This is a genomic window from Mesorhizobium sp. M0761 (assembly GCF_040320205.1).
Classification (GTDB): Bacteria; Pseudomonadota; Alphaproteobacteria; order Rhizobiales; family Rhizobiaceae; genus Mesorhizobium.
This window is the reverse complement of the sequence record NZ_JAMYPF010000014.1, coordinates 1-55,352: the sequence shown is the minus strand read 5'-3', so window position 1 is coordinate 55,352 and position 55,352 is coordinate 1. Positions and strand designations below refer to the sequence as shown.

At 63.2% G+C, this 55,352-nt stretch carries 58 protein-coding genes and 1 pseudogene (1 of these 59 running past the window's edge); 39 read left to right on the top strand and 20 right to left on the bottom strand.

The features are described 5' to 3' along the window. Nucleotides 1–136 carry the final stretch of a porin gene (locus NKI32_RS21660; protein WP_352625976.1) on the top strand. It extends 1,037 nt beyond the left edge of the window, so only the last 136 of its 1,173 coding nucleotides appear in the window; its start codon lies off the left edge, out of view; the stop codon is at nt 134–136. A 239-nt stretch (nt 137–375) separates the two neighbouring features. Beyond that, nucleotides 376–1,452 (top strand): tyrosine-type recombinase/integrase, encoded by a 1,077-nt coding sequence (locus tag NKI32_RS21655; RefSeq protein WP_352625977.1) that lies wholly within the window; start codon nt 376–378, stop codon nt 1,450–1,452. Nucleotides 1,453–1,511: 59 nt separating this feature from the next. Here the strand turns inward: NKI32_RS21655 and NKI32_RS21650 are convergent, their stop codons facing one another. Further along, entirely contained in the window at nt 1,512–2,414 is a 903-nt protein-coding gene (locus tag NKI32_RS21650) for an alpha/beta fold hydrolase (RefSeq protein ID WP_353003539.1), read from the bottom strand. A gap of 321 nt (nt 2,415–2,735) precedes the next feature. Continuing rightward, on the bottom strand, nt 2,736–4,769 hold the full coding sequence (locus tag NKI32_RS21645) for a lytic transglycosylase domain-containing protein (protein WP_353003537.1): 2,034 nt from the start codon (nt 4,767–4,769) through the stop codon (nt 2,736–2,738). Between the two features lie 278 nt (nt 4,770–5,047). Between NKI32_RS21645 and dapA the strand changes: the two genes are divergently transcribed. From dapA to NKI32_RS21630, 3 genes are all read left to right on the top strand, one after another. After that, nucleotides 5,048–5,929, top strand: a complete 882-nt coding sequence (gene dapA, locus NKI32_RS21640; RefSeq protein ID WP_353003608.1) for a 4-hydroxy-tetrahydrodipicolinate synthase — start codon at nt 5,048–5,050, stop codon at nt 5,927–5,929. 25 nt (nt 5,930–5,954) lie between these two features. Further along, nucleotides 5,955–6,434: an SsrA-binding protein SmpB gene (gene smpB / locus NKI32_RS21635; protein ID WP_023687280.1), complete on the top strand. Its 480-nt coding sequence runs from the start codon at nt 5,955–5,957 to the stop codon at nt 6,432–6,434. A gap of 82 nt (nt 6,435–6,516) precedes the next feature. Then, on the top strand, nt 6,517–7,224 hold the full coding sequence (locus NKI32_RS21630) for a glycoside hydrolase family 25 protein (protein WP_353003535.1): 708 nt from the start codon (nt 6,517–6,519) through the stop codon (nt 7,222–7,224). Nucleotides 7,225–7,492: 268 nt separating this feature from the next. Here NKI32_RS21630 and NKI32_RS21625 read toward each other — a convergent pair whose 3' ends face one another. Continuing rightward, nucleotides 7,493–8,158, bottom strand: coding sequence for a uracil-DNA glycosylase (locus tag NKI32_RS21625; RefSeq protein WP_023822745.1), 666 nt, complete (start codon nt 8,156–8,158; stop codon nt 7,493–7,495). Continuing rightward, entirely contained in the window at nt 8,155–8,736 is a 582-nt protein-coding gene (locus NKI32_RS21620) for a LabA-like NYN domain-containing protein (RefSeq protein WP_023670234.1), read from the bottom strand. Before NKI32_RS21620 ends, NKI32_RS21625 begins: the two co-directional genes overlap by 4 nt. A gap of 331 nt (nt 8,737–9,067) precedes the next feature. Between NKI32_RS21620 and rpoZ the strand changes: the two genes are divergently transcribed. From rpoZ to recO, 11 genes are all read left to right on the top strand, one after another. Continuing rightward, nucleotides 9,068–9,469: a DNA-directed RNA polymerase subunit omega gene (rpoZ, locus tag NKI32_RS21615; protein WP_353003533.1), complete on the top strand. Its 402-nt coding sequence runs from the start codon at nt 9,068–9,070 to the stop codon at nt 9,467–9,469. 127 nt (nt 9,470–9,596) lie between these two features. Next, on the top strand, nt 9,597–11,828 hold the full coding sequence (locus NKI32_RS21610; protein ID WP_023670236.1) for a RelA/SpoT family protein: 2,232 nt from the start codon (nt 9,597–9,599) through the stop codon (nt 11,826–11,828). 101 nt (nt 11,829–11,929) lie between these two features. Then, on the top strand, nt 11,930–12,508 hold the full coding sequence (pyrE, locus tag NKI32_RS21605) for an orotate phosphoribosyltransferase (RefSeq protein ID WP_353003531.1): 579 nt from the start codon (nt 11,930–11,932) through the stop codon (nt 12,506–12,508). An 11-nt stretch (nt 12,509–12,519) separates the two neighbouring features. Beyond that, nucleotides 12,520–12,900 carry a VOC family protein gene (locus NKI32_RS21600; protein WP_023692854.1) on the top strand — a complete coding sequence of 127 codons (381 nt, stop codon included), beginning with the start codon at nt 12,520–12,522 and terminating at the stop codon, nt 12,898–12,900. A gap of 264 nt (nt 12,901–13,164) precedes the next feature. Continuing rightward, complete coding sequence (locus NKI32_RS21595) at nt 13,165–13,749, top strand: DUF2062 domain-containing protein (RefSeq protein ID WP_023670239.1); 585 nt, start codon at nt 13,165–13,167, stop codon at nt 13,747–13,749. After that, complete coding sequence (gene acpS / locus NKI32_RS21590) at nt 13,746–14,159, top strand: holo-ACP synthase (protein WP_023670240.1); 414 nt, start codon at nt 13,746–13,748, stop codon at nt 14,157–14,159. The genes NKI32_RS21595 and acpS overlap by 4 nt, the downstream gene beginning before the upstream one ends. 90 nt (nt 14,160–14,249) lie before the next feature. After that, entirely contained in the window at nt 14,250–14,999 is a 750-nt protein-coding gene (gene lepB, locus NKI32_RS21585) for a signal peptidase I (protein WP_023670241.1), read from the top strand. Beyond that, nucleotides 14,999–15,715, top strand: coding sequence for a ribonuclease III (rnc, locus tag NKI32_RS21580; RefSeq protein ID WP_023692856.1), 717 nt, complete (start codon nt 14,999–15,001; stop codon nt 15,713–15,715). The genes lepB and rnc overlap by 1 nt, the downstream gene beginning before the upstream one ends. Then, nucleotides 15,712–16,638, top strand: a complete 927-nt coding sequence (gene era / locus NKI32_RS21575) for a GTPase Era (protein WP_023670243.1) — start codon at nt 15,712–15,714, stop codon at nt 16,636–16,638. The genes rnc and era overlap by 4 nt, the downstream gene beginning before the upstream one ends. Before the next feature lie 44 nt (nt 16,639–16,682). Beyond that, nucleotides 16,683–17,576, top strand: a complete 894-nt coding sequence (locus tag NKI32_RS21570) for an aminoglycoside phosphotransferase family protein (RefSeq protein WP_353003529.1) — start codon at nt 16,683–16,685, stop codon at nt 17,574–17,576. Between the two features lie 102 nt (nt 17,577–17,678). Further along, complete coding sequence (gene recO, locus NKI32_RS21565) at nt 17,679–18,470, top strand: DNA repair protein RecO (RefSeq protein ID WP_023670245.1); 792 nt, start codon at nt 17,679–17,681, stop codon at nt 18,468–18,470. Between the two features lie 101 nt (nt 18,471–18,571). Here recO and NKI32_RS21560 read toward each other — a convergent pair whose 3' ends face one another. Then, nucleotides 18,572–19,036 (bottom strand): NUDIX hydrolase, encoded by a 465-nt coding sequence (locus NKI32_RS21560; protein ID WP_023687287.1) that lies wholly within the window; start codon nt 19,034–19,036, stop codon nt 18,572–18,574. Nucleotides 19,037–19,283: 247 nt separating this feature from the next. Here NKI32_RS21560 and NKI32_RS21555 point away from each other — a divergent pair, with 247 nt between their 5' ends. From NKI32_RS21555 to NKI32_RS21525, 7 genes are all read left to right on the top strand, one after another. After that, nucleotides 19,284–22,082 carry a DUF2339 domain-containing protein gene (locus NKI32_RS21555; protein ID WP_353003526.1) on the top strand — a complete coding sequence of 933 codons (2,799 nt, stop codon included), beginning with the start codon at nt 19,284–19,286 and terminating at the stop codon, nt 22,080–22,082. A gap of 47 nt (nt 22,083–22,129) precedes the next feature. Next, nucleotides 22,130–22,372, top strand: a complete 243-nt coding sequence (locus tag NKI32_RS21550) for a type II toxin-antitoxin system VapB family antitoxin (RefSeq protein ID WP_023670248.1) — start codon at nt 22,130–22,132, stop codon at nt 22,370–22,372. Next, a complete protein-coding gene (locus NKI32_RS21545) occupies nt 22,372–22,788 on the top strand; it encodes a type II toxin-antitoxin system VapC family toxin (protein ID WP_353003524.1) in 417 nt (138 codons plus the stop codon). Before NKI32_RS21550 ends, NKI32_RS21545 begins: the two co-directional genes overlap by 1 nt. A 162-nt stretch (nt 22,789–22,950) precedes the next feature. After that, nucleotides 22,951–23,469, top strand: a complete 519-nt coding sequence (locus NKI32_RS21540) for an RNA polymerase sigma factor (RefSeq protein WP_023670250.1) — start codon at nt 22,951–22,953, stop codon at nt 23,467–23,469. Further along, nucleotides 23,466–24,257, top strand: coding sequence for an anti-sigma factor family protein (locus NKI32_RS21535; RefSeq protein WP_023670251.1), 792 nt, complete (start codon nt 23,466–23,468; stop codon nt 24,255–24,257). The genes NKI32_RS21540 and NKI32_RS21535 overlap by 4 nt, the downstream gene beginning before the upstream one ends. 159 nt (nt 24,258–24,416) lie before the next feature. Further along, entirely contained in the window at nt 24,417–25,514 is a 1,098-nt protein-coding gene (locus NKI32_RS21530; RefSeq protein WP_023692865.1) for a peptidase C39 family protein, read from the top strand. A 5-nt stretch (nt 25,515–25,519) separates the two neighbouring features. Further along, nucleotides 25,520–26,983, top strand: a complete 1,464-nt coding sequence (locus tag NKI32_RS21525) for a RimK family ATP-grasp domain-containing protein (RefSeq protein WP_023692866.1) — start codon at nt 25,520–25,522, stop codon at nt 26,981–26,983. Nucleotides 26,984–27,312: 329 nt separating this feature from the next. On the opposite strand, the pseudogene NKI32_RS21515 reads toward NKI32_RS21525, so the two are convergent. Then, nucleotides 27,313–28,206 (bottom strand): annotated as a pseudogene (locus NKI32_RS21515) (LysR substrate-binding domain-containing protein); the annotation flags it as partial. 85 nt (nt 28,207–28,291) lie between these two features. Between NKI32_RS21515 and NKI32_RS21510 the strand changes: the two are divergent. Next, on the top strand, nt 28,292–29,209 hold the full coding sequence (locus NKI32_RS21510) for a fatty acid desaturase family protein (RefSeq protein WP_352763084.1): 918 nt from the start codon (nt 28,292–28,294) through the stop codon (nt 29,207–29,209). A gap of 12 nt (nt 29,210–29,221) precedes the next feature. On the opposite strand, the gene NKI32_RS21505 is transcribed toward NKI32_RS21510, so the two are convergent. Beyond that, a complete protein-coding gene (locus NKI32_RS21505; protein WP_023692869.1) occupies nt 29,222–30,388 on the bottom strand; it encodes an amidohydrolase in 1,167 nt (388 codons plus the stop codon). Nucleotides 30,389–30,479: 91 nt separating this feature from the next. On the opposite strand from NKI32_RS21505, the gene NKI32_RS21500 reads away from it, so the two are divergent. Beyond that, nucleotides 30,480–31,328, top strand: coding sequence for an AraC family transcriptional regulator (locus tag NKI32_RS21500; RefSeq protein WP_353003522.1), 849 nt, complete (start codon nt 30,480–30,482; stop codon nt 31,326–31,328). Here the strand turns inward: NKI32_RS21500 and NKI32_RS21495 are convergent. The 3 genes from NKI32_RS21495 to ygfZ form a co-directional block, all read right to left on the bottom strand. After that, nucleotides 31,297–33,429, bottom strand: coding sequence for a putative bifunctional diguanylate cyclase/phosphodiesterase (locus NKI32_RS21495; protein ID WP_023738577.1), 2,133 nt, complete (start codon nt 33,427–33,429; stop codon nt 31,297–31,299). The two genes, NKI32_RS21500 and NKI32_RS21495, sit on opposite strands and share 32 nt — an antisense overlap. A 67-nt stretch (nt 33,430–33,496) precedes the next feature. After that, entirely contained in the window at nt 33,497–34,135 is a 639-nt protein-coding gene (locus NKI32_RS21490) for an HD domain-containing protein (protein ID WP_352512311.1), read from the bottom strand. Then, the gene (ygfZ, locus tag NKI32_RS21485) at nt 34,135–34,995 is read right to left on the bottom strand and encodes a CAF17-like 4Fe-4S cluster assembly/insertion protein YgfZ (RefSeq protein ID WP_352512309.1); all 861 of its coding nucleotides are present in this window, start codon (nt 34,993–34,995) and stop codon (nt 34,135–34,137) included. The genes NKI32_RS21490 and ygfZ overlap by 1 nt, the downstream gene beginning before the upstream one ends. Before the next feature lie 82 nt (nt 34,996–35,077). On the opposite strand from ygfZ, the gene NKI32_RS21480 reads away from it, so the two are divergent. The 3 genes from NKI32_RS21480 to NKI32_RS21470 all read left to right on the top strand — a co-directional run bounded on the left by NKI32_RS21480 (nt 35,078) and on the right by NKI32_RS21470 (nt 37,488). Then, nucleotides 35,078–36,409: a dihydroorotase gene (locus NKI32_RS21480; protein WP_352512308.1), complete on the top strand. Its 1,332-nt coding sequence runs from the start codon at nt 35,078–35,080 to the stop codon at nt 36,407–36,409. A gap of 54 nt (nt 36,410–36,463) precedes the next feature. Continuing rightward, a complete protein-coding gene (locus tag NKI32_RS21475; RefSeq protein WP_027049982.1) occupies nt 36,464–36,691 on the top strand; it encodes a hypothetical protein in 228 nt (75 codons plus the stop codon). Nucleotides 36,692–36,753: 62 nt separating this feature from the next. Beyond that, a complete protein-coding gene (locus NKI32_RS21470) occupies nt 36,754–37,488 on the top strand; it encodes a nucleotidyl transferase AbiEii/AbiGii toxin family protein (RefSeq protein WP_352512406.1) in 735 nt (244 codons plus the stop codon). A 21-nt stretch (nt 37,489–37,509) separates the two neighbouring features. Here NKI32_RS21470 and NKI32_RS21465 read toward each other — a convergent pair whose 3' ends face one another. From NKI32_RS21465 to NKI32_RS21450, 4 genes are all read right to left on the bottom strand, one after another. Continuing rightward, nucleotides 37,510–38,313 (bottom strand): hypothetical protein, encoded by an 804-nt coding sequence (locus NKI32_RS21465; RefSeq protein WP_353003519.1) that lies wholly within the window; start codon nt 38,311–38,313, stop codon nt 37,510–37,512. Nucleotides 38,314–38,419: 106 nt separating this feature from the next. Beyond that, on the bottom strand, nt 38,420–38,677 hold the full coding sequence (locus NKI32_RS21460; protein WP_023673564.1) for a hypothetical protein: 258 nt from the start codon (nt 38,675–38,677) through the stop codon (nt 38,420–38,422). Nucleotides 38,678–39,005: 328 nt separating this feature from the next. Next, nucleotides 39,006–39,383, bottom strand: a complete 378-nt coding sequence (locus tag NKI32_RS21455; RefSeq protein ID WP_352512305.1) for a TIGR02301 family protein — start codon at nt 39,381–39,383, stop codon at nt 39,006–39,008. A 67-nt stretch (nt 39,384–39,450) separates the two neighbouring features. After that, nucleotides 39,451–39,858, bottom strand: a complete 408-nt coding sequence (locus NKI32_RS21450; protein WP_023698665.1) for an NUDIX hydrolase — start codon at nt 39,856–39,858, stop codon at nt 39,451–39,453. A gap of 124 nt (nt 39,859–39,982) precedes the next feature. Between NKI32_RS21450 and NKI32_RS21445 the strand changes: the two genes are divergently transcribed. Beyond that, the gene (locus NKI32_RS21445) at nt 39,983–40,741 is read left to right on the top strand and encodes an SOS response-associated peptidase (protein ID WP_352512303.1); all 759 of its coding nucleotides are present in this window, start codon (nt 39,983–39,985) and stop codon (nt 40,739–40,741) included. A gap of 138 nt (nt 40,742–40,879) precedes the next feature. Here NKI32_RS21445 and NKI32_RS21440 read toward each other — a convergent pair whose 3' ends face one another. Beyond that, nucleotides 40,880–41,035 carry a hypothetical protein gene (locus tag NKI32_RS21440; RefSeq protein ID WP_023673568.1) on the bottom strand — a complete coding sequence of 52 codons (156 nt, stop codon included), beginning with the start codon at nt 41,033–41,035 and terminating at the stop codon, nt 40,880–40,882. A 390-nt stretch (nt 41,036–41,425) separates the two neighbouring features. Between NKI32_RS21440 and cysS the strand changes: the two genes are divergently transcribed. From cysS to NKI32_RS21395, 9 genes are all read left to right on the top strand, one after another. Beyond that, nucleotides 41,426–42,859: a cysteine--tRNA ligase gene (gene cysS, locus NKI32_RS21435; protein ID WP_352512301.1), complete on the top strand. Its 1,434-nt coding sequence runs from the start codon at nt 41,426–41,428 to the stop codon at nt 42,857–42,859. Between the two features lie 283 nt (nt 42,860–43,142). Next, the gene (locus tag NKI32_RS21430; protein ID WP_023832487.1) at nt 43,143–43,547 is read left to right on the top strand and encodes an endonuclease domain-containing protein; all 405 of its coding nucleotides are present in this window, start codon (nt 43,143–43,145) and stop codon (nt 43,545–43,547) included. Continuing rightward, a complete protein-coding gene (locus tag NKI32_RS21425; protein ID WP_352512299.1) occupies nt 43,544–43,930 on the top strand; it encodes a VOC family protein in 387 nt (128 codons plus the stop codon). The genes NKI32_RS21430 and NKI32_RS21425 overlap by 4 nt, the downstream gene beginning before the upstream one ends. A 22-nt stretch (nt 43,931–43,952) precedes the next feature. Next, nucleotides 43,953–44,459, top strand: a complete 507-nt coding sequence (locus NKI32_RS21420) for a GFA family protein (RefSeq protein WP_023687308.1) — start codon at nt 43,953–43,955, stop codon at nt 44,457–44,459. Beyond that, a complete protein-coding gene (locus tag NKI32_RS21415) occupies nt 44,456–44,932 on the top strand; it encodes a GFA family protein (protein ID WP_023687309.1) in 477 nt (158 codons plus the stop codon). The genes NKI32_RS21420 and NKI32_RS21415 overlap by 4 nt, the downstream gene beginning before the upstream one ends. An 8-nt stretch (nt 44,933–44,940) precedes the next feature. Next, complete coding sequence (pip, locus tag NKI32_RS21410) at nt 44,941–45,897, top strand: prolyl aminopeptidase (RefSeq protein WP_023702703.1); 957 nt, start codon at nt 44,941–44,943, stop codon at nt 45,895–45,897. A 187-nt stretch (nt 45,898–46,084) separates the two neighbouring features. Then, the gene (gene cimA / locus NKI32_RS21405) at nt 46,085–47,701 is read left to right on the top strand and encodes a citramalate synthase (RefSeq protein ID WP_023684468.1); all 1,617 of its coding nucleotides are present in this window, start codon (nt 46,085–46,087) and stop codon (nt 47,699–47,701) included. 138 nt (nt 47,702–47,839) lie between these two features. Beyond that, complete coding sequence (gene rarD / locus NKI32_RS21400; RefSeq protein WP_023673577.1) at nt 47,840–48,769, top strand: EamA family transporter RarD; 930 nt, start codon at nt 47,840–47,842, stop codon at nt 48,767–48,769. A gap of 11 nt (nt 48,770–48,780) precedes the next feature. Then, nucleotides 48,781–49,467, top strand: coding sequence for a glutathione S-transferase family protein (locus NKI32_RS21395; RefSeq protein ID WP_353003515.1), 687 nt, complete (start codon nt 48,781–48,783; stop codon nt 49,465–49,467). Nucleotides 49,468–49,533: 66 nt separating this feature from the next. Here NKI32_RS21395 and NKI32_RS21390 read toward each other — a convergent pair whose 3' ends face one another. The 4 genes from NKI32_RS21390 to NKI32_RS21375 form a co-directional block, all read right to left on the bottom strand. Further along, nucleotides 49,534–50,526 (bottom strand): transporter, encoded by a 993-nt coding sequence (locus tag NKI32_RS21390; protein ID WP_023816821.1) that lies wholly within the window; start codon nt 50,524–50,526, stop codon nt 49,534–49,536. A gap of 378 nt (nt 50,527–50,904) precedes the next feature. Then, a complete protein-coding gene (locus NKI32_RS21385) occupies nt 50,905–51,990 on the bottom strand; it encodes a sulfotransferase family protein (RefSeq protein ID WP_353003513.1) in 1,086 nt (361 codons plus the stop codon). Nucleotides 51,991–52,111: 121 nt separating this feature from the next. Further along, complete coding sequence (locus NKI32_RS21380; RefSeq protein ID WP_023727585.1) at nt 52,112–52,387, bottom strand: hypothetical protein; 276 nt, start codon at nt 52,385–52,387, stop codon at nt 52,112–52,114. After that, a complete protein-coding gene (locus NKI32_RS21375) occupies nt 52,374–52,985 on the bottom strand; it encodes an LOG family protein (protein ID WP_023673582.1) in 612 nt (203 codons plus the stop codon). Before NKI32_RS21375 ends, NKI32_RS21380 begins: the two co-directional genes overlap by 14 nt. A gap of 125 nt (nt 52,986–53,110) precedes the next feature. On the opposite strand from NKI32_RS21375, the gene NKI32_RS21370 reads away from it, so the two are divergent. Further along, complete coding sequence (locus NKI32_RS21370; RefSeq protein ID WP_353003511.1) at nt 53,111–54,802, top strand: LysM peptidoglycan-binding domain-containing protein; 1,692 nt, start codon at nt 53,111–53,113, stop codon at nt 54,800–54,802. Between the two features lie 230 nt (nt 54,803–55,032). Here NKI32_RS21370 and NKI32_RS21365 read toward each other — a convergent pair. Next, on the bottom strand, nt 55,033–55,352 hold a 320-nt coding region (locus tag NKI32_RS21365), incomplete at its 5' end, for a transposase (RefSeq protein ID WP_502897975.1).

Sequence of the window (55,352 nt, the reverse complement as noted above, 5' to 3'; positions counted from 1 at the left end):
CATCGCCTATGACGTCGTCCCCGGCTTCACGGTCACGGCTGAAGTCGACTACATCAACGTTGGCGACTCCGATTGGACCGATGCCCGCGATGACGACGCCATTGGCGGCATGCTCCGCTTCCAGCGCTCGTTCTAAGGGCTAGCTTTAAACAGGTGAATACCAGCCCGGGCGATTCAACGCCCGGGCTGTTTTGTTTCGTGACTGGGTCAAGACAAGCAGAAGGAACAGGGGGAATCGGCAGCTGAACAGTCCGTAGGGTGAGTTCGTGGGATCCGCTGATGGTGGATGAATTCACAACTGCGTGATTAAATCTCTTGAAAGGACGCTTCCAAGCGGGTAGGTCTGACTCTATCCACTCGGGGGTGTGGCAATTTATGACCATCGAAGCGATACAAGAGGGCGACCCCTCCGAACATTTCTCAATGTTCTCTTCTCAAAATGCGAAGATAAAATACAGCTACAACAAGATCAGAGAAGTAAAGTCGCACCGGGTCGGAGAGCTTTTTTCAGCGTACCGAGACATACTCTGGGATGATGGGCGACATAAGTACAATGTCAGCTCCTTCATCGGCGAAATAGACGAGATTCTCCTCGGAGAACGGTTCAGCGCCTTCGACCAGAGCACCCTTGACAACCTTATCGGCACCTTGCGCCAGCGCGGCAACAGCAACGCAACCATCAATCGAAAGATGGCTGCCCTCAGCAAACTGCTGCGCAAGGCTTACAAGATGGGGGATATCCACAGCCTGCCCGAGTTCCGCCGCCAGAAGGAGCGGGCGGGACGGATACGTTTCCTCGAAAGGGACGAAGAAGCAAGGCTGTTCGCCGCCATCAGGACCCGCAGCGAGGATGCCTACCGTCTTTCATGCTTTCTCGTGGACACCGGATGCCGTCTCGGCGAGGCGCTCGGACTGATCTGGAACGACATCCAGGAACACCGCGTCTCGTTTTGGATCACCAAATCCGGACGCAGCCGCACCATCCCGATGACCGAGCGGGTCAAAGAGGTGATCAAACTGCCGCCCTCAGAGGGCCGCCGGCCCAAAGGTCCGTTCACCAAACTCAGCCAGGCGCAGTTTCGCGCCATCTGGAACGATGCCAAGGCCGAGGTCGGCCTCGGCGCCGACGACCAGGTGGTGCCGCACATCTTGCGTCACACCTGCGCCTCACGTCTGGTCCAGGGCGGCATCGACATCCGGCGCGTGCAGATGTGGCTCGGCCACCAGACGCTTTCGATGACCATGCGCTATGCACATCTGGCCACCAACGATCTCGACGGCTGCGTCGTCGTGCTGGAAACGCCCCGCGGCGAAGGGCTGTCCGGTGATGGAAAAAACTCCGCCTTCGCATCGCCGCTGACCACGGCCTCAGTGCCAACGCCTGCCCAAAAGAGCAAAACGGCAGCGGCGAAGGCACCCAAGACGCCCCGGAAAAGCTCGAAAGCCAAATAGTTACCTAAGGCTTTCATATACTGCCATGGCAACCCCAGGATCATATTTGATCTTGGGGTTTACTTTTCCTGGGCCGTATTTAGTACTCCATCCAGGAAGGCCGCGATAGCGCCCGGCAGGTTGCCTGTCTCCAGGAAGGGGGCATGGCCTTGGCCCTCGACGGTGGTCGCTTCCATGCCGGGATGACGCTTTTGCATCTCGTCGAGTGTGTCGGCCGACAAGAGTTTCGAGTTGGCGCCGCGAATGGCAAGCAAAGGTATCGCCGCCAGCGCCTCGAACTGTGGCCACAGATCCGGCAACGGCTTGCTGAGGTCGAGGCCCGCCACCGTCTCGACCAGTTGGGGGTCGAAATCCGGCAACAGGAGGCCTTCGTCCGTCTCGCGGTAGAGGGCCGACACCATCCGCTCCCAATCCGCCGCGGTCAGAGCGGGAAAATCCGCGCCGTGCGCGACGCGTTGCGCATCGATCGCCTCATGGCGGCTCTTCGGTTTCGGTGCCGGGTCGAGATAGGTTTGGATATGGGCCAGCCCCGCGGCCTCGATCACGGGTCCGATGTCGTTCAGCACTATGGCTTTCAGTATGGCTGGCCGCAGCGCGCCGAGCACGTGGATGATCAGCCCGCCGCGCGAGGTGCCGATGAAGGCCGCTTCCTCGACGTTCAGAGCGGCCAGTCCGGCGAGGACATCGCCGGCCTCGATGCCGATAGTGTAGTGGCCGATATCAGGGTCGTAAGCGGACTGGCCGCGGCCGCGATAGTCGAAGGCGATGACCTTGCGCGGATTGTCGGTCCGCTGCGACAGATAAAGCGCCAGCTCATGGAAATCGCGCGCGTTGCGGGTCAGGCCGGCCAGGCAAACGACCTGCCAGTCTGCCGAATTGGTCTCGCCATAGACGCGGGCGTGAAGCTTGAGCCCGTCCGGCGCGGTGTAGAAAAAGTCGGAGAAGCCGTCGGTGCTCGACATATTAAAAGGACTCCCTGGCCGGATTGTCTCCGTCTGCTACAGGCGAGGGTGGGAGCGGTCAAATCGAGGGTTGTCGGCAAGCTGACACTCTTGGAAATGTCGGAGGGACAGCGCCCCCTTCTGTCCTGCCGGACATCTCCCCCACGAGGCCCCACGAGGGGGGAGATTGGCGGTTCAGGTGCTACGCCCTTCCTTCGACGTTGGAGATTGGCGAAATCGGCAATGACAGCTGATCTCCCCACTCGTGGGGGAGATGGCCGGCAGGCCAGAGGGGGGCGCGAAGGATCGCCAACGACTGCCCGTGGCGACAGCTCTGCCGCCTCAACCCCTTCCGTTCACCAAATCCCCAACTATATCGTACTTCCCCGAAATACGCATCTTGTAGACCTCGTAATTCTCCATCACGCGCTGCACGTAACTTCTTGTTTCCGTGTAGGGAATCCGCTCGATCCAGTCGACGACGGCGTCGATGCCCTTGCCGCGCGGGTCGCCGTACTTGGCTACCCATTGGCTGGCGCGGTTAGGGCCGGCATTGTAGCCGGCGAAGGTCAGCACATAGGAGCCGCCGAAGCGGTCGAGCTGCTCGCCAAGGAAGGCAGCCCCCAGCGTCGCATTGTAACCGGCATCGCTGGTCAGCCGATCCTGGGAAAAGCTCAGTCCTGCCTTCTTCGCCAATTGCTTGGCGGTGCCCGGCATCAGCTGCAGCAGGCCGCGCGCGCCGGCGCTGGAGACGGCGCCGACATTGAATTCGCTTTCCTGGCGGGCGATCGCATAGGCCAGCGCCTTGCCCGAGCCGGATATGTCGGCGGTGTCGGGAATGACGCCCAGCGGATGCGACAGCGCGCCGACATCGATGCCGCGCGCGCCGGCGATCTTGCCGATCTTCAGCGCCATGAAATGATTGCCCTGCTTTTCCGCCAGCACCGCAAGCAGCGCCAGCTCGCCGGGGCTGGTCAACTGCCCGGCGAGGTCGCGGTAAAGCGTCTCGGCATAGCGGTCGTAGCCCGCCTCCTGCAGCCGCTTGATGGCGCTGACGGCTTCGCGGCCGTCAAAGCTTTGGCGGTCGACAGTGCTTGGCTCGGGATAGGCGATGTTCAGCGTGCGCAAGCCAACCCGTTCCGCCGCCAACTGCCCGTAGAAAGTGGTTCCATAGGCTGCCGCCTTGGTGAAATAATCCTTCGCATTGCCGGGACCGCCGACTTCCGCCGCGCGGCCAAGCCAGTAATAGGCGCGTGACAGCGACATCGGTCCCTGCGCGAGATCGGCGATGCGGGCAAAATGGGTCGAGGCCGTCGCAGGATCGTTGAGGCCGCGCAGCGCATACCAGCCGGCGTGGAATTCGGCCTCGGCGGCGCTGGCGAGGCTTTCGGCGGCATGCGCGGCAACGATCTTGTAGGCGGTCTTCCAGTCGCCCTGGTCGACCAGTGCGCGCGACAGCACGCGGCGCTCGACCCACCAGGCATCGGGATCGACCAGCGCGTCGCGGTTCGTTGGCGCTTTCATCATCACCGCGGCGGCGTCCGCAAACTTCCGCTGCTTGCGCAGATATTCGGCTTGCGCGAAGAAATAGCCGGCCGATTGCTGCGCGGCAGGCACCGCTTTCAACAGCTTGGCCGCGTTCTTGTCGCCACGCGAGGCGGCGGCCCAGGCATCGGCCAGCGGTTGCGCGCCGGCAAGGGCTGCGACCCGCAGTGCCGAATTCTCCCGGTCGGCATAAAACATCCGTTCCATGCGGAAATGATGGTCGGCAGCCGGAATGATGGCGCCAAACTCCTTGCTGACGGCCGCCTCGTCCCTGGCTTCCAGCTTCTCGGTGCGCCAGAATGGCGACAGCACGGAAAGCGCAGCCTTGGTGTTGCCAAGAGCTACATAAGAACGGGCAAGGATGACCACGCCTTGAAAGGTCAGCGGCTGGCTGCCGTCAAAGGCTTTCACCACGGTCTGCGGCGACGGGCTTTCGCGGTAGAGCGCGCGCTCGCTGTTCTTGCGCAAGGCCATGGTGCCCGGCCAGTTCGGCAGCATCTTTGCGGTATCGGCAATCTCGCTGCTCGGCACACGGTCGCCGCCATAGAGCGCGATTGCCCAGGCCAGGATATCGCGGTCCAGCGAATTGGCCGGCAATGTTTCGCGCACGGCTCGCGCCGCGGCGATATCGCCGGTCGCCAATGCGTCGAGACCGCTTTTCAGCACGACGATACTGGGGGAGGGCGCATCGGTCTGCGCTCTGTCTTGCATGTCGGGCATCGGGATCGATGAGGTCGTCTGCTCGTCGACGCTCTCGTTTGCCGCCGTCCCCACTATCAGCAGGGCAACGGCGCCAAGCAATATGAAGCGGAGTGGCCGACCGGCCGGCATGATCCTGATCTTTCCCTGTTGCGGCACTTTAGATGGCAAGCCCAGGTACCCGAGAGCCTAGACTTAGGTCGTGAAGAGCCCGTAAACAAAGGGTTATCGAGGCCGTTCGAATTGCGCTTGCTGGCACCATCGGCATGCTTGCCGCGCAACAGTGTCGAGACTATGGTGCGCGGCTTCGCTTTCGGCTAGAAGGCGCCCGATGCAGTCGCCCAAAAGCGGGAACCGGTTTTTGGGACGACGACATGCATAAACAAACAAGTTCCAAGGAGTTGGACGACATGCTGAGAGGCTCGCTTACTGCGCTCGTGACACCGTTCGAAAAGAGCGGGCGTTTCGACGAGAAAGCCTTTCGCGCCTTCGTCGAATGGCAACTTGGCGAGGGCACGACGGGCCTCGTCCCGGTCGGCACCACCGGCGAGTCGCCGACGCTGTCGCATGACGAGCATCGCCATGTCATCAAGGTCTGCATCGAGGTGGCCAAGGGCCGCGCTCCGGTCGTCGCCGGCGCCGGCTCAAACAACACCGCTGAAGCGGTCGGTCTGGTGCAGTATGCCGAGCAGGCGGGCGCCGACGCCGCTCTGGTGGTCACGCCTTATTACAACAAGCCAACACAGCGCGGCTTGTACGAGCATTTCGCCGCCGTCGCCAGGGCGACCAAGCTGCCGATCATCATCTACAACATCCCGCCGCGCTCGGTGATCGACATGATGCCGGAGACGATGGGCAGGCTGGCGCACGACTTCAAGAACATCGTCGGCGTCAAGGATGCCACCGGCAAGGTCGAGCGCGTGTCCGAACAGCGCGCCACCTGCGGCAAGGATTTCATCCAGCTTTCAGGGGAGGATGCCTCGGCGCTCGGCTTCAACGCCCATGGCGGCGTCGGCTGCATCTCGGTGACGTCGAATGTCGCGCCGCGGCTGTGCGCCGAATTCCAGGAAGCCACATTGTCCGGTGACAGCGCCAAGGCGCTGGAATTGCAGGACCGTCTGCTGCCGCTGCACAAGGCGATCTTCCTCGAGCCCGGCCTGTGCGGCGTCAAATACGCGCTGTCGAAAATTGGCAAGGTCGAGAACGTGGTGCGCTCGCCGCTGGTGACCATCGAGGCGTCGACCGCCGAGAAGATCGATGCGGCGATGAAACACGCCGGCTTGATAAATTAAGGATGAGGCGCCACCTCTCCGCATCATGAACCAGGTCAGAAAAGCCGATCCCAACAACAAGACCGTTGCGGAAAACCGCAAGGCGCGGTTTTCCTATGAGGTGCTCGACACGGTCGAGGCCGGCCTTGTGCTGACCGGCACCGAGGTCAAGTCGTTGCGCCAGGGTCAGGCCAACATCCAGGACAGCTACGCCTCGGTCGAGGGCGGCGAGATCTGGCTGATCAACTCCTATCTGCCGGAATATCTGCAGGCCAACCGCTTCAACCACGAGCCCAGGCGGCGCCGCAAGCTGCTGCTCAACAAGCGCGAGATGGCAAAACTGGCGCAGAGCATCGACCGCGAAGGCATGACGCTGGTGCCGCTGAAAATCTACTTCAACGACCAGGGCCGTGCCAAGCTGCTGCTCGCCGTCGGCCGCGGCAAGAAACTGCACGACAAGCGCGAGAGCGAAAAGCAGCGCGACTGGTCGCGCGAAAAGGGCCGGCTCATGAAGGAACGCGGCTAGAATCTCAGGCAGCCCCAGAAAAGCCAGACATCGGCTTTCAAGTTTCGAACAGCTGCAACAGCAAAACACGACGGGGGAAGGCTTGAAGAACCGGATCATCCTCTGGGGTGCGGCCAGTCTGGTCTTCGCCGGCATCGTCGCCGCAGGTGGCATCTTCTATTTCCGGACGTTCTCGCCGGATCGTGACAGCTATCCGGTCAGGGGTATCGACGTTTCCCATCATCAGGGTGAGATCGACTGGCGGCGCGTTGCCGCCGACGATGTCGCCTTCGCGGTCATCAAGGCGACCGAGGGCGGCGACCATGTCGACGATGCCTTCGCCAAGAATCTGCGCGAGTCGCGCGCGGCCGGCCTCGCCGTCGGCGCCTATCACTTCTTCACCTTCTGCCGGCCGGGCGCCGACCAGGCGAAAAATTTCATCGCGGTGGTGCCGCACGACCAGCCGCTGCTGCCGCCGGTCGTCGACATCGAATTCGGCGGCAACTGCCCGCAACGCCCCTCGCCGGAGCAGCTGAGCGCGGAACTCCAGGCCTTCCTCGGACCGGTTGAGGCTGCGTTCGGCAAGCCGGCGATCATCTACCTGACCGACGAGGCCGAGGACGCCTATGCCGGGAAAATCGACGTTCGCCCGCTCTGGCGTCGCTCGTTGCTCCTGGAGCCAGGTCGCAACGACTGGATCTACTGGCAGTACCACAATATGGGCCGCGTCGACGGCATCGTCGGCGATGTCGATCTGAATGTGCTGAAGGGCGGGCAGGAGAAGCTGGCTGAGTTGTTTGCCGCGCCTTGACCTGGCGTGCTCGACCGGCGCGAGATTGGAACCAAACATCGCGGCGCTGATCGGTCCTACCCAGCGTTCCGGCCAGTCTGCGCGCTAACGAAGGTCGGTTTCAGACCGAGCGCTTCCGGGACTTTCATGATTGTCTCAATTCCGGGTTCCCGTCGCCGCTCAAGGCTTTGGAGAGCGCCTGTCTCGTCATGCCCGCCTTTCGGCAAGCTTCGTCATCCGCGCCCGGGCAAGCCAAGCGCAAGATCGTGCTGGCGGGGTTCTGAAGGCGTTAATTGCGCAGGAAGGCGGCGATGTCGCTGAATACCTTGACAAACATGGGTTCGGTCAAAACACCGGTGTTGGTGTTGTAGCGCGAGCAGTGATAGCTGGAAAACAGCGTGACGCCGCCGGCCGGCAACTGACCGCCGTGCTTGAACGGATAGGCAGCGACGCGCTGACCCAGCGCCCTGACGGTCGACTGGTGGGCGATCGAGCCCAGCGCCAGCACGGCGCGCAATTTTGGAAAGCGCGCGATCGTCGGCACCAGAAAGCTGCGGCAAGTGGCGATCTCGGCGCCGACCGGCTTGTTCTCCGGCGGCACGCAGCGCACCGCATTGGTGATCGCGGTGCCGATCAGTTCGAGCCCGTCATCCGGCCGCGCCTTGAACTCGCCGCGGGCAAGACCGTGAGCGATCATCGTTGAGTAGAGCAGGTCGCCGGCATAGTCGCCGGTGAACGGTCGCCCGGTGCGGTTGGCGCCGCGCAGGCCGGGCGCCAGCCCGACGATCAGCAGCTCGACGGCGTCCTCGCCATCAGGCGGCAGGAAAGTCGGCACCGGCGCATTGAACCACGACGGCTCGCGCTGCCGCCAGTCTGCGATGAAATCATGCAGGCGCGGGCAGAGCGGGCAGTCGCGGTCGGGTTCGGGAGCGGCGTCCAAGGCCGCCGCCGTCAATAGTCTTCCTCTTCGACTTCGGCCGGCTCGGGCCTGCGCACCGGCCGTTCGGAGGGATCGCGGCCGACCTCGTTCTTCAGCGAGGTCAAATCGATGAAATGGTCGGCCTGGCGGCGCAGATCGTCCGAGATCATCGGTGGTTGCGAGGCCATGGTGGAGACGATCGAGACCTTGCGGCCGCGCCGCTGTAGCGCTTCGACCAGTGTGCGGAAATCGCCGTCGCCGGAGAAGATGACATAGTGGTCGACGACATCGGCAAGTTCGAGCGCATCGACGGTCAGTTCGATGTCCATATTGCCCTTGATCTTGCGGCGGCCGGTCGAGTCGGTGAACTCCTTGGCCGGCTTGGTCACCACCTTGAAGCCATTATAGTCGAGCCAGTCGATCAGGGGACGGATCGAAGAGTATTCCTGATCCTCGACCAGAGCGGTGTAGTAATAGGCCCGCAGCAAATAGCCGCGCTTCTGGAAGCTGGACAGCAGTTTGCGGTAGTCTATGTCGAAGCCGAGTGCGCGCGAGGTGGCGTAGAGATTGGCGCCGTCTATGAAAAGAGCGATTTTTTCACGGGGGTCGAACATGGCAATATTCCTTTTTCGAAATAGGTGGCGGACTAATCGAAATGGGTCGTTTATAACGCTCGGCTCGTAAATAAACCGGCTGACCTTTCGTCAACCGAGATAGCGCCAGTTTTACGGCAATCCAAGGGTGCCGGGGCGCACTGCAAGCAATTGTGATCGGAGCCGTGTCGTCGCCCGGTAGGCGGGCTTCGCCGGCAAGGCATTCAGCGGCGCCAGAAGCTGGCATTCGCCAGCCCATGGGCCACAGAGCCATAATGCTTGTATTTTGGCGGCGTTCGGGTTATGGACCGCGCCTGTTTTCCATCAAATCCAGGCATGAAAGGGGCAATCAATGGCCCGCGTAACCGTTGAAGACTGCATCGACAAGGTCGACAACCGCTTCGAGCTCGTGCTGCTTGCCGGCCATCGCGCCCGCCAGATCAGCCAGGGCGCGCCGATCACCGTGCCGCGCGACAACGACAAGAACCCGGTCGTGGCGCTGCGCGAGATCGCCGACGAGACGCTGTCGCCCGACGACCTCAAGGAAGATCTGATCCACTCGCTGCAGAAGCATGTCGAGGTTGACGAGCCCGAGGCCGACGGCGAGGCGATCGCCGACCAGACCGGCAACACAGTTGCAGCTACCGACGCCGACGACGCGGAAGAAAACGTCACCTTCGATCGCATGACCGAGGAAGACCTTTTGGCCGGCATCGAGGGCCTGGTTCCCCCGGAAAAGAGCGACGACTACTAATCGCTGCCCTGGACCTGCCGGGAATATGGTTCCGGCACTTCCGTCCCGTGTGTTTCGTGGCTATCTATGAGATGCGCCGTACATCAGTGCGGCGCATCAATCATTTCAGCACCGTGAGAACCCGCCCATGATGCGTCAGTATGAGCTTGTCGAGCGCGTTGCGCGCTACAAGCCTGACGTCAATGAGGCGTTGCTCAACAAGGCCTATGTCTACGCCATGCAGAAGCATGGCCACCAGAAGCGCGCTTCCGGCGATCCCTATTTCTCGCATCCGCTCGAAGTCGCCGCCATCCTCACCGAAATGCACATGGATGAGGCGACGATCGCTGTCGCCTTGCTGCACGACACGATCGAGGACACCACCGCGACGCGGGCCGAGATCGACGATCTGTTCGGCCCCGAAATGGGCAAGCTGGTCGAAGGCCTGACCAAGCTGAAGAAGCTCGATCTCGTCTCCAAGAAGGCCGAGCAGGCGGAAAACCTGCGCAAGCTGTTGCTGGCCATCTCGGAGGATGTCCGCGTTCTGCTGGTCAAGCTCGCCGACCGTTTGCACAACATGCGCACCCTCGACCACATGCCCGAGGCCAAGCGCCTGCGCATCGCCGAGGAGACGATGGACATCTACGCGCCGCTGGCCGGGCGCATGGGCATGCAAGGCATGCGTGAGGAGCTGGAAGAGATCGCCTTCCGCTTCATCAATCCGGAAGCCTACCGCGCCGTCACCGCGCGGCTTGCCGAGATATTCGAGCGCAACAAGGGTGTGCTGACCGACATCGAAAAGGCGCTGTCGGCGCTGTTCGAGAAGCATGCCATCAATGCCGGGGTGAAGAGCCGGCAGAAGAAGCCGTGGTCGGTGTTCCGCAAGATGGAGGCCAAGGCGCTGTCCTTCGAGCAGCTCTCGGACATCTTCGGCTTCCGCGTCGTCGTCGACAGCGTCGAAGACTGTTACCGCGCGCTCGGCGCCATTCACACCACATGGTCGATGGTGCCTGGCCGCTTCAAGGATTACATTTCTACGCCCAAGCAGAACGACTACCGTTCGATCCACACCACCATTGTCGGCCCATCGCGCCAGCGCGTCGAACTGCAGATCCGCACCCGTGAGATGAACAAGATCGCCGAATATGGCGTCGCCGCCCATTCGATCTACAAGGACACCGGCGGCAAGACGAACGGTGCCGCCCATGCGATCTCGAAGGAGACCAACGCCTATGCCTGGCTGCGGCGCACCATCGAGCAACTGGCAGAAGGCGACAACCCGGAAGACTTCCTCGAAAATACCAAGCTGGAGCTGTTCCAGGACCAGGTGTTCTGCTTCACGCCGAAAGGCATGCTGATCGCTCTGCCGCGCGGCGCCACCCCCATCGACTTCGCCTATGCCGTGCACACCGACGTCGGCGACACCTGCGTCGGCGCCAAGGTCAACGGCCGCATCATGCCGCTAATGACGGAACTTAAGAATGGCGACGAGGTCGAGATCATCCGCTCCAAGGCGCAAGTGCCGCCGGCGGCGTGGGAGTCGGTGGTGGTCACCGGCAAGGCGCGTTCAGCCATCCGCCGCGCCACCAAGAACGCCATTCGCAAGCAATATTCAGGTCTTGGTGCCCGCATTCTCGAGCGCGCCTTCGAGCGCGCCGGCAAGACTTTCACCAAGGAAAGCCTGAAGCCGGTGCTGCACCGGCTGGCGCGCAAGGACATCGAGGATGTGCTAGCCTCGGTCGGGCGCGGCGAACTCGCCTCGACCGACGTCATGAAGGCCGTCTTCCCAGACTACAAGGACGAGCGCGTCACCGTCAGCGCCCCCAAGCAGCGCGAGGAGGGCTGGTCGAAGATCCGCAACGCCGCCGGCATGCTGTTCCAGATGCCCGGCACCCGAGCCGCGCGCAAGGACAAGGACCAGCCGCGCGATGGCGCGGTACCGATCCGCGGCGTGCGCGGCGACCTGCCGGTGCGTTTCGCGCCGGAAGGGGCCGTGCCAGGCGACCGCATCGTCGGCATTGTCCAGCCGGGCACCGGCATCACCATCTATCCCATCCAGTCACCGGCGCTGCAGGCCTTCGACGACCAGCCGGAGCGCTGGATCGACGTGCGCTGGGACATTGACGAGCAGACCAAGGAGCGCTTTCCGGCGCGCGTCTCGGTCACCGCCATCAACGCGCCGGGCTCGCTCGCCGACATCGCCCAGGTCGTTGCCTCCAACGACGCCAACATTCATACGCTGTCGATGGTGCGCACCGCGCCCGACTTCACCGAAATGCTGATCGATCTCGAAGTCTGGGATCTGAAGCACCTCAACCGGCTGCTGTCGCAGCTCAAGGATAATTCGAGCGTCAGCGATGCGCGGCGCGTGAATGGGTGAATAGTGAATAGTGAATAGTGAATAGTGAATAGTGAAAGAAGGCGCTCTCACCACCATTCACCATTCACCATTCACCATTCACCATGGACATGGGGCGAGTTATGAATACCGACGAAGTTCTGGGCATTTTCCGCGAGGCGGGCGCTGTTCTGGAGGGGCATTTCATCCTGACGTCCGGCCTGCGTAGCCCGGTCTTCTTGCAGAAGGCGCGCGTCTTCATGCATGCCGACAAGACCGAGCGGCTTTGCAAGGCGCTGGCCGAGAAGATTCAAAAGGCGGTGCCGGGCAAGATCGACTACGTCGTCGGCCCGGCGATCGGCGGCCTGATCCCGGCCTATGAGACGTCGCGCCATCTCGGTGTGCCAGCAATCTGGGTGGAGCGCGAAGGCGGCGAGTTCAGGCTGCGCCGTTTCGAGATCGCGCCGGGATCGCGCGTCGTCATCGTCGAGGACATCGTCACCACCGGCCTGTCGATTCGCGAAACCATCGACTGCCTGCGCGCGATTGGCGCAGAGGTCGTGGCGGCGGCCTGCATCATCGACCGCTCGGCCGGCAAGACCAATGTCGGCGTGCCGCTGATCGCGCTTGCCGAATACGAGGTCCCGGCCTATCCCGCCGACCGCCTGCCGCCGGAACTTGCCGCCATTCCCGCCGTTAAGCCAGGAAGCCGCAACATCTAGGGGACATCACCATGATCGCCGGCATCGATCATTTCGTGCTGACGGTCCGCTCTGTGGAGGACAGCTGCGCCTTCTACCAGCGGGTGCTTGGCCTCAAGCGCCTCGACGAGCCGAACCGGCCGACGGCGTTGCTGTTCGGATCGCAGAAGATCAATCTGCATCAGGTGGGCCGCACCTTTGAGCCCAAGGCCAAGGTGCCGATGCCTGGGTCCGGCGATTTCTGCCTGGTCGCCGCAAGGCCGCTTGCCGAGATTTGCGCCCGTCTGGAAGCCAATGGCGTTGCCATCGAAGTCGGTCCGGTCGAGCGCACCGGCGCCCGCGGTAAGATGATGTCGGTCTATTTCCGCGATCCGGACAGCAATTTGGTCGAAGTCAGCGAATATCGGGAATAATCTATCCGCCTCGGCGTCGTCTCGCGCGGGCCTTGCCGTCGTCGGGGAGCTTTCATCGATATTGTCCTCAGTTTCGTCCCAATGGCGCTCTTGTTACCCGCCTGCGGCAGACCATCGCGGCGGCGTTTCATTGTTCCGCCGCAAGGCAGTCGCTATATCAAAGTCGTTGTTGCCTTTCTGCGCCCTCGAAGCGCAAGATGGAGCGACCGCGCCCGGCCAGGGATGGTTGCAATTTGGGCGTGATGAACCGGGAACTGGAACAGAGTGCTTTTTCGACGCCGAAAGCCTGATGGCATTCTGGAGCGGGTGCGTACCTATCTGTGGCCGCGCCGCTCGTTTTCGCGCTCGTTGCAATATTTCTCCAAGCGCATCCTGCGGCTGAAGGCGACACCGCATGCAGTCGCGGCCGGCGTCGCGGCCGGCGTTTTCGCCTCCTTCTTTCCGCTCGGCTTCCATTTCGCCGTCGCCGCCGTGCTCTGCTGGGTGGTCGCCGGCAATCTGGTGGCCGCCGCCCTCGGCGCGGTATTCTTCGGCAATCCGCTGACTTTCCCGCTGCTATGGGGAGCCTCCTGGGAAGTCGGCAAGCTGATCCTGCATGAGCGCCTGCCCAAGAACGGGCCGCCTGCGCATCTTGGTGAGATGATGCACACGCTGTCGTTTGCAAAACTGTGGCATCCGGTGCTTGAACCGATGCTGATCGGCGCGGTGCCGCTCGGCCTGATCTTCGGGCTGATCTTCTACGGTATCACCCGCTGGGGGATGACAGCCTTCCGTGAGCAGCGCAGGAAGCGCATGGCAGAGCGGGCGCATAAGGCCGGGCACCGCGGACGGGAAGTTCCGGCGGAATGATCATCGGCATCGGCAGCGACCTGATCGACATCAGACGCATCGAAAAGTCGCTGGAACGGCATGGTCAGCGCTTCATCCAGCGCATCTACACCGAGGTCGAACAGGTCCGCTCGGAAGGCCGCAAGGGCCGCGCCGCCTCCTATGCCAAGCGCTTCGCCGCCAAGGAGGCCTGCGCCAAGGCGCTTGGCACCGGCCTGGCGCAGGGCGTGTTCTGGCGCGACATGGGGGTCGCCAACCTGCCCAGCGGCGCGCCGACCATGGCGCTGACCGGGGGAGCGGCGGCACGGCTGGCCAAAATCCTGCCACAGGGGCACAGAGCGGCGATCCACCTCACAATCACCGATGATTTCCCGCTTGCTCAAGCCTTTGTGATCATCGAGGCGTTGCCCGCCGAACAAGCGCCACATTGATTGCATCAGACGACCGCTATCTAACGCCGACTTGACGTTGCCCAGCGCGCGCCGAGACTCTATACCATCCAACGCACAATCGAGGACGACATGAGCGTGGCTGAAAAATCCGAGAAGAAATCCGGCGGGCTTGGCGAAATCGTCAGCGTCATCATCCAGGCTTTGCTGCTGGCCATGGTCATCCGCACCTTGCTGTTCCAGCCCTTCTCGATTCCGTCCGGCTCTATGCGGCCGACCTTGCTCGAAGGCGACTATCTGTTCGTCACCAAATGGTCCTACGGCTTCTCGCGCTATTCGCTGCCATTCGGCCCCGACATCTTTTCCGGCCGCATCTGGGGTTCCGATCCGAAGCGCGGCGACGTGGTGGTCTTCAAGTTCCCGCCGGATCCGTCGCTCGACTACATCAAGCGCGTCGTCGGCCTGCCCGGCGACAAGATCCAGATGAAGGACGGCCAATTGTTCATCAACGGCCAGGGCGTGCCTCGTGTGAAAACCGGCCAGATCCAAAATCCTGATATCACGGAAGTGCCTGAGCCGGTCGACGTCTATCGCGAGACCCTGCCCAACGGCGTCAGCTACGACACGCTCGACCTGACACCGAATTCGATCACCGACAACACCCGCGAGTTCGTCGTGCCCCCCGGCAACTATTTCATGATGGGCGACAACCGCGACAATTCCTCCGACAGCCGCCTCAGCGTCGGCTACGTGCCGGCGGAGAACCTTGTCGGCCGCGCTAACATCGTCTTCTTCTCGATCGCCGGGAAGGCGAGCCCGCTCGAGATCTGGAAATGGCCGTCGCTGGTGCGCCTGTCGCGCCTGTTCCATTTCGTGAATTGATGGCTTTGAAGCGCCCGACGGGTGAAACTCTGGCCGATTTGGTGACAGCCAAAACCGGCCATTCCTTCCGGGATGTCCGTTTGCTCGAGACCGCGCTGACCCATTCCAGTGCGGTAAAGGCAAGCAGCAACAACCAGCGCCTCGAATTCCTTGGCGACCGCGTGCTCGGCCTGATCGTTGCCGACCTGCTTTTCGAAAAGTTTCCTGAGGCGCCGGAAGGTGAAATCGCCCCGCGCTTCAATGCCCTGGTCGATGCGCGGACATGCTCCGAGATCGGCATTGAAATGCAGCTCGAAGATCTGGTTCGGGCCGACGCTGCCTTGAAGGCGCGCTCGCGCGGCTCGGGCGGAAACTATCTGGCGGATGCGGTCGAGGCGCTGATCGCGGCGGTCTATATCGACGGCGGCCTCGATGCCGCAAGGCAATTCGTCCTGCGTTACTGGGAGCCGCGCTCGCAAAAGGTGGTGGCCAAGCCGCCCAATCCGAAATCCGACCTGCAGGAATGGATCGCCAAGACCAGCGATGTCAGGCCCGAATACGCGATCGAGAAACGCGAGGGACCTGAACATCAACCGGTTTTCACGGTGTCCGTGAAGGTCGGCGGTTTTGCGCCGGCAAGCGGCACGGGCGGCTCTCGCCGCGCAGCCGAAGAAGCGGCGGCATCGGCGTTTCTTATGCGCGAGGGCATCTGGGCCAACCAAGGGAGTGCGGCGTGACCGGCAGCGAAGATCTCCCTCCGGCAGCGGAGGCCACGCATTCCGGCTTCGTTGCCCTGATTGGGGCGCCCAATGCCGGCAAGTCGACGCTGGTCAACCAACTGGTCGGCGCCAAGGTGTCGATCGTCACCCACAAGGTGCAGACCACCCGCGCCATCGTGCGCGGCATCGCCACGCATGACAACGCGCAGATCGTCTTTGTCGATACGCCCGGCATCTTCAAGCCGAAGCGCCGGCTCGACACCGCGATGGTGACCACCGCCTGGGGTGGCGCCAAGGACGCCGATATCGTGCTTCTGCTGATCGATGCCGAGCGCGGCATCAGGGGTGACGCCGACGCCATCCTCGAGCGGCTGAAGGACGTCCGCCAGCCGATGGTGCTGATCCTCAACAAGGTCGACCGGGTCAAGCACGAGGCGCTGCTGGCCCTGGCTGCGGCAGCAAACGAAAAGGTGCCGTTCAAGCGCACCTTCATGGTCTCGGCGCTGACCGGCTCCGGCTGCAAGGATTTGCTCGACTATCTCGCGCAAGCGCTGCCGGTCGGCCCCTGGTACTATCCGGAAGACCAGATCTCGGACCTGCCGATGCGCCAACTGGCCGCCGAGATCACCCGCGAGAAGCTGTATCTGCGGCTGCATCAGGAGTTGCCCTATTCCTCGCATATCGAGACCGAGAAATGGGAAGAGAAACCGGACGGCTCGGTGCGCATCGACCAGACCATCTATGTCGAGCGCGACAGCCAGAAGAAGATCGTGCTCGGCCACAAGGGCGAGACCATCCGCGCCATCGGCCAGTCGGCGCGCATGGAAATAGCCGGCATTCTCGAGCAGAAAGTGCACCTGTTCTTGTTCGTCAAGGTGCGTGAAAACTGGGGCGACGACCCCGAGCGCTACCGCGAGATGGGGCTTGAGTTTCCCCATTGAGCTTCATCGTCTAGAAATGCCGCCCGGCAGTTTGAGACGATGACATGCCTGATCCAAAACCGACCATCGATACCGATCTCGTGCGCCGGTTGATCGCCGCGCAATTTCCGCAATGGCGGCATCTGCCGGTGAGGCCGGTGGCGTTTGGCGGTTGGGACAACCGAACCTTCCACCTCGGCGATGATATGACTCTGCGGCTGCCGAGTGCCGCACCATATGCCTTGCAGGTCGAAAAGGAGCACCGCTGGCTGCCCAGGCTGGCGCCGCTTCTGCCGCTGCCGATCCCGGTTCCACTGACGATGGGCGAGCCCGGGGAGGGCTACCCCTGGCATTGGTCCGTCTACCGCTGGATCGACGGCGAAACAGCCAAGACCGCCGAAATCGCCGATCGCCCACAGTTCGCGGTCGATCTGGCCAAGTTCCTCATTGCGCTCCGGCGGATCGATCCGGCGGGCGGGCCGCCCGCGGGCCAGCACAATTTCTTCCGCGGCGGATCGCCGAGCGTGTATGACAACCAGACAAGGGAAGCACTCCAGGCGCTGGAGGGGCAGATCGACACCCAGGCGGCCACCGCTGTCTGGGATGCGGCCCTTGCCGCCACCTGGCAAGGGTCGCCCGTCTGGTTTCACGGCGACGTCGCCTGGGGCAACCTTCTGGTCCAAAACGGCCGTTTGAGCGCCATCATCGACTTCGGCACCTCAGGCATCGGCGATCCCTCTTGCGACCTGGCGATCGCCTGGACGTTCTTCCAGGGCGAGAGCCGGGAGGCGTTCCGCGCCGCCATCGACGTCGATGAAGCGACCTGGGCGCGCGGCCGCGGCTGGACGCTGTGGAAGGCGCTGATCACGGTTGCCGGACACGACGCCAACCAAGCCGAAGCCGAGCGATCGCGCCGCGTCATCGACGACGTCCTGGCCGATCACCGGGAATTCGCGTGATCAGAGCCTTTCGACGATGTGTGGGGATCCAATGTCAGCACAGATCGCACGCGGCGCGCCAAAATCTTGATTTAGCCACGCAACCGGTGACAAGCTCCTGCCATGGAATGGCGCGACGAGGGAATCATACTCGGCACCCGCAAGCATGGCGAAACCAGCGCCATTCTCGAGGTAATGACGCGTGCGCATGGCCGCCATCTCGGCCTGGTGCGCGGCGGGCGCTCGCGCAAGCAGCAGCCGGTGCTGCAGCCCGGCAACCGCGTCGACCTTTTGTGGCGGGCACGCCTCGACGAGCATCTCGGCACCTTCCAGGCCGAGGCGATCGAGATGAATGCCGCCCGGTTGATGGACAGCGCTGTCGCCGTCTACGGCCTGCAGACCATGGCCGCGCATCTCAGACTCCTGCCCGAGCGCGACGCCCATGGCGGCCTGTATGAGACGCTTGCCGTGATGATCGCCCATCTGGACGATTCGGATGCCGCCGGGGAACTGGTGGCGCGCTTCGAACTGCTCATCCTCGACGAACTCGGCTTCGGCCTCGATCTCAGCCAGTGCGCGGCGACCGGCGCCAGGCAGGATCTGGCCTATGTCTCGCCGAAATCCGGCCGCGCGGTTTCGCGCCAGGCCGGCGCGCCATGGCGCGACAAGATGCTGGCGCTGCCGGCCTTCCTGCGGCGCGGCTCCGGCTTGCGGGCGGACCACGCGGCACTCGAGGACGCCTTCCATCTGACCGGTTTCTTTTTCACCCGCCATGTCTACGAGCCGCGCGGCATCGAACAGCCCGATGCCCGTGCCGGCTTCCTCGCCGCCTTGCGCAAGCATCATTCGGGCGGCAAGGCCGCCCTTACGGCAGACGCTGCGCCAGAAGGGGGAGGGAGACTCGGTGGGTGCTGACCTCCGCAAACCGTCCAGGTTCACACCAAAAGCTGCATGCGGCAGCATTCCCTCCCCCTTGTGGGGAGGGTTAGGGTGGGGGTACTCGTAGGGCAAGAGCCTCAGCCGGCTTTGCGATGCTCCATGAAATCATCGAGGATGGCGCGCTGACCGCCGAGGATCTTGAGGCTGGCCTCCGCGAAGGAAAACCAGCCGGCCCTGTCGATTTCGGGAAATTCCCTGGTCACGCCTGACCTGGGCGGCCATTCCATCGTGAACATGTTGCTTTTAACGGCATCGGGATCGAAATCGGCTTCGACACTCCAGGCGATCACGATCTTGCCGCCGGCTTGCCGATAGCTGCCGACAGGCTCGAAATCACCCTCGATGCTGACTCCGAGTTCTTCCCCAGCCTCGCGCCGGGCGGCGGCCAACTCATCTTCATTGTCCTCGACGAGGCCCTTGGGGATCGACCAAGCGCCTTCATCCTTCCTTGCCCAGAATGGGCCGCCGGGATGGACGAGCAGAAATTCGAGAATGCCGGCCCTTGTCCGGTGGATCAGCAGCCCTGCACTTCGTTTCGGCATTCGATTTCCTCGTAGTTCATCCGAGGATAGCATGGCTCCTGGGCAAGTGGCGGCGGCATGCCATTCCTGGCTATCTCAGATGATGGGTGAGGATAAAGACCGTAGGCCGCTGGAATTTGCCGACGAAACATGCTCGATAACTTCTTTTCGGCCACCATTGCGGTGGCGTGACTTGAATAGCCGTCTGGGGTGGCCGTGTGGCCGCCGCAATTGTCAGTGAAAACTGGCCTGGTTTGGGGGAACCGCCATGTTTGAAAGCCTGATCGGCGCCGTCGTCGTTATCGTGCTTTTTGTCCTCGTCTTGCGCCAGCAGGGCCGCGTCAGTCTGATCGAGCGCGAGCTCGGAGCGCTGCGCAGCCTGGTTCTGTCCGGCGTGCATGCGACACCGCCCGTTGCCAAACCGGCCGAGCAGGCTGCAAGCGCACCGGCGGATGCCGCTCACGCTAGCGCACCAGTTGCCGACATAGCTTCGCCAACAACAGCAGACGCGGCACATGCCCAGGCACCGGCCGCCGAAGCCGATGCGGCCACCAGCGAGGCCGTGCCAGAACTGTCAGCCGCGGCCAAGGCGGCATTCACCGGATCCGCGCCTGCCGCCACGGCGAAGGCAGCCCGCCAGTCCGAGGTCGAAACGGCGCTCGGCACCCGTTGGGCGGTCTGGGTCGGCGGCGTCGCATTGGCTTTGGGCGGCCTGTTCCTGATCCGCTACACCATCGAGGCCGGCATTTTCGGCCCCGAAGTGCGGCTGTCCCTGGCGGCGCTGCTCGGCCTGGTGCTGATCGGCGGCGGCGAGTTCATCCGCCGCACCGGCTTCAAGGTGCCGGTGCAAGGGGCTGCAGGCGCCTATATTCCGGCGATCCTGACGGCTGCCGGCGCCTTCATTCTGTTCGGTACGGTCTATGCCGCGCACGCCATTTACGGTTTCGTCGGCCCGGCCTTCGCTTTCACCGCGCTCGGCGCCATCGGCGTAGCGACCATTGTCGCCGCTCTCGTCCACGGTCAGGCCCTGGCCGGCATCGGCCTTGTCGGCTCGATGGCGACGCCGGCGCTTGTGTCCTCGCAGGCGCCCAACCCATGGGCGCTGTTCGTCTACCTGGCGATCGTGCTTGCCGCCACAGCCGTGATCGCCCGCATTCGCGACTGGAAATTCCTGATTGCGGCCGCCTTCTTCGGCACCGGCGCCTGGACCATCGCCTACATGATGAGTACGCTCGTCGCCGACCTTGCCGTCATCCGGTTCGCCGACCTTGCCGTCGTCCTGTTCATCGACGCGGTGACGCTGGCGGTGCTTGCCTTTGTTTGGCTGGGCAGTCGTGGCGGCGAAGCGGAACCTGCAAAGGCGGGCTTCGACTGGCCCTCGATCGTGCCTGGCGTTTTCGTTGCGTTTTCAGCGCTAGGCCTGTCCGTCGACACGACGCTGGTCGCCGCCGGTGGCGCCTTGCCGGGCGCCTTCGTCCTCGTCGCCCTTGTCGCCACCGCACTCTACCGGCCGCGCGCGCTGCCGCTGCTGCATGCCGCCGGCGTGGTGAGCGTGATGATCCATCTCGGCATCATTCCGCCCACCACCATCGGCTCCGACATAACCCAGGGGAATATCGGCTTTGACGGCATGCCGGTGGCGGCCGGAAATCCGTTGACACTGCGCATCGGCATTGGCCTCGGCCTGGTCTTCATCGGCGCCGGCTTCTGGGCCGCACGCCGCTTCGCCGCCTCAGCACGGGTCCGCGCGGCATGCTGGGCGGCATGGGGCGTCGCTGCGCCGCTGCTTATTCTGCTGACGCTGTGGCTTGCCTACGGCAATCTCGACCGCGACCTTGTCTACGCAGCGATAGCTGCCCTTCTGGTTGTTGTCTTCGCTGCCGGTGGCGAATGGATCGCGCGCGCCGAACAGCCGCCGCTCAAGGGCGACATTGCCGTCTCCTTCGCGCTTTGCGGCTCGGCTCTGGCCGGCCTGCTGATGCTGCACATGGCCTTCGGATCCGGCTGGACGACCATTCTTGCCGGCGTTGCCGCCATCGTGCCGGCGCTGGCGACGCGTTGGCGTTCTTATCCCGTGCTGGGCTGGATTTCGGTCGGCGCGGGCGTCGCCGTGCTCGGCCGCGTCGCCTTCGATCCGACCATCGTCGGCGCCGAGTTCCTGACGACGACGCCGGTGTTCAACTGGCTGCTGCCGGGATACGGCGTACCGGCGCTAGCCTTCGGCTTTGCCGCCTGGCAACTCGCGCGTACCACCCCCGCACTACCAACAACTGGCAATGGCCGGCCGCGCCTAGCGATGGAGGCGGGTGCAGCCCTGTTTGCGCTGCTCACCGTCGCCATGCTGGTGCGCCACGCCATGCATGGTGGCGTCATCGACACCGGCCCGGTGACGCTCGCCGAACAGGCGATCTATACGCTGATCGCCATCGGTGCCGGCGCGATACTGGTGGCCATCGACATGCGCTCGCCAAGCTCTGTGCTGCGCTACGGCTCGATGGCCGCCGGCGTGCTCTCGGTCGCCTTCATCGTCCTCCAGCATTTCCTGGTGCTCAATCCGCTGTTCACCGACGAATCGACCGGCGAGATCCCGGTGTTCAACCTCTTGTTCCTGGCTTATCTTTTGCCGGCCATCGCCGCCGGCGGGCTGGCGCTCTATGCCAGGGACAAGCGGCCGCCATGGTATGCGCAGATGCTGGCGGTCGTGGCGGCATTGCTTGTCTTCGCCTACGCCACACTGTCGGTCAGGCGCGTGTTCAAGGGCGAGTTCATCGGCCTGTGGAGCGGCCTCGGCCAGCTTGAGACCTACACCTATTCGGCGCTCTGGCTGGTCATTGGCGTCGTGCTGCTCACCGCCGGCGTCTGGCTGAAGTCGCAGGTGCTGCGCATTGCCTCGGCGGCGCTGATCGCGATTGCCGTGGTAAAAGTCTTCCTGTTCGACATGTCGGAACTGGAAGGCGTGCTCAGGGCGCTGTCCTTCATCGGTCTTGGCGCCGTGCTGATCGGCATCGGCCTGTTCTACCAGCGGCTGCTGACGCGGGCGGCGAGGGAGGCCAACGCTGCAACTTGAGGTGATATACGAGATGGAATATATGAATATCCAACGGAGGATATTCGATGCCGCTCTATATCCGCGACGACGAAGTGGATGCGCTGGCCAGCAGATTGCAACGCGAAACGAACGCTCCGAGCAAAACGGAGGCGGTGCGGGTCGCGCTCGTGCACGAACTTGAGCGCAATCGGGCGAAGGTGCCGCTGCGCGATCGGATCGCCAGTCTTCAGGACAGGGCCAGGAAGCTTGGCCTGCCCAATCCCGATTTCGATATGAAGAAGTTCACCGACGAGATGTGGGAAGACTGATGTTTGTCGACGCGTCGGTGATCGTCGCCATTCTCAACCAGGAACCTGGGTGGGAGGAATTGCTGAAGCAGCTATCCGGTTTTTCCGGGCAGGTCTGGGTTTCTCCGTTGGTTCACTTCGAAGCAACACAGGCATTGGCAAGGGCCGGCGCCGGCCCGCGCAGACCCAGCGCTGAAGCCCTTCTCCATGCCCGCGATCTGATCGATGAGTTCATTGTGGAGATCATGGGAGAGAGTCTGGCCATTGACGACAACATCGGCTCTCGGGCCATTGACGCGAGCGCCCGTTACGGCAAAGCCGTTGGCCACAAGGCGGATCTGAATCTCGGCGACTGTTTTGCTTACGCCTGCGCGAAAAGCCGCGATCTTCCACTGCTGTACAAAGGCCATGATTTCGCACCGACCGATTTAGGATAATTCGGCCCTTTTGTTGATTGCGGGGAATAATTTAGCCGATCAACTCGTTATCTCACTGCTTGGGTGACCGGGGCGGCAGACCGCTTCGCGCTGGCCGCTTGCGCCGCGCCGGGAAGGCGCGTTCAATCGGGTTAAACAAGGGCGACCTCAGAACCAGCGGTCATGGACGAAAAGAAGGCAGCAATCCTTGGCGAAATACCGCGCCTGCGCCGCTACGCACGCTCGCTTCTGCGCGACCGCGAATCCGCTGACGATCTCGTCCAGGATTGCCTCGAACGAGCGCTCTTGCGGCTTGAAAGCTGGCAGACGGGAGAAAGCCCCCGGAGGTGGCTGTTTACGATCATGCATCATTTGTTCATCGATCAGATGCGCAAGGTGAACCGGCGCGGTGAGGCGGCGATCCTGCCGCTTGACGCAAACGAGGCGCAGGCAGTCCCCGCCGAGCAGGCCGAGAACGCCGCCTCGCGCGAGATCATCGACGCATTGCAGGCGATCAGCCCCGACCGCCGCGCCGCTCTCGTCATGGTCGCCATCGAAGGATTCTCCTATGCCGAAGCCGCCAACATTCTCGGCGTGCCCGCCGGCACGCTGATGTCGCGCATAGCGCGCGGACGCGAGGAGCTGCGCAGCCTGCTCGATGACACGGCGCGCCGCCGCTCGATAAGGATCGTCGAGAAATGACCCGCCGCGATTTTTCCGAACGCGATATCCACATGGCTCTCGACGGCGAGCTGCCGGGCGACGAGCGCGCCGCCTACGACGCCTGGATCGACGCCAATCCCGAAATGAAGGCGAAAAGCGCCCGCTACACCGCCGACCGCGCCGCGTTGCGCGCCGCCTTTGCCGGTGTGCTCGACGAGCCCGTGCCGGTGCTGTTCAAGCAGATCGTTAGCGGTGAAGGCGCGACCAAAGCGGCGGCGCGGCAGTCGCGCTGGTGGCTTGCGGCCGCGGCGGCCGCAGTGCTCGTCATCGGCGGTCTTGGCGGCTATTTTGCCGGCATCGACGGCATCGGCAGGGAAGATGGCGCCGATGACCAACTGGCCGAAGAGGCTATCGCCGCCCATGTCATCTATGCCGCCGAACAGCGCCATGCGGTGGAAGTGCCGGCAAGCGACAAGGATCACCTGCAGACCTGGCTGTCCAACCGCGTCGGCCTGAAACTGGTGGCGCCGGATCTGGTGGCGGAAGGCTTCCAGCTGGTTGGCGGCCGGCTGCTGCCCGCCGGCCAGGGCAAGGCAGCGATGCTGCTTTACGAGGACGCCAAGGGTCAGCGCATCTCCTTGTTCGTTACCGCTGATTCCTCAGCCAAGTCCAAGGGCACCTACATGGCCGAGGCCGACGGCCCCGAGGCGGTCTACTGGCTGGACAAGGGCTATGCCTGCGCCGTCGTCGGCTCGCTGCCGCGCGAGCAACTGGCTGCGGTCGCCAAGCGGGCCTACGGTCAGCTTCTGGCTGGTATCGCCAGTTAAGCGCATTCCGTTTCGGGAATGCGCCGGGGTAGAAAGTGTCACAATTCGGCCCTATTCGAAGTGCGATAGCGCTTGATGGATATCGGCGTTTCGGCTGATGTTTGCGACGTTTTTGACTGCGGTCTTTTCCTCCACCCAATCGAGGTTTTCCAAACCCGCATGCCTGCCGAGATTCGCAAGGCCCGCGCGTCCGACGTCGATGACCTCGCCGCCATCGAGAAGGCGGTCTTTTCCAGTGACCGCATTTCCCGGCGCTCCTTCCGCTTGTTGATCGAACGCGAGACAGCCGAGATGCTGGTCGCCGAAAGCGATGGTCGTGTCGCCGGCTACGCCATCGTGCTGTTTCGCAAGGGCAGCGGCGTCGCCCGGCTCTATTCGCTTGCCACCAGCCCGTTTTTCAGCGGCCGCGGCATTGGCCGCATGCTGCTTGCAGCGGCCGAAGAAGCTGCCTTCGAGCACGACCGCATGATGTTGCGTCTCGAAGTGCGCGAGGACAATCTTCGCGCCATTGGCATCTATGAGCAGAGCGGCTACCGCAAGATCGGTCGCGAGCCTCACTATTACGAGGATGGCGCCACCGCGCTGCGCTACGAAAAGACCTTGCGCGGCGATATTCCGGTCGCCACCAAAGTCCCGTTCTACCAGCAGACCTGCGAGTTCACCTGCGGTCCATGCTGCCTGATGATGGCGATGGCCAATTTCGATTCCGGCTTCGTGCCCGATCCGGTCATGGAAATCCGCCTATGGCGCGAGGCAACGACCGTGTTCATGATGTCCGGCCCGGGCGGCTGCGAGCCCTTCGGCCTTGCGGTTTCCGGCTACGAAAGCGGGCTTGCGGCGGAAATCTTCGTGTCCTTCTATGGCGCGCTGTTCTTGCAATCGGTGCGCAGCGACGACAAGCGCCGGGTGATGGAACTTGCCCAGGTGGACTTTCGCCGCCGCGCGGAACTTTACGGCATCCCGGTGAATTACCGTCCGTTCACCATCGATGATATCCGCGGCGCCCTGGCTCAGGGAAAACTGGTGCTGGTGCTGATCAGCGGCTTCCTGATGTTCGGCAAGAAGGTGCCGCATTGGGTGCTGGCTATCGGCGACGATGGCGACCACATCCTGATCCACGATCCCTGGGTCGAGGACGAAAGACAGGAGACCATCCTCGATGCCGCCAACATTCCCGTGCCGCACGGCATCTTCATGAACATGGCGCAATTCGGCCGCGACGGACTGCGTGCTGCCATCACTCTTGGGAAACGCTGATAACAATGACCTGGGTCATCCTCACCGGCCGTCAGAACGATCTCGACCCGGCGGCGACGCCGCACAAGATCATCACCAACCGTGACTATCTTGCGCATCCGGCGCTGTTTCGCGGCCAGCAGCCGAAGGTCATCAACCTGTCGAACAATTACGCCTACCAGAGCCGCGGCTATTATGCCTCTCTGCTCGCCGGTTCGCGCGGCCACAAGGTCATCCCGACGGTCGAGACGATGATCGACCTGTCCGAGCGCAAGCTCTACGAGCACGCGCTGCCGGAACTGGAGCTGGCGCTCAACAAATGTCGCAAGGATCTCGGTGGCGTATTCCCGCAAAAAATCTGCATCTTCTTCGGCATCGGACCGTCGAAGGTCTGGGACCGCTTCGCCAAGCTGTTGTTCGACTGGTTCCGCGCTCCGGCGCTTGAGGTTCACATCAAGGACAGCGCCGAATGGGCTTCGATCCGCAAGATCGGCTTCCTGCCGCTGGCCAGGATGGCCGAGGAGGAAGAAGCCCTCTTCGTGCAGGCGCTCGAGACGTACACCAACCGCGAGTGGCGCGACACCAAGGGCCGCACGCCGGCACGCTACACCTTCGCCACGCTGGTCGATCCGCATGAGGAACTGCCGCCGTCGGAGATTTCCTCGCTGCGTTACTGGGCCAAGATCGCCGAAAAGATGGGCGTCGAAATCGAGCCGATCACCAGGAAGGACCTGGCCAAGCTCGCCAATTACGACGCGCTGTTCATCCGCGAGACCACCTCGATCTCAAACCACACCTACCGCTTCGCGCGCCGCGCCCAGCAGGAAGGCATGCCGGTGATAGACGACCCGCTGTCGATGATCCGCTGCACCAACAAGGTCTATCTCAACGAACTGATGGCCTACAACAAGGTGCCGGTGCCGCCGACGGTGATGATAGCCGGCACCTCGGACCTCGAACTGGCGGCGCAGACGCTGGGCTTTCCGCTGGTGCTGAAGATCCCGGATTCATCGTTCTCGCGCGGCGTCAAGAAATGCGGCAACTTCGAAGAACTGAAGACGCTCGCCACCGAGTGGCTGGAGGATTCCGATCTCCTGATCGCGCAGAAATTCATCCCGACCGAATATGACTGGCGCGTCGGCGTGCTCGGCGGGCAGCCGCTGTTTGCCGTGCATTATCTGATGGCGAAAAAACACTGGCAGATCGTCAACCACAAGGCCAGCGGCAAGCCCGACCAGGGCGGCATCAAGACCTTCACGCTGAAAGAGACGCCGCCGCATGTCGTCGACACCGCGGTGAAGGCGGCGCGCTGCATCGGCGACGGGCTTTACGGCGTCGATCTCAAGGAAACCAAGGATGGCGTCTTCGTCATCGAGGTCAACGACAACCCGAACCTCGACCATGGCTGGGAGGATTCCGGCGAAAAGGACGAAGTCTGGGTGCGGCTGACGCAATGGTTCCTGGAGCGGCTGGACCGTCCCGGGCGTTAGTTTGCGGTCCCGGGCGGTAATTCAACCGAGGGGGAAAAATGCAGTTCATCGTCATCGAGGATTTCACCGGCTGCGACCGCAAGGAGATCTACCGCCGTTTCGGCGAGCGCGGCAGATTGAAGCCGGACGCGCTTGTCGTGCACCACTCCTGGATCGCGGCTGATATGAGCCGCTGCTTCCTGCTGGTCGAGGCCGATGACGTCACGCTGCTGCAGCGCTGGGTCATCGAATGGTCTGACCTGGTGGAGTTCGAGATCATTCCCGTGGCGACGAACAAGGACATGGTCGCCGCACTGGCCGGCCATCTCTGAGCAGTTCGGTCCATCAGCGAGCACCGGCGAACCCACCGACCGCCGGCATTCCTCAATCAGCCAATTGCGAAACGCCGCCACCAGGTCGCGCCTTGCACTGCGTTCCGGGATCGTCAGGCAATATGGCTGACGCAGCGCGATCGATAGGGCATTCGCCCGGACCAAACGGCCGTCTTCCAGCGCCCCGGCGCAATAAATGCCTTGCGCCAGCGCCACGCCCAGCCCTGAAATGGCAAGGTCGAGCGCTGCCCGCGACGAGTTCGCCGACAGGCCGCGCTGCACTGCGCGGCCGGGCTCTATGCGCGCCGCCTCGAACCAGGTGCGCCAAGACGGAAAGGACGCGCCGGTCGGTCCCCAGTCGGTGTGAATCAGTGGCAGGCCGGCGAGGCTGTCGGTTTTGGCGGTGAGTTCTGGCGCGCAGACGGGGTAGACGGCGTCCCTGACGATCTCCTCGGTCGGGTGTTCACGATAGTGCGGGCCGAAGGACAGCCGGATGTCGATCAGTTCGCGGTCGAACGGCACCGGATCGTCATCGCCGCGCAGGGATATGTCGACGGCGCCGTGGCTGGCGACAAAGCCGGCGAGGCGTTCGGAAAGCCAGCCCATCGCCATGGACGGCGGCACCGATACGACAAGCCGCGGGCGGAAGGCATCGCTGCCCTGCGCGATGCTGCCGATCTCTCGAAAAGCCAGGGTCAGCCGGGGCAGCATCTCGACGCCGGCTTCCGTCAGCACCACGCGGCGGTTGACGCGATGGAACAGTTTTCGACCCATCTGCTCCTCGACGGTGTGAATGAGCTGGCTGACCGCGGCCGCCGAGATCGAGAGCTCATCCGCCGATGCGGCGAAACTCCCCGAGCGCGCCGCCGCCTCGAAGGCTTGAAGTCCTCTCAGGGAAGGAAGCGCGGTCATGGGCTATCCGATAGGTAAGGTAAGCTTATCTATGTCGCAGAAATCCTCGTTTTTCGAAAGCTTTCTTATCGAGTATCTTCGCGCCATGACCGTATCGGCCCAGTTTGAACCCAGAGACCATCGCGACGTCGTCGCGTCTCTGACCAATGAGCAGCGCAGCCGCCTGACCGGCAAGTCGGACGGGCCGGGTCTGGTCCAACTCGCCTTCCATCTCGGCGCGATTGTGGCTATCGGCGGGCTGATTGCGGCCAAGGTGCCGTACTGGCCGCTGTTGATGTTGCCGCAAGGCATTCTCATCGTCTTCCTGTTCACGCTGCTGCATGAGACGGTGCACAGGACGGCGTTCGAGACGCAGTGGCTCAACGATGCCGCCGCAAGGGTCTGCAGCCTGGCGATCGCGCTGCCCGCCGACTGGTTTCGCTATTTCCACTTCGCCCATCACCGTTTCACCCAGGATCCCGAGAACGATCCGGAACTCGCCTTCCCGAAACCGGAGACGATGCGGCAATACATCGTCCACGTCTCGGGCCTGCCGGTGTGGTGGGGGCATTTGCAGACACTCTACACCAACGCGATTGGCGGCTGCCACGACAGCTACGTGCCGCCGAAAGGCCTGCCCAAGGTGCGCACTGAAGCCCGCGCCATGATCGCTTTCTATGTCGTGGTCGCCGCGCTAGCCCTGTGGTTCGAGGCAAGTGTACTGCTCTATGTCTGGATCGTGCCGGCGCTGCTCGGCCAGCCCTTCCTCAGGCTCTATCTGCTGGCCGAGCATGGCCGCTGCCCGCTTGTCGCCAACATGCTGGAAAACACCCGCACCACGCTGACCAACTGGCTGGTGCGCAAAGTCGCCTGGAACATGCCGTATCACGCCGAGCACCACGCCTATCCCGGCGTGCCCTTCCATCAGCTGCCGGCCTTCCACCAGCTGATCGAGCGCCATCTCAAAGTCGTCGAACCCGGCTATGTCAGCTTCCACGAGAAATACGTCGAGACCTTGCGCTGAGGCGCTCGGCCGTCAGCGTAGCGTCTGCTCAACGAGCGTGACGAAATAGCGGAGCACGGTGGGGACGATGGCGTCGTTGAAGACATAGCGATCGCCGTGCAGCCCTTCGCCCGGTCTGACCGCTCCTGCGCCGACCCAGGCATAGCAGCCGCCGGCTTCGCGGACCATGTAGGCAAAATCCTCGCAGCCGAGGCTCGGGTTGAATGCGGTCTCGACCTGCTCGCGGCCGACAACCGCGGTTGCCGCCTGGACGGCCCGGTCAGTGGCAGCCGACGTGTTGACCAGCGGCGGGTAGCCTTTCTTGTAGGCGAGCTTGGCGGTGAGGGCATGCGCCGAGGCAATGCCTTGCGCGATGTCGCCGATCAGCCTTTCGCAATGGTCCGACAAAGTGGGCTCGAAGAAGCGGCAGGTTCCCTGCAGCCAGACCTTGCCCGGCACGATGTTGCCGACATTGCCGCCATGGATCTGGGTGATCGAAACGACCAGCGCCATTTGCGGGTCGACCGAACGGCTGACGATGCGCTGCACGGCTTGAACGAAGGCGCCGGCCGCGAGCACGGGATCGTCGCCTAGCTGCGGCATGGCGGCATGCGCGCCGGTCCCCTCAAAGTTCAGTTCGAAAGTGTCGACGGCCGCCATCATCGACCCGGCACGGGCCGCGATCTTTCCGAGCGGCAGCCCCGGCCAGTTGTGGACGGCGTAGACGGCTTCCACGGGGAAGCGCTCGAACAGTCCGTCCTCGATCATCCGCATGGCGCCGCCTTCATTTTCTTCCGCCGGCTGGAAGATGAAACAGACGGTGCCGTCGAAGGCTCTGTTGTCGGCGAGCAGCTTGGCGGCGCCGAGCAGCATCGCGATGTGCCCGTCGTGGCCGCAGGCATGCATCACGCCGTCTTTCTTCGACGCATATGGCAATCCTGTCTTCTCCAGCACGGGCAAGGCATCGAGTTCGGCCCGAAGCCCGATGGCGCGCACGCCTGGCCGTCCTCTGAGGACGCCAACCACGCCGGTGCCGCCTATGCCTTCATGAACCTCGTCGAGCCCGAAGGTGCGCAGCTTGTCGGCGACGAAGCGCACGGTCTCATACTCTTGGAAACCGAGTTCGGGGTTGGCGTGGATGTGATGCCGCCATTCCACCACCTGCGGGGTGAGGGCGGCGATGGGGTCGTTGTGCAGCATTGCGCTCTCCTTGCCGGCTATCCTAAATTCGGCCTTGTCGATGCCAGCACGTAAAGGTTTTGCGCCGGCAGCGTCTTGAACAGGATTGACCGTGTCTGGAATTCAACAGCCTCAGGAGACGACGCAGTTCTGGCGTCATCCGCGCTTTCGCGATCTTGGCATGCTCAAGGCGCGCTTCACGCGGCATCGCTACCAGCTGCACACGCACCCGACCTATGTCGTCGCCCTGATCACGCAAGGGTGCGAGCGGGTCCGCATCGGCAACGAGACTGTCCTCGCGCCGTCGGGCACGGTTCTGCTCGTCGATCCGGAGATATGGCATGACGGCGAGGCGGGTGCCGACCAGGGTTGGGCTTACCGCACCTTCTATCCGTCGGCCTCGCTCATGGGTGCGATCGCGGACGAGCTCGGGCAGGATCGCCCGCCGTTGTTTTCGCAAGCGATCGTCGATGATGCCGATCTCGTCCAGGCAGTAGGCGTCGCGCACTTGGCTTCGACATCGAATGATGCCACCAGCGCCGAAACATCCATGCTGATCGCCTTGCGCAAGCTCATCCTGCGCCATGGCGATTGGGGCGGCCGGCGGCGCGAGGCGGTCGAAAGCTTCGGATCGAAAAGCCGGCTCCGGGTCTATGAACAGGTCATCGAAGACCATCTGAACTCGGACCTCGATTTGCAGCGGCTCGCTGAAGCCGCAGGCGTGACGCGCTTTCAAGTTATCCGCGATTTCAGGAAAGTGCTGGGTCTCAGCCCTGCTGCCTTCATCCGTGACCGCAGGCTGCGCCGTGCCGATCTGCTGATCCGGCAAGGTTCAGATCTCGCCGGTGCCGCCTTTGCGGCCGGCTTCTCCGACCAAAGCCATCTCTCGCGCACCTTCCGCGCCGCGCATGGAATGACGCCGGGGATGTTCAGGCGCGCCGGGACGCTGCCCTCGTCTTGAGAAGTCGAGCCATGTCGGCGGCCTTTGACGGCATGCCGATCAGAAAGCCCTGCGCCTCGACGCAGCCAGCCTTGCGCAATATGTCGAGCTGCGCTTCGGTCTCGACGCCTTCGGCGGTGACGGTGATGCCAAGTTCGGCACCAAGCCCGATGATCGTGCGCACGATCGCCGCCGTGTCCTTGTTGTCGATATCGTGGATGAAGGAGCGGTCGATCTTGATCTTGTCGACGGGAAAACGCCTGAGATAGCCGAGCGACGAATAGCCGGTGCCGAAATCGTCGAGCGCGATGCGGATACCGAGTTCGCGCAGCTGCCTCAGCGTCTTCAGCACCGTCTCGCTCTCATCCATCAGCACGGTCTCGGTGATTTCCAGTTCGAGCCGGCTGGCCGGCACACCGGAAACGGCCAGCGCCGAAATCACGCTGCGGGCAAAGTCGGCGCTTCTGATCTGCACTGCCGAGACATTGACGGCGATGCGCATTCCAGGCGGCCAGCCGGCGGCCACGCTGCAGGCCTGTTTCAGCGCCCATTCGCCCAGCGGAACGATCAGCCCGCTGTCTTCGGCGGCTGCGATGAAATCGTCGGGCGCCACCAGGCCGCGCGTCGGTGAATTCCACCGCATCAACGCTTCGGCGCCGACGATCTTGCCCGACGCGATGTTGGTGATCGGCTGGAACTCCAGCACGAACTCCCGCCGCTTCAGTGCCGTCTCGAGATCGGTTTCGAGCGCCAGGCGCGCCCGCACCAAGGCATCCATGCCGGGCTCGAAAAAGCGGTAGACGTTGCGGCCTTCGCTCTTGCCGCTGTAAAGCGCCATGTCGGCGTTCTTCAAAAGCGTGTCGGCGTCCTTGCCGTCACCGGGATACAGCGCGATGCCAAGGCTGATGCCGACATGCATGTCGCGGCCCTTGTCGCGAAACGGCTGGCTGACGACAGCGACGATGCGTTTTGCCAGTTGTTCCGCATCGGTGGCGCCTTTGGGATTGAACTGCAGGATGGCGAACTCGTCGCCACCGAGGCGGGCGACCACATCGGTGTCGCTGCGCAGGCTGTGCCGCAACCGCTCCGCCACGCATTTCAGCAGCCAGTCACCGGCCGGGTGTCCCCAGGTGTCGTTGACGGCCTTGAAGCGATCGAGGTCGAGTGAGAAGATCGCCAACGGTGTATCGCCGGCCATCGCCTGGTCGAGCCGTTCGCGAAACATCGAGCGGTTGGGCAGGTCGGTCAGCGTGTCGTAATGGGCAAGGTGGCTCATGCGCTCTTCGGCGCGCCGGCGCTCGGTGATGTCTTCGAAGGTCGCCACCCAGCCGCCACCGGCAAGCGGCCGGCGCGCAACCAGCAGCGTTCGGCCATCGGCAAGGCTGCGGTCTGTCGAACGCTCCTCACCGGCCTGCAGGCTGGCTCTGGTGTTGGCGATCTCGCCGTCGATGTCCATCGACGGATAGATGCGCAGTCGCACCATCTGTTCGAGCAGGGCGCGCTGGCTCATGCCGAGCGGGAAGTCGTCAGGCGTGACCTTGTAGAGGTCGAGGAAGCGCTGGTTGCGCACGATCAGCGTGCCTTCGGCGTCGTACATCAACAGGCCTTGCGACATGTTGGCGAGCGCCGCATCGAAGCGGCGGTGCTGCTCCTTCAGTTCCTGCTCGGCCCGCCTTTGCTCCGTAATGTCCTCATAGATCGACACCCAGCCGCCTGAGGCCAGCGGCCGGTGCGTGATGGAAACGATGCGTCCGTCCGACAGTATTTCCTCGTAGGTCGAGGCTTGCGCGCGCTCGATATAGGGCTTGCGGATGGCATACAGGTCTTCGGCGCTCTGTGAGGCGACACCGATGTCGACGCTGTGCTTTAGAATGTCCAGGAACGCGATGCCGGGCCGCACGATCTTCGCGTCGAGGGAGAAGATGCTGATATAGTTGCCGTTGCAGATGATCATCCGCTCGTCGGCGTCGAACATGCACAGCCCGTGCGACATATTCTCGACGGCCGCCGAAAAGCGCTCGTTCTGGTGGCGCAGTTCGTCGGCGATCTGCCGTGGCGCGGCGACGCCTCCGGCTCCCCGTCTGCTGACGGGCGAACCACCCTTGACGTGCGCAACGGACATGAGGCGTGCCTGCTGACCGTGATCGAAACCCGGTACTGTGGTTACCGCTGGTTAATTTAGCGTATGTTCACTGCGCCGAATGCACGGCAACCGTTGCCTGGCGTTGCTTTTCAAGCGTTGCGTAGCGTTTGAGGAAGGCAGCTTGCGCGGAGGTCACCGAGTGCGGCGTAAAGTCGAAGCGGTCGGCATTGAAGCCGCGCGGCCGGCCGAAGAACTCGGTTGCTTCTGCGGTCGAGAAACCGGCAAGCAGCGTCGCCTCGTAATAGGCGGCGATCTGGTCGGCGCGCTTGATCTCCTTGCGCAAGCCGACGCCGAGTTCGGGCGGCAGCGAAAAGCGCTGATGGATGGCGCGCTGGAGACGCAGCTCACACTCCTTGTAGGAGCCGCCCATTACCGATTTGAACGGCGAGATCATGTCGCCGATGACATATTCCGGCGCGTCATGCAGCAGTGCTGCCAGCTGAGCGTTGGCGGAGGCGTCCGGCTGCAACTCGCTGAATAGCGCCTCGACCAGCAGCGAATGCTGCGCAACCGAAAAGGCGTGATCGCCGCGGGTCTGGCCGTTCCAGCGGGCGACGCGGGCAAGCCCGTGGGCGATGTCGGAGATTTCGATGTCGAGCGGCGAGGGGTCGAGCAGGTCGAGCCGCCGTCCCGACAGCATGCGCTGCCACGCGCGGGGTGGCGCTCCGACGCGATCGGCAGCCATCAGGCATCCTCCGCGCCGATGGCTTCCCTGGGAAAGCTGAACTTCGCCCAGGACGGGATGGCGAGCGAGACGGTGACATCACCGGCCAGTACCGGCTGGCCAGCGTCGAGCGCCGCCTTGACCCGGTCGATGCGGGCAATGGCGAGTCCGGCCGTGCCCGCGCTGGAACCGAGCGTGCCGACCGGCCGCCCCGCAACCGTCAGCTCCGAGCCCGGCGCGGGCAAGGCACGGTCGGCCGAAACGATCAGCACGCGCCGCCTGGCGGTGCCGCGATGCTGCATGCGCGAGACCACTTCCTGGCCGACATAGCAGCCTTTCTTGAAGCCGACGCCGCCGGTCTCGTCGAGCAGCACGTCGTGAGGGAAGGCATCGCCGAGCTGATAATCGGAACCGCTTTCGGCAATGCCGTTGGCGATGCGGAGCGTCTGCCATGCAGCCGGATCGCCACCTACGGATGCGCCGCCATAGGAACGGCTCACAACCACATCGCGGAAGCGGGCATCGGCAAGTGTCGTTGAATCAGAAGGTGAGGCGCTTGAATCATCGCCCCACGCAACCGTCACAAGCACTTGATCCTGCTTGGCGATCTCGGCCTTGGCGCGCAGCTTGTAAAGCATCAGCCGGCGCAGGAAGTCGTCTGCGACGTCGGCACGGCAATCCAGCCGGAATCCGTCCTCGCCGCTACGCGAGATCAGGAAATCAAACAGGATCTTGCCTTGCGGCGAAAGCAGCGCACCGGGTTTTGCCGCACCGGCGCCCAGCGTGTCGAGGTCGGTGGTGAGGATGTTCTGCAAAAAATGCTCGGCATCCGGGCCTGACACAGAAATGAGAGCGCGGTCTTTGAGCAGGGCAAAAGGCATGGGCGGCAAAGAACCTGATCTTGCAAAACGGTCGGCCTTTACGTAAGCCGACGATACTCCCCCCGCAAGAGACCGAACGCCCATGGCCACCACCTACGACCTCATCCTGACAGGCGGCACGGTGGTCAACCATGATGGCGAGGGCGCGCGCGATGTCGGCGTCAAGGGTGGTCGCATCGTCGCAATGGGCGATCTTCGCCAAGCTTCGGCCGGCGAAGCGATCGACTGTCGCGGGCTGCACGTCCTGCCCGGCGTCGTTGACAGCCAGGTGCATTTTCGCGAGCCGGGGCTGGAGCACAAGGAAGATCTCGAGAGTGGATCTCGCGCCGCTGTTCTGGGCGGGGTCACCGCCGTCTTCGAAATGCCCAACACCAATCCGCTGACCACCAGCGAGGCGGCGCTTGCCGACAAGGTGCGCCGCGCCACCAGCCGGATGCATTGCGACTTCGCCTTCTGGGTTGGCGGCACGCGCGAGAATGCCGATGATCTCGGTGAGCTCGAGCGGCTGCCGGGTGCTGCCGGGATAAAGGTGTTCATGGGCTCGTCCACCGGCGACCTGCTGGTCGAGGACGACGAGGGTGTCGCATCGATCCTGCGCAACACCCGCCGCCGTGCCGCCTTTCACTCGGAGGACGAGTTCCGGCTGCGCGAGCGCCTCGGCTTGCGCGTCGAGGGCGACCCGTCATCGCATCCCGTCTGGCGCGACGAGATCGCGGCGCTTCGCTGTACCGAGCGGCTGGTGCGCATCGCGCGCAACACCCGCGCCCGCATCCATGTGCTGCATATCTCCACTGCCGAGGAAATCATCTTCCTCCAACAGCACAAGGATGTCGCCACCTGCGAGGCGACGCCGCACCATTTGACACTCGCCGCCGACGACTATGCGCGGCTGGGCACGCTGATCCAGATGAATCCGCCGGTTCGCGCGGCCCGCCATCGCGACGGCGTCTGGCACGGCATTGCGCAAGGCATCATTGACGTGCTGGGCTCCGATCACGCCCCGCACACGCCGGCCGAGAAGGCAAAGCCCTATCCGGCCTCGCCGTCTGGCATGACCGGGGTGCAGACGCTGGTGCCGATCATGCTCGACCATGTCAATTCAGGCCGGCTGACCCTGCAGCGCTTCGTCGACCTCTCCAGCCACGGCCCGCAGCGCATCTTCGGCATGGCCAGGAAAGGCCGCATCGCCGCCGGCTACGATGCCGATTTCACCATTGTCGACCTCCAGCGGCGCGAGACCATCACCAATGCGCAAGCCGGCTCCAGGGCCGGCTGGACGCCCTATGACGGCAAGGAAGTCACCGGCTGGCCGATCGGCACCATCGTGCGCGGTCGTCGCGTGATGTGGGAAGGCGAGATCGTCACGCCCGGGCAGGGCAGGCCGGTAGAGTTTTCCGAGGCGCTGCCGGCTTAGCGGTTTCTTGCTGCGTTGGATTTTTTAAGCGCTATCCACTACGTTAAGGGCATTATGAACGCAGATATCGCGCCCATGATTGTCCCTGCGGAGTTTCCGGAGCTCCAGGCGCTCGCCTGGAACCGCGATGCGGCACGCCCGATTCCGGCCGAAGAGGCATTTGCGCTGTATGAGCGTAATTGGCGGTTTGTCGATCAAAAGCGTCTTACTGTGCGTGAGAAGATGCTTATCCAAAGTTTGGCAGACAAATTCGGTCACGGCGTGCTCTTGACCGCCGGCTGATTTCCCTCACCTGATCGTTCCTCGCAGCCGGAATATCAACAGGACACACCGCGAGCGTCATGATGGAATTCAAGAGGCCCGAGCACCAGATCATTGCCGAAGCGCTCGGGTTGATGGATCGCCATTTCCTGACCGCAAACCAGTGCTGGTTCGGCGGTGGCACTGCGATCGTTATGAAATTCGGGGAATATCGCCGCTCACTGGATGTGGACTTCCTGTGTGCCGACAGTGATGGCTATCGCGAATTGCGGACCTCCGCAGCCGAACGTGGCGTCAGAGCATTCTTTCCTGAGCCGGTCGAGGCTGTTCGGGACTTCCAGATCGATCAATATGGCTTGCGGACGATCGTGCGGTTGAAAGGCCAAACGATCAAGTTTGAAGTCATCCGCGAAGGCCGCATAAAACTGCGAGGCCATTTCGACGACGATCTGAATGTATCCGCCCTGGTCCCGGCGGATATGTTTGCCGAGAAGTTGCTGGCGAACGCGGATCGATGTCAGGACCGTGCAATTGCATATCGCGATGCCATCGATCTTGGAGTGCTGGTTGGCATCTACAAGGAAATCCCGAGCGACGCTGTTGGCAAGGCGAAGGCGGCCTATGGCGTGGATATCGAGCGCAAGGTGGCTTGGGTGGTAAACAGGCTGCGGGACAAGGAAGAATTGCGGCATGCCGCCGAGGTGCTGCAAATGGATCCCAACGCGGCGGTCGAAGCGATTTCGGCCCTTCGATGTGAAGGCGTCCGCATCTGGCCTGACACGGGTATTGCCCCGGAGCTTTCCAGCCCTGGTCAATAGCCGTAAGGGCGTTGCAGAAACTCAATCCCCGGCGACGAAGAATGTCCACTGTCCGGCCGGCGTGATGCCGACGCGGTAGAAGATGTAGGCGCCGAACTGCTTCATGTCGTCATAGTCGCCGGCGGTGACGATCTTGAACAGCTCGATCCGCTGCCTGGCGTTGAGCTTGTCCAGCGGCAGGGCGAAGAAATACGGCCAGACATAGAGTTCCTGCGGTGTGCCGACGTCTACATGGACATAGCCGGCATTGAGCACCTCTTCCAGGATAGCGAGGATTTCCTGACCTTCCTTGTCGCCCGATAGCCCTTTCAGGAACGCGATCGGGTCGCCCTCGATTTCGCCCAGCGACAATTGGGTCATGGTGTCGCCCTTGCCGATCAGCGGCCGCAGCTCCTCGATGTCGCCGCTGACGCAGGCCTCGACCATCAGATCACGCATGCGCCTGACGGGCTCCGGCAATTTGGAAAGGTCGTAGACGACTTCAGGCACCGGCCCTTCGGGATCGGCACTTGGGTTGGCTACGCCGCCATCGTTGGCGGGGGCTTCCGGTTGGCTTTGTCCGGGCTCCGTGGGCGATTTCGGCTGGCTGGCCGCCGGTGGCGCCGTGCCGGGCAGATCGGGCATTGGCACTGAATTTTCAGACGGCGCCGTCTCACCATTGGCTGGTGGCCCGGCAGGAGCTGGAAGCTCCTCGCGCTTGATCTCGCTCAGCGCGTAGGCAGGGTTGCTGGTCAGGACAAACGCCAGCGGAACCGCGGCGCAAGAGGCGGCAAGCCAGATGCTGAGGACCACGCCGCGAGGCCGGCCTGACATCGAAAAATTCACCGCTTGCCTCTCCTTGGGCCTAGGCTCTTCAGGCATGATGCCCAAACGACTCGCCGTCGTCAAAGAACCGGTAAGCTGGCAGTGCACCCTCTGAGACGCGCGACGCCTAGTGCCGAAACCGCTCCGGCTCGAAGGCGCCGGCGATCACCTTTTCACGCATGCGATCGAGCAGGGCAAGGGCCGAGGTTTCGCCATTGGCTCGCAGCATCTCGCCGAACGCGGTTTCAAGCGCTGCCTCGGCGATGATTTCAGGTTCTATGCCGGCCGACAGACCTTCCGCCCAGGCCTCGCTATGGCTTTCCACCGCGGTCAGGCGCTTTTCTTCCCTGACCAGCGCGTCGATGTCGTTGACGCCATGTTCCATTTGCGATGTCCACCTTTTCAAGCGGCGGTCCGACGGGTCGGATCCGGCTTGGGCTGCCCCTATCTCACGCAGGCTTAGTAAGTATCTGTAAATACCACATTTTTTTGATCGTCTTTACAAACTTCGTCGCCTGCGTTCGGTCCGATTCAAACTTAGCCGATTAGACCGGTGAGCGGGATGAAAACCTTCAGTTTGAGTTAATTCCGCATTCGCGCGCTAACGTTTCGTTAATACTGTTGCGCAAGTGCAACACCAAGATTGCATCAACGTGCCGTGGATACAAGGCGGGTGCTCGAAAAGGCGTTGGCTAAACGCCGTCTGCCGCTCATCAGTTGCCGTAACGCGAGGCGATGTCGCGCGACAGCGTCTCGCCTTCCTTCATGTAGCGGCTGATGGCTTCGGTCGCTGACGGCGTGCATTGGGTATAGGTGCCGCCGAAGGAACGGTAACCGCGGTTGAAGCTGGCGATGAAGCGGGCACGCCGCTCCGGATCGGGATTTTCCGAATCGATCAGCTTTTCCATCTCGGTGCGCCACTGGTCGCCCTTTTCGCCGCACAGATTGCGCAGGAAATGCAGCGACCCCAGCACCTCGGCCAGTCGCATCAGCCGGGGCTCGAACGGCGACTCGGCGGCCAGCCCCGGCTGCACGGCAAAAGCCGCGGCGGTGGCGATGCATGCGGCAAGGAACAGCGAGGTGCGGGTCATAAGTCTATCTGACGAAACATTTTGTCGCCTGCAAGGCGATTCTCGGAGCGGCAGATATGGGCCTGCTTCAGGCCAAAAGCTCTTCAGCCACCTCCATGACGTCACCCGCGAGCGGCAGCGTCGCCATTTCATCAAGACTATAGAAGGCGGCGGTCTCGGCATCGTCGCTGGCCGTCGCTTCGCCGCCGGCATAAACGGCGCCGAACACGGTCAGCAGATAGTCGACCGGGTGATTCTCGCCGCTGCCGTCGATGTGGATGTCGCGAAGCGGACGATAGTCCTGCGCCCGCAGCCCGGTTTCCTCCAGCAATTCGCGCACTGCTGCTTCTTGCAGCGTCTCGCCGGGCTCGACCTTGCCGCCGGGAAAGGCATAAAGCCCCTGCGACGGCGGCCGCGCCCGCTTGACCAGCAGCACCGTCCTGCCGCGCACGACGGCGACCGAGACTGCGGGAAGTGTCTTGCGCTGCTCGTTCATCGATATCGATTCGCTTATGTGAGGCCACACCCTGTGGACCGGCTGGCAGCGAGCAGCTTTAGCGGTTGCGCAGCGCCGGTTCCATCGCCACGTTCGCGATCGGATCAATTCATCGAGCTTGCCAATGTGCGGACGCTTTGCCCTGACGGCCACGCCGGACCAGACCGCCGCCTTGCTCGGCCTGGCGGAGCTGGACGATTTTCCGGCCCGCTACAACATCGCGCCGACGCAGCCGGTGCTAATGGCGCTGTCGGGGCCGCCGCGCATGCCGGGCTCGAATTTCCCGGATCGCCAGGCGATGCTGGTACGCTGGGGGCTGATCCCAACCTGGGTCAAGGACACCAGGGAATTTCCGCTGCTCATCAACGCGCGTTCGGAAGGCGCTATTGAAAAAGCCTCGTTCAAATCCGCCATGCGCCATCGCCGTGCCTTGGTGCCGGCCTCCGGCTTCTATGAGTGGCAGCAATCCGGCAGCGGCAAGAAGGGCCAGCCCTACTGGATACGGCCGAGGCATGGCGGGTTGATCGCCTTTGCCGGGCTGATTGAAACCTATGCCGAGCCGGGCGGTTCGGAAATGGACACCGGCGCCATTCTTACCATCAACGCCAATGCCGGCATCGCCCATATCCATGACCGGATGCCGGTGGTGATCGCGCCTGAAGATTTTGCCCGCTGGCTGGACTGCCGCACGCTCGAACCGCGCGATGTGGCCGACCTGCTCAAACCCGCGCTGCCCGATTTCTTCGAGGCAATTCCGGTCTCCGACCTCGTCAACAAGGTCGCCAACACCGGGCCGGAGATACAGGACATGGGCATCGTCGAGCCCGACAAGGTCAGGCGCCAGAAGCCCGGCGCGGACGACAGTCAGATGACGCTGTTTTAGAGCGCGCTCCCAAGAAGCCAGGTCCGGTCTTCGGGAAGAACCTGCTCAATAGGAAGAGCTGTTGTTTTCAGGCGCGCTATGAGCGCCTCAGCCTTCCGTTCCGGCGCACGCCTTGTCGGCGGCCGGCACGATGCCTGTTCAGGCAGCGCGGGGCGAAGTGATTTTCGGCGCCGGCTTTTTATTCTTCGCGGTGTGCAGAAGGGCGGCGACGATCGCGGCCGGGCCGATCGCACGGTAGTGGTTGGCGAGCGCCGGTTGCTTGGCGCGGCTCGATTCCTGCTTGGTTCGTGACATCGATCTCTTCCCTGGTAACATTTCCGTGTCTGCGTTTGCCGGCCGAATCTGACCGAATCGTGACCTATGGTGGACTAGCCGGCGAATGTTTCATGACTGTGCCGACATGTTTAATAAAATGTTTCAGCGGCTCCTGACCTATGATCCAGCGACGCTTTTGCCGGAAGTTGCGACTTGACGGCAACACCGGCCAAGGCGATAAAGCCGCCGATGAAAACGTTTTTCGCCATTTGTGGCATTTGCATTATTGGCTAGCTTCGCGCTGGTCCGGACGTTTTCGCCTCATCTTTCCCCAGAGTGGACAAACGCCCCGGCCAGCAGGCTGGAGCCGATTTGTGCCTTGGCACAGGTTAGACTCCATCCAGAACTTAACGGGCCGGAAGGGCACGCATGTCTGACGCATCGAAGGGTCTCAGCCTCTACAACACGCTAACGCGGACGAAGGACGTGTTCGTCCCGATCGACCCGTCAAATGTGCGCATTTATGTCTGCGGTCCGACCGTCTACGACTTTGCCCATATCGGCAATGCGCGTCCGGCGATCGTCTTCGACGTGCTGTTCCGTTTGCTGCGTCACCTCTACGGCGAGGCTGGTGTCACGTATGTGCGCAACATCACAGATGTCGACGACAAGATTAACGCCCGCGCGCTGCGCGATTTCGGCGCCGAGATCGCGTCGGGAAACCTGACGCTCAACGAGGCGATCCGCCGCGTCACCGAAAAAACCGCCGACCAGTACCACAAGGATGTCGCCGCACTCGGCTGCTTGCCGCCGACGGTCGAGCCACGCGCCACCGAGTTCGTCGCGCGCCGCGCCGACGGCAAGGTTGACATGATCACCCTCATCGAACGTTTGATCGAACGCGGCCACGCCTATGTCGCCGCCGGCGAAGTGCTGTTCGACACCGCCTCGATGCCGGATTATGGCGAGCTGTCGAAGCGCAATCTCGACGAACAGCAGGCCGGTGCGCGAATTGCCGTCGACGCTCACAAGAGGAGCCCGGGGGATTTCGTGCTGTGGAAATTGTCGTCACCGGAGGAGCCCGGCTGGGACAGCCCATGGGGCAGGGGCCGGCCCGGTTGGCATATCGAGTGCTCGGCCATGTCGGCCGCCTATCTCGGCGACGTCTTCGACATCCATGGCGGCGGCCTCGACCTGATCTTCCCGCACCATGAGAACGAGATCGCCCAGTCGCGTTGCGCCCACGGCACCGACGTCATGGCCAATGTCTGGATGCACAACGGCTTCCTGCAGGTCGAGGGCCAGAAAATGTCGAAGAGCGTCGGCAGTTTCTACGCCATCGCCGAACTGCTGGAAACCGACACTTTCGGCGGCCGCAAATGGCCGGGCGAGGTGCTGCGGCTGGCGATGCTGATGACGCATTACCGCGAGCCGATCGACTTCTCCGTGCGCAAGCTGGAGGAAGCCGAGAACACGCTGCGCAAATGGAAACGCGCGGCTGACCTGGCGCCGTCGGCAGGGCAAGTCCCGGCGGAGATTGTGGCGGCACTGTCGGACGACCTCGCCACCTACGCCGCCTTCCAGCAACTCACGCAGCTTGCCGGTGAGGCCGCGGAGGGCAACGAAGCGGCCGCATCGTTGAAGGCATCGCTGTTGTTCCTCGGCTTCGATATCGGCGCGGCCGCCGTGGATGAGGACAGCGTTGCCAAGTCGATCGCGCAGCGCCTGGAGTTCATCGCCGCCAAAAACTGGGCCGAAGCTGACCGCATCCGCGACGAGCTTCTGGAGCAAGGCGTGCAGCTGAAAGACGGCAAAGATCCTGTTACCAACGAACGCGTGACGACGTGGGAGGTGAAGCGGTGAGGGTGGCGCTAGGCAGCGTTGTAAGATTGGCGAAGGCGGCAGCGACAGCCAATCTCCCCCCTTGCGGGGGAGATGTCCGCCAGGACAGAGGGGGGTGTGAAGGAACGCCAGCGTTCCTTCTTGCCCACTTTCATTTAGGTCACTTTCTGAGAACGCAATGGCTGCCGGTTGAGACGCTGGCGGGACAGCACCCCCCTCTGTCCTGCCGGACATCTCCCCCGCAAGGGGGGAGATTGGCCCTCGCCTCGGTTTTCGCTAATCGCCAGCGCGGAGTGGCCTGAGCATGGGTCACGACCTCGTTCCATCGCGTCAGCGCAAGAATGCAAAGTCCATGCGTCGCGTCATGACCGATGCCGAGCTGAAACTGTGGAATGAGTTGCGGGCTCACCGGCTGATGGGGATGAGCTTTCGCCGACAGGTACCGATTGGGCCCTACATTGTCGACTTCGCCTGTTCGGCCCACCACCTCGTAGTCGAGGTTGATGGCAGTCAGCATGCCGACGTAGAAGATGCAGAACGCGACAAGGCACGCAGCGCTCAATTGAGTGCCAGTGGCTGGACCATCCTGCGCTTCTGGAACGACGACGTCATCCGCGATATCGACAATGTCTGCCAGCACATCGTGATCGAGGCCGGCTTGGCCGGCGCCGACGTGCCGGCGCCAGCAAGGGAGGAGCTTGTTTCATGATCGACCATCTCGGCATCAATGTCGCCGATTTTGGCGCGTCGAAAGCCTTTTATGACCAGGCGATGGCGCCGCTTGGCGCCTCGCTGATCTACATTGTGCCACTGGAATATACCGGCGGCGCCAAGGTCGGTGGCTATGGCCGCGACCGGCCGGTGTTCTGGCTGCAGGCCAGCGATGACAAGCCGAGGACCCATCAGCACGTCGCCTTCACCGCGCGCAGCCGCGCCGAGGTCGACGCCTTCCATGCCGCGGCGCTCGCCGCCGGCGGCAAGGACAATGGCGGGCCGGGGCTGCGCCCGCATTATCACCCGGACTATTACGGCGCCTTCGTCTTGGATCCCGACGGCAACAATGTCGAGGCCGTCTGCCATGCGCCCGAATGACTATGAAACGGAGTGAGACGCCATGAGCCTCGACAACCGGCCGATCTACACCGGTGGCTGCCAGTGCGGCGCGGTGCGCTTTCGCGTCGAGGGTGCGCTGGGTGACGCCTCGATCTGCCATTGCCGCATGTGCCAGAAGGCGTTCGGCTCATTTTACGCGCCCCTGGTCTCGGTGCGTGGCGCCAAACTCGACTGGACGCGCGGCGAACCGAAATATTTCGCCTCGTCCAGCCATGTCGATCGCGGCTTTTGCGCCAATTGCGGCACGCCGCTGACCTTTACCGCGCCCGACGGCATCGGCCTCGCCATCGGCGCCTTCGACAATCCGGCTGATATCGTGCCGCTGATCCAGTGGGGCACGGAGGCAAAACTTCCCTATGTCGATACCATCCCGCAATTGCCGGGCGAGGACACTATGGCCGACATGTCGTCGGCGCCTTATCTCGCCGAGCTCGTCTCCTACCAGCATCCCGACCATGACACCGAACAATGGGACACCGAACACCGGCCGCCAGAGGGAAAATCATGACCGATGAAGTTCGAACCGGCGGCTGCCAGTGCGGTGCCGTGCGTTTCCGCATCAAGGGCAAGCTCGGCCGGGCGTCCATCTGCCATTGCCGCATGTGCCAGAAACAGTTCGGTTCGTTTTTCGGCGCGCTGGTGACAGTGCCCAAGGATGGCGTCGAATGGATGCGCGAAGAGCCCACCTATTTCCAGTCGTCGGTCAACATCGATCGCGGCTTCTGTGCCCGCTGCGGTACACCGCTGACCTATCGCCAACCTGGCGCACTGGAGATCGCCATCGGCGCCTTCGACGACCGCTCCGATCTGGCGCCGCAGATCCAGGTCAACTACGCGGTCCGATTGCCTTGGGTGGAAACGATCTTTGACCAGCCCATGCATCAGGATCCGGATTTCTACTCCCGCCAGGAGCAGATCATCTCCTTCCAGCATCCCGACCACGAAACCACGGACTGGCCCGCGCACGGCCTGAAGATATGAGCAATGAAATGAACAGTGAACTTCGTACTCTTTATCCAGAGATCGAGGCGTTCGAGTCCGGCATGCTCGATGTCGGCGACGGCCATCATATCTACTGGGAGCGCTCCGGAACCAGGGGCGCCAAGCCGGCCGTTTTCCTGCATGGCGGTCCCGGCGGCGGCTTCTCGCCAAAACATCGGCAATTGTTCGACCCGAAGCTTTACGACGTCATCCTGTTCGACCAGCGCGGCTGCGGGAAATCGACACCCAACGCCTCGCTCGAGGCCAACACCACCTGGCACCTGGTTGCCGACATCGAGCGGCTGCGTGAGATGTGCGGCTTCGAAAAATGGCTGGTGTTCGGCGGCTCGTGGGGCTCGACGCTGGCGCTGGCCTATGCCGAGACGCATCCTAATCGCGTCAGCGAGCTTGTCGTGCGCGGCATCTACACGCTGACCCGCGCCGAACTCGAATGGTACTATCAGTTCGGCGTCTCCGAGATGTTCCCCGACAAATGGGAGCGTTTCCTGGCGCCAATTCCTGAAGCCGAGCGCGGCGACATGATGGCCGCTTACCGCAGGCGGTTGGTCGGCGCCGATGGCAAGGCGCAGCTGGAAGCCGCCCTTGCCTGGAGCCTGTGGGAAGGTGAGACGATCACGCTGCTACCGGAGCCGGAGACCAGCGACAAGTTCGGCGAGGACGACTTCGCCATCGCCTTTGCCCGCATCGAGAACCACTATTTCGTCCACGCCGGTTGGCTGGAGGAGGGGCAGCTTCTGCGCGATGCCTATAAGCTCGCGGATATTCCCGGCACAATCGTCCACGGCCGCTACGACATGCCGTGCCCGGCGCGCTATGCCTGGGCCCTGCACAAGGCCTGGCCGAAGGCGGATTTCCACCTCATCGAAGGCGCCGGCCATTCCTATTCGGAGCCGGGGATTCTGGATCGGCTGATACGCGCGACGGATGGGTTTGCGGGGAAATGACAGCGCGCGGCACCCCCCTCTGTCCTGCCGGACATCTCCCCCTCAAGGGGGGAGATTGGCTGTCATCGGCGCTTTCGCAAATCTCCGTCGCTGCAGGAAACGATCCGACGCTAAAGCTGCCGATCTTCCCCCTTGAGGGGGAAATGGCCGGCAGGCCAGAGGGGGGTGCTCGCGCGCCAACAGAACAATGACCAAACAACGCCTCTATCTCTTCGACACAACCCTCCGCGATGGCCAGCAGACGCCGGGCATCGACTTTTCCGTCGAGGACAAGATCGCGATTGCCAAGCTGCTCGATGAGTTCGGCATGGACTATGTCGAAGGCGGCTATCCCGGCGCCAATCCGACCGACACCGCCTTCTTCCAGCAGAAGCGCACGGCGAAGGCAAAGTTCGTCGCCTTCGGCATGACCAAGCGGGCAGGCGTGTCGGCATCCAACGACCCGGGCCTGGCAGCGCTCGTGCAGTCCAAGTCCGACGCCATCTGCTTCGTCGCCAAGAGCTGGGACTATCATGTCCGCGTCGCGCTCGGCTGCACCAATGAGGAAAACCTCGACTCGATCAACGCGTCGGTCGAAGCAGCTGTTGCCGCCGGCAAGGAAGCGATGGTCGATTGCGAGCATTTCTTCGACGGCTTCAAGGCCAATCCGGACTACGCACTGGCCTGCGCCAGGACCGCCTATGATGCCGGCGCGCGCTGGGTGGTGTTGTGCGACACCAATGGTGGCACGCAGCCCTCGGAAGTGCGCGCCATCGTCGACAAGGTCATTGTTTCAGGTATTCCGGGCGGCCATCTCGGCATCCATGCCCATGACGACACCGGCCAAGCGGTGGCCAATTCGCTCGCCGCCGTCGAGGCCGGCGTGCGCCAGATCCAAGGCACGCTGAACGGCATCGGCGAGCGCTGCGGCAACGCCAATCTGGTCTCGATCGTACCGACGCTGGCGCTGAAGCCGGCCTTCGCCGATCGGTTTGAAACCGGCATCTCGGCCGAGGCGCTGACCGGGATATCCCGGCTTTCCCGCGCCTTCGACGAATTGCTGAACCGTGCTCCGGAAGCGCAGGCGCCCTATGTCGGCGCCTCAGCCTTCGCCACCAAGGCCGGAATCCATGCCTCCGCACTGGCCAAGGAGCCGGCGACCTATGAACATGTGCCGCCCGAGGCGGTAGGCAACCGCCGCCGCGTTATGGTTTCGGACCAGGGCGGCAAGGCCAATTTCCTCGCCGAGCTGAAGCGGCGCGGCATCGATGTGCCCAGAGACGACCATCGTCTCGATGCGCTGATCTCGGTGGTCAAGGAGCGCGAGGCCGAGGGCTACGCCTATGAGGGCGCCGATGCCTCCTTCGAGCTGTTGGCGCGCAAAATGCTGCACGGCCTGCCGGAGTTCTTCAACGTCACTTCGTTCCGCTGCATGGTCGAGCGCCGCTTCGATGCCAACGGCCAGTTGAAGACGGTCTCCGAAGCCATCGTCAAGGTGATGGTCGAGGGCGAGGAGAAGATGTCGGTGGCCGAAGGCCACGGCCCGGTCAACGCGCTCGACATCGCGTTGCGCAAGGACCTCGGCAAATTCCAGAGCGAGATCGCCGACATGGAGCTCGCCGATTTCAAGGTGCGTATCCTCAATGGCGGCACCGAGGCGATCACTCGCGTCCTGATCGAATCGCATGACGGCACCGGCGCACGCTGGTGGACGGTCGGCGTGTCGGAAAACATAATCGACGCCTCCTTCCAGGCGCTGATGGATTCGATCGTCTACAAGCTGATGAAGAACCGCGACATGGCGGGATTGGTGGCGGCGGAGTAGGGTTGCAAGACGTGGGTTTCCTCGCCCCCCGAATGGGGCGAGGAACTGGCGCCGCCCCTTGAGCCATCAGCGGAAGTCCATTGATCCATCATAATTTTGCGATGGTTTTGGATGGCCCACTGGGCCATAGCGGTTGCTATGGCCAGCGACACGATCCAGCCCGACGCCGACTCCAAAGCCCGCAGCGGCTTTCTCCTCGCGCTCGGCGCTTATCTGCTATGGGGCCTGTTGCCCTTCTACATGAAGGCGGTTGCGCATCTGCCGCTGATCGAGGTGATCGCCCACCGCATCGTCTGGTCGGTGCCGATTGCTGCTGCAGTGCTGGTCTGGGCCGGCCGCACAGCCGATTTCAAGGCGGCGATCCGCTCGCCGCGCAGCATCGCCATGGCGGCGCTGACGGCGACCCTGATCTCCGTCAACTGGGCCATCTATGTCTGGGCGATCTCGGTCGACCGCACCGTCGAGACCGCGCTCGGATACTACATCAACCCATTAGTTAGCATCGTCGTCGGCGCGTTGTTGCTCGGCGAGAAGCTCGACCGGCTGCAGATCGCGGCCGTGTTGCTGGCGGCGGTCGCAGTTGCCGTTCTGACCGTCGATGCCGGCAAATTGCCTTGGGTGTCGTTGGCGCTGGCGTTTTCCTTCGCTGCCTATGGGTTCTTCCGCAAGACGCTGCCGATCGGCCCGAGCCAGGGCTTTCTGCTCGAAGTGCTTTTGCTGTCGGTGCCGGCGCTTGCCTACATCGTCTTCCTGGTCGTCAACGGCCAGGACCATTTCATCTCCAGCAACGGCACCGATATGGCTTTGCTCATCGGCTGCGGCCCAGTCACCTCGGTGCCGCTGCTTCTGTTCGCCTTCGGCGCCAAGCTTCTGCGCCTCTCCACCATCGGCATCATGCAGTACATCGCACCGACCATGGTGTTCCTGATCGCCGTGCTGATTTTCGACGAGCCGTTCGGCACCACGCAAGCAATTGCCTTCGCGCTGATCTGGGCGGCATTGGCGATGTATTCCTGGTCGATGTTTCGTGGCCGTGAAATCCGCCCGGTGGCATTGGCCCCGAAGTAGGGAGCCTTTCGATGTACGTGCTGCATATCGCCAACAAGAACTATTCGTCATGGTCGCTGCGGCCATGGGTGCTGATGCGCACCCTCGACATTCCGTTCGAGGAGCAATTGACGCCGTTTCCGACCGGGCCCAGTTTCGATCTCTACCGGGCGTTCTCGCCCAGCGGGCGCGTGCCTTGCCTGGTGGATGACGGCTGGGCTGTCTGGGATTCGCTGGCTATTGCCGAGTATCTCGCCGAGCGCCACCATGGTGTGTGGCCTGCCGAGGCCAAGGCGCGAGCCTGGGCGCGCTCGGCCGCCGCCGAAATGCATTCTGGTTTCACGGCCTTGCGCGGCGCATGCCCGATGAATTGCGGCTTGCGGGTGAAACCGTTGCCGATGTCGGACGCGCTGAAGCAGGATCTGTTCCGTTTGGGCGATCTCTGGAACGATGGCCTTGCCCTGTTCGGCGGGCCGTTCCTTGCCGGCGGCCATTTTACCGCCGTCGACGCCTTCTTTGCTCCGGTGGCGTTCCGTGTGCTATCCTATGGGCTGTCTTTCGAAGGGGCAGCTGCAGCCTATCCCCCGCAATTGCTTGGCCTGCCGGCCATGCAGGAATGGTATGCGGCGGGTCTCGCCGAGACCTGGCGGGAGCCGGACCATGAGGCGGAGATCGCTGCCGCCGGCACCATCGTCGAGGATCTTCGCGCTACGGCGTGATGGGCATTCTAGGAAAAGCGCGTCGCGTTCCCTTGGGAATTGCGTGAAAACAAAGGGATCGGGGCGTTACGTCCGCCCGAGCCGCCTTACGAACATGTAGGTCGCCGCGGCGATCACGATCGAAACCGCCGAGACCACCCAGAAGCCCATCGGCGTATTGACCATGGGCAGGCCACCGACATTCATGCCGAACAGGCCTGATATGATGGTCATCGGCAACAGCACCGCCGTCATCACCGACAGCACATAGAGCAGCTGGTTGGACTGCATTGTCAGCTTGGCCATCAACTCGTCCTGCAGCAACCTTGCGCGTGCCTGCAACTGCTCGCCGTCGTGATAGAGCGTGTGTGCCCGGTGCGAGAGCCTTGTCGCCATGTCATTGATCCGATCGGGCAGCTCATTGCGATGCGAATGGTCGAGATGGCGAAAAAGGTTTGTGAGCGTCGCCATCTGCCGGTGGATGACCACCAGTTGACGGCGCGCCTCGACCAGCGACTGCCGCTCGCCGTGCCAGGCATCGCGCACGATACGGTCCTCGATGCCGTCCAGCGTATCGCCAAGACCGTGGAGTTCGGCCGCCATGCCGTCGAGCGACTGGCCCATGACCGCTTCGACCAGGTCGGCGGGGGAGCGGAATTTGCGCGAGCCGCTCTCCACCGCCTTGCGGATGAGATCGACCGATTCCAGTGGCTGCTTGCGCGCGCCGATCAGCGTCTTGTCGTTGAGCGCAAAACGGAAATGGCCGAGCCCGCGCGCTTCCGCCGAATAGTCGTGGCGCAGATCCGGCAGGTCGCCATAAAGCCAGGCATCCTCGAGATCGACGTGGCAACCCTGGCTGGCGCCGAGGAAAGCTTCGCGCACCGGCCCGGGCAGAGCCTGCTCGGCGGCGATCTCATGACGGGCGCGCAGGTCGGACAGCTGGTAGCTGCGCCATGTCCATGCAACCTCGGCCGCGTCCTTGGTGCGCAGGCCCTCGGCGGTGAAATGGTAGATGAAGAACAGCCCGTGCTCGTCGGGCAGGTAAGGCGACAGGCCTTCCGCGTTGAGAGCAATGTTCACGGCTCGCCTCGCCAAGAAATTTCGACCAGGTTCAGATTTCGACTATGCCGACGCGCGGATGCCGACCCGTCCTTCGTAACACGAGGGAGGCGGGTTCCGTGTGACGGTTTCTTGACAGGCGATCACAGTTTGTCGAGCAGCGTTTAGAGTGTTTGCTGCTATCGCCGACGAATGGAGCTCACCCATCGCAACGGTCCGGTCAATCGCCATCTGCGTGACGCAAGCGCCGCATCGCGCTCCGCCACCAGGTCGTCTCGGATCCTGGCCAGCGCGCTACGCTCGGCTACGAGGCCGTCTTGGCCCAGGGCGAGCGCGTCACGCTCCGCCATGAAGCTGTCTCGGGCTTGGATGAGGTCCTGCTGGGCGTGAGCAAGCGCATCACGCTCCGCCATGAAGCTGTCTCGGGGCTTGGATGAGGTCCTGCTGGGCGTGAGCGAGCGCGTCACGCTCCGCCATGAAGCTGTCTCGGTCTCGGATGAGGGCCTGTTGGGCGTCAGCGAGGGCGTCACGCTCGACGATGCCCTTTCCCAGTTCGCCGTGTAGCCGTTTAGCGGCCAGGTTCCCTGCGGCAACGGCCTTGCCAACCACATCGCAGCTCTCATCGAACGTCGCCCGCACCCTGTCGAGCTGGTCGCGCAAGTCCTGGCTGTCGCCTTCAGACGCCATACTGCGCAAAATGGCATAGGCACTGCGGACTAATGGCGTGGCATCCGGATGGTTTTGCAGATCAGCGACCGAGGCCCGCTGATGATGCAGATCCTTGTCCAGGAACTCGGCGATTGCGGCGTCGGCGTGATCGGACGTGACAGGCCAGACGATTCCGGTCTCCCTGGCCGCGCGGTCCATCTGATGTCGCCAGTCGCTCAACAGGTCTTCGTGGCGCAGGATACAGCGCGGCATGTGTCGCGAATGATGCTCCGCTTCGAGCACGTGCCTGAGCCACAGCATGAACGCTGTCGGCAGTGCCATTTGATCCCGTTCCTGCAGCGAACAGGCGACTTCGAGCGGGTTGCGAACAGGCAGAAATGCGATCGGATCAATCCTGAGATCGGCCAGGATCGAGGCCATGAAGGGAAGGAACCGGCAGATCCGCGGATCCTTGACGAAAAACAGGGGGGCATCGCCGAACTCGCTGGCAATGATCGCCGTCATCATGGGCCGAAATCGCTCGGCTGCCGGCGACTGCAGCCACTGCCGATCTAGCGGCAGCCAATCTTGCCAGGAGGAGGCGGCCGCCGTGAGCAGGTGGTCGTCGGCGATGGTGAGTGGGGTACTTTCCCAATGTCCCTTGGGATTGTGGAGGCTCCCGGGCAGCAGATGTTTCGGCGGCGTGGCTCCATGCGCGGCGACGAGGGCGCCGAGCGCCGAGGTGCCGCTGCGGTGCATTCCGAGGACCAGGATCGCCGTCCTTGGTTGCGACGCGATCTCGCCCTTCGCGGCCGTCAATCGCTCGCGCGGATTCATCTCCCCTTTGTCTCGCTCTCCAAATTTCCGTTCCCGCCCAATGTTCTCCGATAACCAACTGCGAAGCGGGCTGCAAATGGAAATCGTCGCCAACGTGCTTACATTGCGCACAAGACGGAGCTCAAGAAAAGCTGGACAGATCGAAGTCAGCTGCGCCAACGCTACAGATCCTTGCCAAGCAGATGCAGTCGATCAGTGGCTTCGCATTGGACTTCTGCTTCTGGGCCAGGCTGGCCTTGTTGCTGTCGCCGATCCAGGTGTTGCCCAGTGTTTCGTAGCCGGCAGCCTTGAGCGCCAGCACGACGCGGCGCAGTTGGTGCGCCAGGCCGACGACACCAACCGGGCTCAATTCCTGGCCGCCTGCGCCAAGGCCGGCTTCGTCCTCACATCTTGTCAATCACCGACTGCACGCCTTCCGTCGGCGCATCGACCGACGACCCCGCCACCATGATGGCGGCGACGATGGCCTCGGGGTCTTCGACCACCAGCGGCTTGACCCGTTGCGCGGTGTGGATGAAGCCTTCGCTGGCCATATGGTCGAGCAGCGCCAGCATCGGATCCCAGAATCCTTGAACGTTGGCGAAGACGATCGGCTTGCGGTGATGGCCGAGCTGGCCCCAGGTCATGATCTCGACGATTTCCTCGACCGTGCCGATGCCGCCGGGCAGCGCCACAAAGGCGTCGGATTTCTCGAACATCTTGTGCTTGCGCTCGTGCATGTTGTCGGTGATCAGCAACTCGTCGAGCCGGTCAAGCGCGGTTTCGGTCGCCTCCTTGTTGATGAGGAAGCGCGGAATGATGCCCGTTACCTTGCCGCCGGCCTTGAGCGCGCCTTCGGCGACTGCGCCCATAATGCCTTTGGTGCCGCCGCCATAGACCAGCCGCAGGCCGGCTTTGGCGAGCGAGCGGCCAAGCAGGTGCCCGGCCTTGGCATAGATTTCATCGCGGCCCGGAGACGAGCCGCAATAGACGCAGACGGATCGAATCGTGTTCATTCGTGATTGGTGATTGGGTCTGAATGCGGGGTCAAGCCCCAAGGGCTGACAAGCCCGGGCTTTTTCTTGTCGGTGTCGGCAAAACACGCTAGACCGGCTTCAGGTGGCTAAGGGGTAGGGGAAATATGGCTGTTAATCCATTGAAGACGTTTCTGTTCGCGGCGGGTGGGACCGTCGCGGTCGTCGGAACCGCCTATGTATCGGGCGCACTCGACCCGTATCTGAATCCCACGCCGCCGGCCGCGATTGCATCGCTGACACCGCCGGCTGAAAAGCTGGCCGATCCGGGGACCGAGGGAAGGCTGCCGCCGGCGCCCGCCGCGCCCACCGATGCCAAGGCTCCCGCAGCACCCGCGCCTGCCGACGCAACGGCTCCCGCGACCGAAGCTGCGGCTCCGGCGGCACCTGCCGCGCCCGTTGCTGCCCCAGCAACCCCAGCGCCGGCCGCGGCCGGCCCGGTTGCGCCGAGCTTCGACGTCGTGCGCGTCGAAAGCAACGGCTCGATCGTCGTTGCCGGCAATGCTGCGCCCAATTCGAAGATCGAGATCCTCAACGGCTCCTCGGTGCTTGGCTCGACTGTCGCCGGTCCGGACGGCGCCTTCGTCATCGTTCTCGATGATCCGCTGAAGCCCGGCGACTATACGATTGCGTTGCGCGCGACGGCCGGCGATGTGGTTACCCCTTCCGTGCAGACCGCCGTCGTTTCGGTTCCCAAGGACGCCGCCGGCCAGGTGCTGGCGATGGTCGAGGAACCCGGCAAGCCGGCCGAGCTGCTTAGCGTCCCGGCGCCTGAGCCCGCGGCACCGGCCGCCGGCGATCAGGCCGCTGCCCCGGCCGCCGATGCACCTGCCGCGACCGCACCCGCCGCTCCCGCTGAAACCGCGCCTGCAGCTCCGGCTGTGGAAGCCGCCGCCGCTCCGGCAGCACCGGTGCCGGCACCGGCGGCACCGGCAACGCCGCCGGCTGCCGCCGTGGCTGAACCCAAGATCGTCGTCGAAGCGGTCGAGATCGACGGCGACAAGATTTTCGTTGCCGGTCTGGCTGACGCCGGCCGCAAGGTGCGCGCCTATGCCAACGATATCCTGCTTGGTGATGCGGTGACCTCGCCCGACGGTCATTTCCTGGTCGAGGCAACGCGCGATATCCCGGTCGGCAACTACACCATCCATGTCGACGGTCTCGATGCCGACGGCGTGAAGGTGGTAGCGCGCGCCGCCGTGCCGTTCGAGCGCGAACCCGGCGAAGCGATCGCCGCCGTGGCGCCCGCGGAGGCCAAGCCCACCGAGACCAAGCCCGCCGAAGCAAAGCCTGCTGAGCCGGCCGCACCGGCTGCTGCCGAAGCACCGGCCGCTCCGAAGCCTGCGGCGCCAGCCACTATCGCGGCTGCCCCTGCGAAGCCCGCACCAGCTGCTGCCGCATCCGCACCAGCCGCACCGGCGGCTGAAGCGCCGGCTCCGGCTGCCCCGGCGGTTGCCGGGGCACCTGCGGCACCGGCAGCGCCTGCCGCTGAGGTTTCAGCCGTCGTCGCGGCGGCAACGCCCGATGTGCCAGAGACGGTGGCGCCAAAGCTTGAACATGCCGACGGCGCGGTGATCATCCGCAGGCACGACACGCTGTGGCGGATCTCACGGCGCGTCTACGGTCACGGCGTGCGCTTCTCGACCATCTATCTCGCCAACCAGGACCAGATCAGCGATCCCGACCGCATCTGGCCGGGGCAGGTGTTCAAGGTTCCGGAAAAGTCCAAGGAAGGCGAAGCCGCCGACCTCAAGGCGATGGGCGAGCAGGTGACAACGGCGCCGGTGAAGACGCAGTAGCGGCCGAGCGCTTGATCTCCCCCCTTGAGGGCATAGGCGCTAAGATAGCTTTGGCATGGACTGAAACTTGCGCTTTCGTGGTGGCTCACGCCAGCGATATCGCAAGGCATGGAGTTTTTGGCGCAGGGCCGCCAAGGAAGGTTGAGGAAAGATGGTCGCGATCAGGATGGTCGCGATCAGAGAGGCGACGATCTGGCGGGTTGCGCGCCACAGCAGCGGGCGCCCGTCGCTCAAGGGGGAGAGACACCCAACTCCTGCGAGAGGGGTTCGGTCACAAGCGCGATGAGGAAGTGTGCAAGGATCCAAGGCCTTGCGATCCTTGGGTCCTTGGCGGGAGGAGAGCGCAGCCCGATCAGGCTCTTCAGGCGCTTGAAGGCGAGTTCGATGCGCCAGCGCATGCGGTAGAGCTTGAGGACCGTATCGGCGGGAAACTCCTCCCGGTCAAGCGAGGTCACAAGCAGGACGAAGCCGGCCGCAATCAGCGTCTGCGGTTGAACCTTGTTGCCCTTGGCCCTGGCTTCCTTGTTGATTTTGCGCCGCGCTTCTTGTG

Bases quoted from the DNA above. Each gene is read 5' to 3' on its own strand.
- NKI32_RS21530 (WP_023692865.1), top strand. From the start codon at position 24,417: ATGCCTGCCGAGATTCGCAAGGCCCGCGCGTCCGACGTCGATGACCTC.
- NKI32_RS21420 (WP_023687308.1), top strand. From the start codon at position 43,953: ATGAGCCTCGACAACCGGCCGATCTACACCGGTGGCTGCCAGTGCGGC.
- NKI32_RS21425 (WP_352512299.1), top strand. From the start codon at position 43,544: ATGATCGACCATCTCGGCATCAATGTCGCCGATTTTGGCGCGTCGAAA.
- NKI32_RS21445 (WP_352512303.1), top strand. From the start codon at position 39,983: ATGTGCGGACGCTTTGCCCTGACGGCCACGCCGGACCAGACCGCCGCC.
- NKI32_RS21510 (WP_352763084.1), top strand. From the start codon at position 28,292: ATGACCGTATCGGCCCAGTTTGAACCCAGAGACCATCGCGACGTCGTC.
- NKI32_RS21460 (WP_023673564.1), bottom strand. From the start codon at position 38,677: ATGGAACATGGCGTCAACGACATCGACGCGCTGGTCAGGGAAGAAAAG.
- NKI32_RS21555 (WP_353003526.1), top strand. From the start codon at position 19,284: ATGTTTGAAAGCCTGATCGGCGCCGTCGTCGTTATCGTGCTTTTTGTC.
- NKI32_RS21440 (WP_023673568.1), bottom strand. From the start codon at position 41,035: ATGTCACGAACCAAGCAGGAATCGAGCCGCGCCAAGCAACCGGCGCTC.
- NKI32_RS21655 (WP_352625977.1), top strand. From the start codon at position 376: ATGACCATCGAAGCGATACAAGAGGGCGACCCCTCCGAACATTTCTCA.
- NKI32_RS21450 (WP_023698665.1), bottom strand. From the start codon at position 39,858: ATGAACGAGCAGCGCAAGACACTTCCCGCAGTCTCGGTCGCCGTCGTG.
- NKI32_RS21490 (WP_352512311.1), bottom strand. From the start codon at position 34,135: ATGGCTGCCGATCGCGTCGGAGCGCCACCCCGCGCGTGGCAGCGCATG.
- NKI32_RS21370 (WP_353003511.1), top strand. From the start codon at position 53,111: ATGGCTGTTAATCCATTGAAGACGTTTCTGTTCGCGGCGGGTGGGACC.
- NKI32_RS21570 (WP_353003529.1), top strand. From the start codon at position 16,683: ATGCCTGATCCAAAACCGACCATCGATACCGATCTCGTGCGCCGGTTG.
- cysS (WP_352512301.1), top strand. From the start codon at position 41,426: ATGTCTGACGCATCGAAGGGTCTCAGCCTCTACAACACGCTAACGCGG.
- NKI32_RS21645 (WP_353003537.1), bottom strand. From the start codon at position 4,769: ATGCCGGCCGGTCGGCCACTCCGCTTCATATTGCTTGGCGCCGTTGCC.
- smpB (WP_023687280.1), top strand. From the start codon at position 5,955: ATGAACCAGGTCAGAAAAGCCGATCCCAACAACAAGACCGTTGCGGAA.
- NKI32_RS21650 (WP_353003539.1), bottom strand. From the start codon at position 2,414: ATGTCGAGCACCGACGGCTTCTCCGACTTTTTCTACACCGCGCCGGAC.
- rpoZ (WP_353003533.1), top strand. From the start codon at position 9,068: ATGGCCCGCGTAACCGTTGAAGACTGCATCGACAAGGTCGACAACCGC.
- NKI32_RS21550 (WP_023670248.1), top strand. From the start codon at position 22,130: ATGCCGCTCTATATCCGCGACGACGAAGTGGATGCGCTGGCCAGCAGA.
- NKI32_RS21385 (WP_353003513.1), bottom strand. From the start codon at position 51,990: ATGAATCCGCGCGAGCGATTGACGGCCGCGAAGGGCGAGATCGCGTCG.
- NKI32_RS21430 (WP_023832487.1), top strand. From the start codon at position 43,143: ATGGGTCACGACCTCGTTCCATCGCGTCAGCGCAAGAATGCAAAGTCC.
- NKI32_RS21560 (WP_023687287.1), bottom strand. From the start codon at position 19,036: ATGCCGAAACGAAGTGCAGGGCTGCTGATCCACCGGACAAGGGCCGGC.
- NKI32_RS21535 (WP_023670251.1), top strand. From the start codon at position 23,466: ATGACCCGCCGCGATTTTTCCGAACGCGATATCCACATGGCTCTCGAC.
- NKI32_RS21415 (WP_023687309.1), top strand. From the start codon at position 44,456: ATGACCGATGAAGTTCGAACCGGCGGCTGCCAGTGCGGTGCCGTGCGT.
- acpS (WP_023670240.1), top strand. From the start codon at position 13,746: ATGATCATCGGCATCGGCAGCGACCTGATCGACATCAGACGCATCGAA.
- rarD (WP_023673577.1), top strand. From the start codon at position 47,840: ATGGCCAGCGACACGATCCAGCCCGACGCCGACTCCAAAGCCCGCAGC.
- NKI32_RS21375 (WP_023673582.1), bottom strand. From the start codon at position 52,985: ATGAACACGATTCGATCCGTCTGCGTCTATTGCGGCTCGTCTCCGGGC.
- rnc (WP_023692856.1), top strand. From the start codon at position 14,999: ATGGCTTTGAAGCGCCCGACGGGTGAAACTCTGGCCGATTTGGTGACA.
- ygfZ (WP_352512309.1), bottom strand. From the start codon at position 34,995: ATGCCTTTTGCCCTGCTCAAAGACCGCGCTCTCATTTCTGTGTCAGGC.
- pyrE (WP_353003531.1), top strand. From the start codon at position 11,930: ATGAATACCGACGAAGTTCTGGGCATTTTCCGCGAGGCGGGCGCTGTT.
- NKI32_RS21495 (WP_023738577.1), bottom strand. From the start codon at position 33,429: ATGTCCGTTGCGCACGTCAAGGGTGGTTCGCCCGTCAGCAGACGGGGA.
- dapA (WP_353003608.1), top strand. From the start codon at position 5,048: ATGCTGAGAGGCTCGCTTACTGCGCTCGTGACACCGTTCGAAAAGAGC.
- NKI32_RS21600 (WP_023692854.1), top strand. From the start codon at position 12,520: ATGATCGCCGGCATCGATCATTTCGTGCTGACGGTCCGCTCTGTGGAG.
- recO (WP_023670245.1), top strand. From the start codon at position 17,679: ATGGAATGGCGCGACGAGGGAATCATACTCGGCACCCGCAAGCATGGC.
- cimA (WP_023684468.1), top strand. From the start codon at position 46,085: ATGACCAAACAACGCCTCTATCTCTTCGACACAACCCTCCGCGATGGC.
- NKI32_RS21475 (WP_027049982.1), top strand. From the start codon at position 36,464: ATGAACGCAGATATCGCGCCCATGATTGTCCCTGCGGAGTTTCCGGAG.
- NKI32_RS21620 (WP_023670234.1), bottom strand. From the start codon at position 8,736: ATGTTCGACCCCCGTGAAAAAATCGCTCTTTTCATAGACGGCGCCAAT.
- NKI32_RS21545 (WP_353003524.1), top strand. From the start codon at position 22,372: ATGTTTGTCGACGCGTCGGTGATCGTCGCCATTCTCAACCAGGAACCT.
- NKI32_RS21610 (WP_023670236.1), top strand. From the start codon at position 9,597: ATGATGCGTCAGTATGAGCTTGTCGAGCGCGTTGCGCGCTACAAGCCT.
- NKI32_RS21455 (WP_352512305.1), bottom strand. From the start codon at position 39,383: ATGACCCGCACCTCGCTGTTCCTTGCCGCATGCATCGCCACCGCCGCG.
- NKI32_RS21505 (WP_023692869.1), bottom strand. From the start codon at position 30,388: ATGCTGCACAACGACCCCATCGCCGCCCTCACCCCGCAGGTGGTGGAA.
- NKI32_RS21470 (WP_352512406.1), top strand. From the start codon at position 36,754: ATGGAATTCAAGAGGCCCGAGCACCAGATCATTGCCGAAGCGCTCGGG.
- lepB (WP_023670241.1), top strand. From the start codon at position 14,250: ATGAGCGTGGCTGAAAAATCCGAGAAGAAATCCGGCGGGCTTGGCGAA.
- pip (WP_023702703.1), top strand. From the start codon at position 44,941: ATGAACAGTGAACTTCGTACTCTTTATCCAGAGATCGAGGCGTTCGAG.
- NKI32_RS21480 (WP_352512308.1), top strand. From the start codon at position 35,078: ATGGCCACCACCTACGACCTCATCCTGACAGGCGGCACGGTGGTCAAC.
- NKI32_RS21395 (WP_353003515.1), top strand. From the start codon at position 48,781: ATGTACGTGCTGCATATCGCCAACAAGAACTATTCGTCATGGTCGCTG.
- NKI32_RS21525 (WP_023692866.1), top strand. From the start codon at position 25,520: ATGACCTGGGTCATCCTCACCGGCCGTCAGAACGATCTCGACCCGGCG.
- NKI32_RS21540 (WP_023670250.1), top strand. From the start codon at position 22,951: ATGGACGAAAAGAAGGCAGCAATCCTTGGCGAAATACCGCGCCTGCGC.